This window comes from Amycolatopsis melonis (assembly GCF_040064235.1).
Lineage (GTDB): Bacteria > Actinomycetota > Actinomycetes > Mycobacteriales > Pseudonocardiaceae > Amycolatopsis > Amycolatopsis melonis.
Genome location: NZ_JBDZYD010000014.1, coordinates 255936 through 309425, shown reverse-complemented (window position 1 = coordinate 309425; position 53490 = coordinate 255936). Strand labels below are relative to the sequence as shown.

Annotated in this window: 58 protein-coding genes, 4 tRNA genes and 1 pseudogene (1 of these 63 cut by a window edge); 43 read left to right on the top strand and 20 right to left on the bottom strand. The window is 71.3% G+C overall.

All coding sequences use genetic code 11. The annotated features are described in order from the left end of the window. The 3 genes and pseudogenes from ABJI51_RS34540 to ABJI51_RS34530 form a co-directional block, all read left to right on the top strand. Positions 1-1399, top strand: partial view of a molybdopterin-dependent oxidoreductase gene (locus ABJI51_RS34540; protein ID WP_348955284.1) — the 3' portion only. Its footprint begins 893 nt before the window's first position; only the last 1399 of its 2292 coding nucleotides appear in the window; its start codon lies off the left edge, out of view; it ends in the stop codon at positions 1397-1399. Continuing rightward, on the top strand, positions 1396-1854 hold the full coding sequence (locus tag ABJI51_RS34535) for a PaaI family thioesterase (RefSeq protein WP_348955283.1): 459 nt from the start codon (positions 1396-1398) through the stop codon (positions 1852-1854). The genes ABJI51_RS34540 and ABJI51_RS34535 overlap by 4 nt, the downstream gene beginning before the upstream one ends. 97 nt (positions 1855-1951) lie before the next feature. Then, a pseudogene (locus tag ABJI51_RS34530) lies at positions 1952-2309 on the top strand (GTP 3',8-cyclase MoaA); the annotation flags it as partial. 118 nt (positions 2310-2427) lie between these two features. Here the strand turns inward: ABJI51_RS34530 and ABJI51_RS34525 are convergent. Then, positions 2428-2694 (bottom strand): hypothetical protein, encoded by a 267-nt coding sequence (locus ABJI51_RS34525; protein WP_348955282.1) that lies wholly within the window; start codon positions 2692-2694, stop codon positions 2428-2430. 68 nt (positions 2695-2762) lie between these two features. Beyond that, a complete protein-coding gene (locus tag ABJI51_RS34520; RefSeq protein WP_348955281.1) occupies positions 2763-3542 on the bottom strand; it encodes an SDR family oxidoreductase in 780 nt (259 codons plus the stop codon). Between the two features lie 80 nt (positions 3543-3622). Between ABJI51_RS34520 and ABJI51_RS34515 the strand changes: the two genes are divergently transcribed. Next, positions 3623-4537 carry an AraC family transcriptional regulator gene (locus ABJI51_RS34515; RefSeq protein WP_348955280.1) on the top strand — a complete coding sequence of 305 codons (915 nt, stop codon included), beginning with the start codon at positions 3623-3625 and terminating at the stop codon, positions 4535-4537. 27 nt (positions 4538-4564) lie between these two features. Here the strand turns inward: ABJI51_RS34515 and ABJI51_RS34510 are convergent, their stop codons facing one another. Both ABJI51_RS34510 and ABJI51_RS34505 read right to left on the bottom strand, forming a co-directional pair. Further along, a complete protein-coding gene (locus ABJI51_RS34510) occupies positions 4565-5500 on the bottom strand; it encodes an NADP-dependent oxidoreductase (protein WP_348955279.1) in 936 nt (311 codons plus the stop codon). Between the two features lie 70 nt (positions 5501-5570). Continuing rightward, positions 5571-6572: a DJ-1/PfpI family protein gene (locus ABJI51_RS34505; RefSeq protein WP_348955278.1), complete on the bottom strand. Its 1002-nt coding sequence runs from the start codon at positions 6570-6572 to the stop codon at positions 5571-5573. 131 nt (positions 6573-6703) lie between these two features. Here ABJI51_RS34505 and ABJI51_RS34500 point away from each other — a divergent pair, with 131 nt between their 5' ends. Beyond that, a complete protein-coding gene (locus ABJI51_RS34500; RefSeq protein ID WP_348955277.1) occupies positions 6704-7279 on the top strand; it encodes a TetR/AcrR family transcriptional regulator in 576 nt (191 codons plus the stop codon). Positions 7280-7638: 359 nt separating this feature from the next. Further along, entirely contained in the window at positions 7639-7797 is a 159-nt protein-coding gene (locus tag ABJI51_RS34495; RefSeq protein WP_348955276.1) for a hypothetical protein, read from the top strand. 49 nt (positions 7798-7846) lie between these two features. On the opposite strand, the gene ABJI51_RS34490 is transcribed toward ABJI51_RS34495, so the two are convergent. The 4 genes from ABJI51_RS34490 to ABJI51_RS34475 all read right to left on the bottom strand — a co-directional run bounded on the left by ABJI51_RS34490 (position 7847) and on the right by ABJI51_RS34475 (position 8651). Continuing rightward, positions 7847-7921 (bottom strand) — tRNA-Val (locus ABJI51_RS34490). A gap of 1 nt (position 7922) precedes the next feature. Continuing rightward, positions 7923-7993 (bottom strand) — tRNA-Cys (locus ABJI51_RS34485). Positions 7994-8016: 23 nt separating this feature from the next. After that, positions 8017-8089 (bottom strand) — tRNA-Gly (locus ABJI51_RS34480). Positions 8090-8225: 136 nt separating this feature from the next. Continuing rightward, positions 8226-8651: an SsgA family sporulation/cell division regulator gene (locus ABJI51_RS34475; RefSeq protein ID WP_013227152.1), complete on the bottom strand. Its 426-nt coding sequence runs from the start codon at positions 8649-8651 to the stop codon at positions 8226-8228. Between the two features lie 391 nt (positions 8652-9042). Between ABJI51_RS34475 and ABJI51_RS34470 the strand changes: the two genes are divergently transcribed. From ABJI51_RS34470 to ABJI51_RS34415, 12 genes are all read left to right on the top strand, one after another. Next, a tRNA-Val gene (locus ABJI51_RS34470) sits at positions 9043-9114 on the top strand. Positions 9115-9922: 808 nt separating this feature from the next. Then, positions 9923-11449, top strand: a complete 1527-nt coding sequence (locus tag ABJI51_RS34465; protein ID WP_348955275.1) for a sugar transferase — start codon at positions 9923-9925, stop codon at positions 11447-11449. A gap of 111 nt (positions 11450-11560) precedes the next feature. Beyond that, positions 11561-12175, top strand: a complete 615-nt coding sequence (locus ABJI51_RS34460) for a malonic semialdehyde reductase (RefSeq protein ID WP_348955274.1) — start codon at positions 11561-11563, stop codon at positions 12173-12175. Between the two features lie 133 nt (positions 12176-12308). Then, the gene (thrS, locus tag ABJI51_RS34455; RefSeq protein ID WP_348955273.1) at positions 12309-14336 is read left to right on the top strand and encodes a threonine--tRNA ligase; all 2028 of its coding nucleotides are present in this window, start codon (positions 12309-12311) and stop codon (positions 14334-14336) included. Next, the gene (locus tag ABJI51_RS34450) at positions 14333-14875 is read left to right on the top strand and encodes an HIT family protein (protein WP_348955272.1); all 543 of its coding nucleotides are present in this window, start codon (positions 14333-14335) and stop codon (positions 14873-14875) included. Before thrS ends, ABJI51_RS34450 begins: the two co-directional genes overlap by 4 nt. A 98-nt stretch (positions 14876-14973) precedes the next feature. Then, positions 14974-15495, top strand: a complete 522-nt coding sequence (locus ABJI51_RS34445; RefSeq protein ID WP_348955271.1) for a MarR family winged helix-turn-helix transcriptional regulator — start codon at positions 14974-14976, stop codon at positions 15493-15495. Positions 15496-15584: 89 nt separating this feature from the next. After that, positions 15585-16211, top strand: coding sequence for a phosphatidylinositol phosphate synthase (gene pgsA, locus ABJI51_RS34440; RefSeq protein ID WP_348955270.1), 627 nt, complete (start codon positions 15585-15587; stop codon positions 16209-16211). After that, entirely contained in the window at positions 16208-17125 is a 918-nt protein-coding gene (locus tag ABJI51_RS34435; RefSeq protein WP_348955269.1) for a phosphatidylinositol mannoside acyltransferase, read from the top strand. Before pgsA ends, ABJI51_RS34435 begins: the two co-directional genes overlap by 4 nt. A 17-nt stretch (positions 17126-17142) precedes the next feature. Next, entirely contained in the window at positions 17143-18288 is a 1146-nt protein-coding gene (locus ABJI51_RS34430) for a glycosyltransferase family 4 protein (RefSeq protein ID WP_348955327.1), read from the top strand. After that, positions 18285-18767, top strand: coding sequence for an NUDIX hydrolase (locus tag ABJI51_RS34425; RefSeq protein ID WP_348955268.1), 483 nt, complete (start codon positions 18285-18287; stop codon positions 18765-18767). Before ABJI51_RS34430 ends, ABJI51_RS34425 begins: the two co-directional genes overlap by 4 nt. A gap of 1 nt (position 18768) precedes the next feature. Beyond that, a complete protein-coding gene (locus ABJI51_RS34420; RefSeq protein ID WP_348955267.1) occupies positions 18769-19041 on the top strand; it encodes a hypothetical protein in 273 nt (90 codons plus the stop codon). 4 nt (positions 19042-19045) lie between these two features. Further along, a complete protein-coding gene (locus ABJI51_RS34415) occupies positions 19046-19552 on the top strand; it encodes an XdhC family protein (RefSeq protein WP_348955266.1) in 507 nt (168 codons plus the stop codon). Between the two features lie 125 nt (positions 19553-19677). On the opposite strand, the gene ABJI51_RS34410 is transcribed toward ABJI51_RS34415, so the two are convergent. After that, the gene (locus ABJI51_RS34410; protein WP_348955265.1) at positions 19678-21786 is read right to left on the bottom strand and encodes an elongation factor G-like protein EF-G2; all 2109 of its coding nucleotides are present in this window, start codon (positions 21784-21786) and stop codon (positions 19678-19680) included. Between the two features lie 131 nt (positions 21787-21917). Between ABJI51_RS34410 and ABJI51_RS34405 the strand changes: the two genes are divergently transcribed. From ABJI51_RS34405 to pdxS, 3 genes are all read left to right on the top strand, one after another. Then, complete coding sequence (locus ABJI51_RS34405) at positions 21918-23360, top strand: FAD-binding oxidoreductase (protein ID WP_348955264.1); 1443 nt, start codon at positions 21918-21920, stop codon at positions 23358-23360. 34 nt (positions 23361-23394) lie between these two features. Continuing rightward, the gene (locus ABJI51_RS34400; protein ID WP_348955263.1) at positions 23395-24378 is read left to right on the top strand and encodes an ArsR/SmtB family transcription factor; all 984 of its coding nucleotides are present in this window, start codon (positions 23395-23397) and stop codon (positions 24376-24378) included. An 88-nt stretch (positions 24379-24466) separates the two neighbouring features. Next, a complete protein-coding gene (gene pdxS / locus ABJI51_RS34395) occupies positions 24467-25390 on the top strand; it encodes a pyridoxal 5'-phosphate synthase lyase subunit PdxS (protein WP_348955262.1) in 924 nt (307 codons plus the stop codon). Between the two features lie 4 nt (positions 25391-25394). Here pdxS and ABJI51_RS34390 read toward each other — a convergent pair whose 3' ends face one another. Further along, positions 25395-25958, bottom strand: coding sequence for a helix-turn-helix domain-containing protein (locus ABJI51_RS34390; protein ID WP_348955261.1), 564 nt, complete (start codon positions 25956-25958; stop codon positions 25395-25397). 67 nt (positions 25959-26025) lie between these two features. Here ABJI51_RS34390 and ABJI51_RS34385 point away from each other — a divergent pair, with 67 nt between their 5' ends. The 6 genes from ABJI51_RS34385 (at position 26026) to ABJI51_RS34360 (ending at position 29533) form a co-directional block, all read left to right on the top strand. After that, positions 26026-26715 (top strand): AzlC family ABC transporter permease, encoded by a 690-nt coding sequence (locus ABJI51_RS34385; protein ID WP_348955260.1) that lies wholly within the window; start codon positions 26026-26028, stop codon positions 26713-26715. Continuing rightward, a complete protein-coding gene (locus ABJI51_RS34380; RefSeq protein WP_348955259.1) occupies positions 26715-26897 on the top strand; it encodes a hypothetical protein in 183 nt (60 codons plus the stop codon). The genes ABJI51_RS34385 and ABJI51_RS34380 overlap by 1 nt, the downstream gene beginning before the upstream one ends. Beyond that, positions 26897-27217, top strand: a complete 321-nt coding sequence (locus ABJI51_RS34375) for an AzlD domain-containing protein (protein WP_348955258.1) — start codon at positions 26897-26899, stop codon at positions 27215-27217. The genes ABJI51_RS34380 and ABJI51_RS34375 overlap by 1 nt, the downstream gene beginning before the upstream one ends. Positions 27218-27492: 275 nt before the next feature. Beyond that, entirely contained in the window at positions 27493-28101 is a 609-nt protein-coding gene (gene pdxT, locus ABJI51_RS34370) for a pyridoxal 5'-phosphate synthase glutaminase subunit PdxT (protein ID WP_348955257.1), read from the top strand. A 41-nt stretch (positions 28102-28142) separates the two neighbouring features. After that, complete coding sequence (locus ABJI51_RS34365) at positions 28143-28898, top strand: YebC/PmpR family DNA-binding transcriptional regulator (RefSeq protein ID WP_348955256.1); 756 nt, start codon at positions 28143-28145, stop codon at positions 28896-28898. Positions 28899-28984: 86 nt separating this feature from the next. Then, positions 28985-29533 (top strand): DUF4262 domain-containing protein, encoded by a 549-nt coding sequence (locus ABJI51_RS34360; protein WP_348955255.1) that lies wholly within the window; start codon positions 28985-28987, stop codon positions 29531-29533. On the opposite strand, the gene ABJI51_RS34355 is transcribed toward ABJI51_RS34360, so the two are convergent. Further along, positions 29530-29970: a cupin domain-containing protein gene (locus ABJI51_RS34355; RefSeq protein WP_348955254.1), complete on the bottom strand. Its 441-nt coding sequence runs from the start codon at positions 29968-29970 to the stop codon at positions 29530-29532. The genes ABJI51_RS34360 and ABJI51_RS34355 overlap by 4 nt on opposite strands. Positions 29971-30043: 73 nt before the next feature. On the opposite strand from ABJI51_RS34355, the gene ruvC reads away from it, so the two are divergent. From ruvC to ABJI51_RS34315, 8 genes are all read left to right on the top strand, one after another. Then, on the top strand, positions 30044-30628 hold the full coding sequence (ruvC, locus tag ABJI51_RS34350) for a crossover junction endodeoxyribonuclease RuvC (protein ID WP_348955326.1): 585 nt from the start codon (positions 30044-30046) through the stop codon (positions 30626-30628). Continuing rightward, complete coding sequence (gene ruvA, locus ABJI51_RS34345) at positions 30625-31221, top strand: Holliday junction branch migration protein RuvA (protein ID WP_348955253.1); 597 nt, start codon at positions 30625-30627, stop codon at positions 31219-31221. The genes ruvC and ruvA overlap by 4 nt, the downstream gene beginning before the upstream one ends. A gap of 8 nt (positions 31222-31229) precedes the next feature. Next, complete coding sequence (gene ruvB, locus ABJI51_RS34340; protein WP_348955252.1) at positions 31230-32303, top strand: Holliday junction branch migration DNA helicase RuvB; 1074 nt, start codon at positions 31230-31232, stop codon at positions 32301-32303. Between the two features lie 119 nt (positions 32304-32422). After that, positions 32423-32827 (top strand): preprotein translocase subunit YajC, encoded by a 405-nt coding sequence (gene yajC, locus ABJI51_RS34335; RefSeq protein WP_348955251.1) that lies wholly within the window; start codon positions 32423-32425, stop codon positions 32825-32827. Positions 32828-33048: 221 nt separating this feature from the next. Continuing rightward, complete coding sequence (gene secD, locus ABJI51_RS34330) at positions 33049-34806, top strand: protein translocase subunit SecD (RefSeq protein WP_348955250.1); 1758 nt, start codon at positions 33049-33051, stop codon at positions 34804-34806. Position 34807: 1 nt separating this feature from the next. Then, on the top strand, positions 34808-36022 hold the full coding sequence (gene secF, locus ABJI51_RS34325) for a protein translocase subunit SecF (RefSeq protein WP_348955249.1): 1215 nt from the start codon (positions 34808-34810) through the stop codon (positions 36020-36022). Position 36023: 1 nt separating this feature from the next. Further along, positions 36024-36542, top strand: coding sequence for an adenine phosphoribosyltransferase (locus ABJI51_RS34320; RefSeq protein ID WP_348955248.1), 519 nt, complete (start codon positions 36024-36026; stop codon positions 36540-36542). Positions 36543-36754: 212 nt separating this feature from the next. Next, a complete protein-coding gene (locus tag ABJI51_RS34315) occupies positions 36755-39109 on the top strand; it encodes a RelA/SpoT family protein (RefSeq protein WP_348955247.1) in 2355 nt (784 codons plus the stop codon). A 42-nt stretch (positions 39110-39151) separates the two neighbouring features. On the opposite strand, the gene ABJI51_RS34310 is transcribed toward ABJI51_RS34315, so the two are convergent. Together ABJI51_RS34310 and ABJI51_RS34305 are read right to left on the bottom strand one after the other, a co-directional pair. Next, on the bottom strand, positions 39152-39319 hold the full coding sequence (locus ABJI51_RS34310) for a hypothetical protein (RefSeq protein WP_348955246.1): 168 nt from the start codon (positions 39317-39319) through the stop codon (positions 39152-39154). After that, a complete protein-coding gene (locus tag ABJI51_RS34305) occupies positions 39316-39729 on the bottom strand; it encodes a cupin domain-containing protein (protein ID WP_348955245.1) in 414 nt (137 codons plus the stop codon). Before ABJI51_RS34305 ends, ABJI51_RS34310 begins: the two co-directional genes overlap by 4 nt. A gap of 87 nt (positions 39730-39816) precedes the next feature. On the opposite strand from ABJI51_RS34305, the gene ABJI51_RS34300 reads away from it, so the two are divergent. Then, entirely contained in the window at positions 39817-40839 is a 1023-nt protein-coding gene (locus tag ABJI51_RS34300; RefSeq protein WP_348955244.1) for a helix-turn-helix transcriptional regulator, read from the top strand. Positions 40840-40870: 31 nt separating this feature from the next. Here ABJI51_RS34300 and ABJI51_RS34295 read toward each other — a convergent pair whose 3' ends face one another. Further along, positions 40871-41383 carry a hypothetical protein gene (locus ABJI51_RS34295; protein WP_348955243.1) on the bottom strand — a complete coding sequence of 171 codons (513 nt, stop codon included), beginning with the start codon at positions 41381-41383 and terminating at the stop codon, positions 40871-40873. Between the two features lie 71 nt (positions 41384-41454). Between ABJI51_RS34295 and ABJI51_RS34290 the strand changes: the two genes are divergently transcribed. From ABJI51_RS34290 to ABJI51_RS34280, 3 genes are read left to right on the top strand one after another with little or no spacing between them, the layout of a single operon-like run. Then, complete coding sequence (locus ABJI51_RS34290) at positions 41455-42114, top strand: hypothetical protein (RefSeq protein ID WP_348955242.1); 660 nt, start codon at positions 41455-41457, stop codon at positions 42112-42114. 36 nt (positions 42115-42150) lie between these two features. Continuing rightward, positions 42151-43788: a hypothetical protein gene (locus ABJI51_RS34285; RefSeq protein WP_348955241.1), complete on the top strand. Its 1638-nt coding sequence runs from the start codon at positions 42151-42153 to the stop codon at positions 43786-43788. Next, the gene (locus ABJI51_RS34280; protein ID WP_348955240.1) at positions 43788-44129 is read left to right on the top strand and encodes a hypothetical protein; all 342 of its coding nucleotides are present in this window, start codon (positions 43788-43790) and stop codon (positions 44127-44129) included. The genes ABJI51_RS34285 and ABJI51_RS34280 overlap by 1 nt, the downstream gene beginning before the upstream one ends. On the opposite strand, the gene ABJI51_RS34275 is transcribed toward ABJI51_RS34280, so the two are convergent. Further along, positions 44122-44994, bottom strand: a complete 873-nt coding sequence (locus tag ABJI51_RS34275) for an alpha/beta fold hydrolase (RefSeq protein ID WP_348955239.1) — start codon at positions 44992-44994, stop codon at positions 44122-44124. The genes ABJI51_RS34280 and ABJI51_RS34275 overlap by 8 nt on opposite strands. A gap of 73 nt (positions 44995-45067) precedes the next feature. Here ABJI51_RS34275 and ABJI51_RS34270 point away from each other — a divergent pair, with 73 nt between their 5' ends. Then, complete coding sequence (locus ABJI51_RS34270) at positions 45068-45847, top strand: enoyl-CoA hydratase/isomerase family protein (protein WP_348955238.1); 780 nt, start codon at positions 45068-45070, stop codon at positions 45845-45847. Positions 45848-45853: 6 nt separating this feature from the next. Here the strand turns inward: ABJI51_RS34270 and ABJI51_RS34265 are convergent, their stop codons facing one another. From ABJI51_RS34265 to ABJI51_RS34255, 3 genes are all read right to left on the bottom strand, one after another. Further along, the gene (locus ABJI51_RS34265) at positions 45854-46411 is read right to left on the bottom strand and encodes a hypothetical protein (RefSeq protein WP_348955237.1); all 558 of its coding nucleotides are present in this window, start codon (positions 46409-46411) and stop codon (positions 45854-45856) included. A gap of 95 nt (positions 46412-46506) precedes the next feature. Further along, positions 46507-47319 carry a LysM peptidoglycan-binding domain-containing protein gene (locus tag ABJI51_RS34260; RefSeq protein ID WP_348955236.1) on the bottom strand — a complete coding sequence of 271 codons (813 nt, stop codon included), beginning with the start codon at positions 47317-47319 and terminating at the stop codon, positions 46507-46509. A 158-nt stretch (positions 47320-47477) separates the two neighbouring features. Next, complete coding sequence (locus ABJI51_RS34255) at positions 47478-48350, bottom strand: peptidylprolyl isomerase (protein ID WP_348955235.1); 873 nt, start codon at positions 48348-48350, stop codon at positions 47478-47480. Between the two features lie 147 nt (positions 48351-48497). On the opposite strand from ABJI51_RS34255, the gene ABJI51_RS34250 reads away from it, so the two are divergent. Both ABJI51_RS34250 and ABJI51_RS34245 read left to right on the top strand, forming a co-directional pair. Then, positions 48498-49064 carry an MBL fold metallo-hydrolase gene (locus ABJI51_RS34250; protein ID WP_348955325.1) on the top strand — a complete coding sequence of 189 codons (567 nt, stop codon included), beginning with the start codon at positions 48498-48500 and terminating at the stop codon, positions 49062-49064. 2 nt (positions 49065-49066) lie between these two features. Further along, complete coding sequence (locus tag ABJI51_RS34245; RefSeq protein WP_348955324.1) at positions 49067-49696, top strand: hypothetical protein; 630 nt, start codon at positions 49067-49069, stop codon at positions 49694-49696. Here ABJI51_RS34245 and ABJI51_RS34240 read toward each other — a convergent pair. Beyond that, positions 49668-51365: a YibE/F family protein gene (locus ABJI51_RS34240; protein WP_348955234.1), complete on the bottom strand. Its 1698-nt coding sequence runs from the start codon at positions 51363-51365 to the stop codon at positions 49668-49670. The two genes, ABJI51_RS34245 and ABJI51_RS34240, sit on opposite strands and share 29 nt — an antisense overlap. Positions 51366-51568: 203 nt before the next feature. Further along, positions 51569-52546, bottom strand: coding sequence for a GlxA family transcriptional regulator (locus ABJI51_RS34235; RefSeq protein WP_348955233.1), 978 nt, complete (start codon positions 52544-52546; stop codon positions 51569-51571). A 99-nt stretch (positions 52547-52645) separates the two neighbouring features. Between ABJI51_RS34235 and ABJI51_RS34230 the strand changes: the two genes are divergently transcribed. Beyond that, on the top strand, positions 52646-53350 hold the full coding sequence (locus ABJI51_RS34230; protein ID WP_348955232.1) for a DJ-1/PfpI family protein: 705 nt from the start codon (positions 52646-52648) through the stop codon (positions 53348-53350). The last annotated feature ends 140 nt before the right edge of the window (positions 53351-53490 follow it).

Sequence of the window (53490 nt, the reverse complement as noted above, 5' to 3'; positions counted from 1 at the left end):
CTATGAAGATCTCGGGGTGCAGCAGGGCCCGAACAGCACCCTGATCTCCTATCTGAACAAGCTGATCTGGCTGGTCACCGGCAACTTCGCGAAACAGGGTGCCATGCAACCCCACTCGTGGATGTTCCCGCTCGCGCACTACTCGACCCGTACCCGCACCACCCCGGTCACTGGGGCACGGATGCCGGGCGGGCTCGTGCCCTGCAACGTCATCGCCGAGGAGATCGTCAGCGATCACCCTGACCGGTTCCGGGCGATGCTGATCGAATCGTCCAACCCCGCGCACTCACTGGCCGACTCCCGGATGTTCCGGCGGGCGTTGAAAGAACTCGAGTTCGTCGTCGTCATCGACGTCACCATGACCGAAACCGCCCGGTTGGCCGACTACGTCCTGCCCGCAGCCTCCCAGTACGAAAAGTACGAGGCCACCTTCTTCAACTTCGAGTTTCCCCGCAACACCTTCCACCTGCGCGCGCCCGTGCTGGACCCGCTGCCGGGCACCCTGCCCGAACCCGAGATCTACGCCCGGCTGACCAGGCAACTCCGCGCGGTCAAGCCCCTTCCGCTGGCCGTGCTGCGGACCGCCGCCAAGTGGGGCCGCACCCCGTTCCGGCTGGCGTTCGCGGCCTTGGTCATGGCGAACAAGAAAACCCTCGCGATGGCGCCGTTCCTGCTCTACGAAACCCTCGGCCCGACCCTGCCCGGCAACGCACGCGCAGCCGCGGTGCTGTGGGCACTGGCCCAGCGCACCGCCCGCACCTACCCAGCCGCGATGCGCCGAGCCGGGCACGTCAGCGCCGACGCGCTGTTCGATGCCATTCTCCAGGGACGGTCAGGGGTGGTCTTCACCGAAGACAGCCAGGATGACGCCTGGGACTACCTTCCCCACCCTGACAAGCGGTTCCCGCTGGCCATCCCGGAACTGCTGGGCATCCTGGACGATCTCGATCCGGCCACCGCGGTGCAGACCAGCGCCGAATATCCCGTCATCCTCGCCGCGGGGCAACGACGGCCGTTCACCGCGAACACCATCATCCACGACGACAGCTGGAGACTGCGCGACACCAAGGGTGCCCTGCGCCTGAGCCGCCCCGACGCCGAAGCACTCGGCCTCCACGACGGAGATCAGGCGCGAGTCGTCACCGAACGCGGCTCAGCGGTCGCCTCCGTCGAGATCGACGACCGCATGCAGGCCGGACATGCCGCGCTGCCCAACGGTTTCGGCCTCGACCTGCGCGGCGACGGCAACTCCGTCGTCGGGGTCGCACTCAACCAGCTCACCGACGCCCGCCGCCGCGACCCCATCTCCGGCACGCCCTGGCACAAGAATGTCCCGGCCCGAATCGAGCCGGTCACCACCACCCACATGAGCCCCTCGGCCCCTGGAGCACTCCGATGACCACCACCGACATCGCCGCACTGTCCGGTTACGAACTGATGCAGTGGATCAAAACCGCCCGTCCGCTGGACGTTCCCTCGATCGGACGGCTGCTGGGGATGGAACTGACCGACGTCGAACGCGGCCGGGTGAGCTTCACCCTGGCTACCGTCCCCGACTTCGCCAACCCGCTGGGCACCGTCCACGGCGGCATCGCCGCTACCATGCTGGACTCCGCGATGGGCTGCGCCGTGCACACCACACTGCCGGCCGGAGTCGGATACACCACCCTCGAACTGAAGGTCAACTACATCCGCTCGGTGGCCACCGACGGGCAGACCCTCACCGCCGAGGGCACCGTCATCCACAGTGGACGCTCCACCGCCACCGCCGAAGGCCGTGTGCTGGACGGCAAGGGCAAGCTCGTCGCCCACGGCACCACCACGTGCCTGATCCTGCGTGCACCCGGTGACTGAACCGGAGCACGGCAGGCGAGCCCCGCCGGCCACGAAAAGCGACAGAAAAGGACAACCATCGATGCACTGCCGCCCGCTCCGCACACGGGCTGCCCCGCTCCGGCACCGATACACCCTGACCACCGACCCGCGCCCCCGCCGGAACGATCCCGCCGAACGATGGCTCGTCGACGGCGGGCCCGGCACCGTCGGACTGATCGCCTCGGTCACCCGTCCCTTCTGCGGAAACTGCGACCGCGTACGTCTCACCGCCGACGGCATGGTCCGCAACTGCCTGTTCACCCAGGACGAAACCGACCTGCGATCCCTGCTCCGCGATCCGCACCGCGACCGGGAATCCGCCGACGCGGCCATTGCCGCCGCTTGGCGCGCTTCGATGGGGAACAAGGCAGGAGGGCATGGCATCGACGATGACAGAGCAACCCGCCCGCACCATGAGCGCTATCGGCGGCTGAGTCCCCGAACCCCTCGGGCGCGAGTGTGAGGTGTGCGGGCGGGCCCCGCCGGGCACGGCCGTCGCGTTAGGACAGCCAGTGCAGGCGAAGCCCGCCCACAGTTCACGCAAGTGACCCGTTACCCCGGGTATTCGCACGTAGCGGTGGCGGTGTAGTAACGCCCGTTGTTCTCGAAGTCCCATCCTCCTGAGATGAAGCCGTTGAAGTTGTTCCGGCAATTCGCTTCGGCAGCCGATTCGGCGGCACGCAAGCTCGAACCGGAACCTGAGACACGACGGGTGGCCGCGGATGCCGGCAACGCGACCACTGCGAGCATCGAACTGGCGGCAACCGTGGCTGCCAGGACCCGAACAGTCCACATTTTCACAGAGAAATTCTGCAACATACGATTCACTCCTTGTTATTCAAGCGTGGAAGGGGCGAGAACTGCCAGAGAGGCCGCTGAACCGGAGGTCAGGCAGCGGATCCGGTCGGCGCATAGACCTCTGCGGGATCGAGAGCCAGATCAGCCTTGGCCCGAACGGAGAGCGCGTCGGCAATGACTTCGGACTTCTTAGCCTCGACCCCGTCGAGGATGGCGGTCACGACGTCGGCGGGATCGTTCTTGGCCAACGGCACCGCCTTGGCCAAGTCGGTGTCGGTCGGCCCGAAATACACGCCGGTGACCTGGGTGTTCTGTCCGGCGAGTTCGAGACGGACGCTGTTGGTGAGGCTCCAGGTGGCGGCTTTGGCCGCATGGTAGGCGCCCCATTTCTCACCGGGGACCCAGGATGCCGCCGACACCACGTTGACGATCGCTCCGCCACCGCCGGCCTTGAGGATCGGGGCGAACGCACGGATCATGCGGAGCGGGCCGTAGAAGTTGGTGTCCATATCGCGTTCGATCTCGTCCAGATCGCCGTTGACCAGATCGGTCTCGGTGTTGATCCCGGCGTTGTTGACCAAGAGCGTGACGTCCGAGGCGACGGCCGCAGCGGCGGCGATGGAATCCGGGTCGGTGATGTCGAGTGCAAGCACTTCCACTCCGGGCATATCAACGCTCTCGGGGTTCCGCACGGCCGCGTAGACCTTGGCAGCGCCGCGTTCGAGCAACTGGGCGGCGAGGTGACGACCGACGCCGCGGTTCGCGCCGGTGACGAGAGCGACGGAATTGGCGATCTGCATGGAGAAATCCTTCACGCGGAGAGAGAAGAGGCACAAGGAGCGCTCGAAGGGACACTTGAGCGCTGCCATCGACATTACGATCAACACACTGGACGTTCGATAGCCGGGAGTCCGAAAGAAGTAACCGATCGTCCAAGTAGGATGAGTTCATGAAGCCGGTTGAAGACGTCCTCGCTTCGATGAACATCGAGCACTCCCAGTATCAGCGAGTCGATGCCAGGGCACCGTGGGGAATCTCGTTCCATCCGCGGGACGCCGCGTATCTCATGCTGATCGCCAGTGGTTCGTGCTGGCTGACAACCGGCAACGCCGACGGGCCACAGTATCTGGAGGCCGGTGCCTGCTTTCTGATGCAGGCCGGCCACGACTTCGTTCTCCAGCACGATCCGGACGACGACGTCGAGAGCTGCGCGTCGATCATCACCGACGTCGTCGTCGAGCATGGGGGCGACGGCGAGCTGACCGAGATCCTGTTCGGCCGCTTCCCGTTCGACAGCGATGCTGCCGAGCCGCTCCTGACCCGGCTGCCCCCGCTCGTCCGGCTGGAGCTGGACGGCCCGTCCAACGGGACACTGCGAGCCACCTTCGACCTGATCGCGCAGGAGACCGCGACGCGAGGTATCGGTTCCGGTCTCATCACCAGCCGCCTCGCCGATGTGCTGTTCATCCAGGCATTGCGTGCTTGCTGCGCCTCGTTCGGCGACGGCACGGTCAGCTGGATCGCCGCGCTCCGCGACCCCGAGCTCGCGCCGGCACTGCAGGCGATGCACGCCGACCTGGCCCGCCCCTGGACCATCGACACGCTGGCCCGCGAGGCGAACATGTCGAGGTCCGCCTTTGCCGCGGCCTTCAAGGCCAGGACCGGCGAAACCCCGCTCGCCTACCTCACCTCGTGGCGGATGTACCGGACGAAGACGCTGCTCCGCGACACCTCGCTGAGCCTCCACGAGATCGCGCGTCGGGTCGGATACGACTCAGGTACCGCCCTGAGCCGGGCGTTCTCCCGCAGGGAAGGGACTTCGCCCGGCGCCTGGCGTCGGCGGCACCACAACCGGCAGCTCTGACGGATCTCATCCGCATTTCCACCGCTCTCATTCCACGGTGAGGACAACACGTCCGCGCAGTCCGCCCTCCTTCAGCCGGGCGTAAGCCTTCGAAGCCTCCCGCAGCGGGTAGGTCTCGGCCACCCGCAACGCCAGGTCTGCCGCCGCGGCCAGATCGGACAGCGTCGTGAGCATCGCCGCATCCGGGCCGACCTGCGTCAGCCGAACCCGAATTCCTCGCTCACTGCCGGGCACGGCAGTCGGCCGCGTGGTCACGAACGTGCCACCGTCGGCGATCGCTCCGAGGACGGTCTGTCCCAGCCCGACGGTGTCCAGAACGGCATCGACCCCCGCGGGACGCACCTCGCGGACGGCCTCGACCAGAGGCTGCGACGCCGGCACGTGCACGTCGGCCCCGGCCACCTTGGTCGCGAACTCGCCGTCGGGCGAGAGGTCGTTCGAGATGACCACAGCTCCCCGCCGCTTGGCCAGCTGCACCGCATAGCCCCCGACCGCACCTTCGGCGCCGGTGACGAGCACCGTCTGGCCCGCCTGGACGCCGAGCAGTTCAACGGACTGGGCCGCGGTCAGGCCGTTGAGGGGGATGGTGGCAGCGTGGACGGGGTCGATACCCGCGGGGGCCGCGGCGATCGCGTGCGAGGGAACCACGACGTACTCGGCCTGTGCCCGGTGCAGCCGCAGGGGCAAGCCGTAACTGAGCGCGATGACGGGCTGTCCGGGCTTCCATGGGGCACCTGGCCCGACGGCGTCGACGACACCGGCGACGTCCCAGCCGAGGCCGTAGGCGCTGCCCTCCGGCGGGGCGGGGAAGAAGCCCCCGGTCCAGGCCGACACGTCGGTGGGGTTGAGCGCGGCGGCCTGCACCTTGATCCGGATCTCGCTGAGGCCTGGAACAGGCTGGTCGATCTCGGCGATCTCGACGACCTCCGGGCCGCCCTGAGCGCGGTAAACGGCTGCTTGCATGAGTTCTCCTGGTAGAGCGCACCTGCTCGCGCGGCAGGCACGGAACATCTGCGATGGGAAAGAAGGGAGATCAGCGGCGCGGGAGGAGGGTGCGCAGGCGTGCGGTGTGCTCGTCCATGGCGTGAGGGCCGTTGCTGGTGAGCAATCGGACACCTTCCTCCCAGACGATCTCGATGGCGCCCGGATCGGCGGGCGTCTGCACTTGGTAGCCGGCGTCCCTGAGGGCGTCGTCGATGAAGTAGCCCAGACTCACCTTCTCGCCAGGGAGATTGAGGTAGCCATCGCTGAGGACGAAGAGCTCGAGTGACTTGGCGAACGCGGTGACGCCGGCACCTGTGAATGCGTGCTGGAGGTCGGTGACGATGGTGCCGTCGGGCCGCACTCGGTATTTGGCCGAGACCAGGGCGACCGGACCGTGGCAGATCAGCGAGATCAGCGCCCCGTTCTCGCGCAAGGTGTGCAGGAGTTCGCCGATCCACGGATTGTCGACGAAGTCGACCATGGGGGCGTGACCCCCGGGCAGGTGCACGAAGTCGAACGCGCCCAGGTCGAAGGAGTCTTCGGGGTCGCGGTGCCTGCGCACGAGCTGCTCGACGGACGGGTAGGTGTGCTCCGGCAGGTCCTGCATCGACTTGACCAGGTCGTCACGTAGCAGCACGACTTCCTTGTCGCTGTTGGGCAGCGCCTCGGACACGGGCAGCCGGCCCAGGTAGTGGCCGGCGAGGGCGAGTTCGCGGTCGCGGCGGGCGACGAGTCCGGGCCGTTCGGCACGGAAGACATCGACATCGAACCCGGACGCCTGTGCTGCGGCGGCCGAGGCCATCGCGGCCCCGGCCTCGGCCCCGGCGTGCGACGCGAGCGCGAGGCCGTTGATGTCCAGCTGCGGGATGTGCCCGTCGGGGGTGGCGAAGGTGAAGTCGTACTCGTCGCCGAGTTCTTCGAGGATCTGTGCCATCTCGACCAGGTAGAAGCCGGTGGAGAGACCAGGGTGACCTGCCGGTTCGGTGAGCGGCAGGGTGGCGGCCGACGGGATGACGATCAGCGCTTGCGGCTTGGCCAAGGGGATGTCCATGGGGTGCCTTTGCTCGGTCCGAGGCGGGGGAGCGGAGTCCCGCCGAGGTAAGATGAACCACGTTCACCATTTATCCTGAACCGCGTTCACTTTAAATGCAAGCGCTCGTCCCTGACCGCCGGAGAGTTCTCATGACCCAAGCTCGGGCACCGCGTGCCGACGCGGTCCGCAACCGGAAGAAGATCCTCGACGCCGCCCGCGAGCAGATCTCCCGGCACGGAACGGAGATCGGGATGGACGAGATCGCCGCCGCCGCAGGTGTCGCGGTGGGCACCTTGTACCGCCACTTCCCGAACAAGACGGACCTGGTGGCCGCCGCGGCCGCCGCGCACATCGAGGGGCTGACGGCCGAGGCCGAGGCCGCCGCAGGACGAGTCGCGTCGGGCGCCCGCGCCTTGACGGAGTTCACCAGCTTCATCGAGTACGTCGTCGAGGCCTGCGCCGCCGATCACGCCGTGAACGTGGCCGCCCTCACCCTCGGGGCAGGCTCGGAGGACAAGGCCACGATGCAACGCGCGACCAGCGCCGTGGCCGCCCTCGTCCAGGCCGGCCAGGCCGACGGCGACATCCACCCGGACGTCACCGCCGCGGACATGTTCCTGCTGTTCTCCACCGCCCCCGCCGACCGGCCCGCCGCCACCCGCGCCCGATGGGTCGCCCTGGTCCTGTCCGGCCTGATCACCAGTACCCGGAGCCTCGAGAGCTGAACGAGTCCGTCGGGTGCCGTGCCGTTGTGAGCTCATGGACCCGGGTGCAGCCGCCTCGAAGTCCATTATTCGGAGATGCTCCGCTCCGCCTGCACGAGCGCTCGGAATCGTTCTGCGCCCACCCCAGTGTTTTCGAGGTTCTCGACAGAGACCGCCCGCTGATGCCGCCGGGTTGAGATCAGAGGGCGAGCCTGTGTCGAGCCCATGATCGGGCGGCCGCGGTGAGGGCCCGGCGGTGGGCCAAGGGCTGGTGGCGTTCGAGGTATTCCCAGACGCCCCAGATCGCGGCGGCGAACGCCGTCTTGGTTTCGGCCGGGGTTCGCTGCCAGAGCGGGAGCTGGCCGGCCGAGGTTTCCGCGGTGACTCCGGCGATGGTGAACCAGATCCTGGACGCCCTGGAGGAACGTTGGCTGCGGTCCCTGGCGTCGCTGTACGCGGGTGAGTGGGCCAAGCTGGTGTCCTGGTTCCCGCACCTGCGGTCCCAGCGGGCGATCGGGCCGGGGACGGCTGAAAGCTAGAAGCCCCGCCCCTCCGGAGAGGGACAGGGCTTCTGTCCTGGAAAACATATGGTGCGCGATACTGGGATTGAACCAGTGACCTCTTCCGTGTCAGGGAAGCGCTCTCCCGCTGAGCTAATCGCGCGAGGTGGAGACGGGATTCGAACCCGTGTACACGGCTTTGCAGGCCGTTGCCTCGCCTCTCGGCCACTCCACCGTGCCAGGCTCGAGAGCCTACCGAGCGGATGACGGGATTCGAACCCGCGACCCTCACCTTGGCAAGGTGATGCGCTACCAGCTGCGCTACATCCGCACTCCCCAGCTCCGGTTCGGGAGGTTCAGGGCCTCGGCTCTGTCCCTCACCCCGTCGCCGTGGTGTGTGAAAACCATATCGGACGCCGGAAACGGCTTCGACACCGGGGTGTCACTTTGCCGTGGCGGGCCTGTGATCAGGCCAGATCGTGGGGGATGAGGTGGGTCAGCGCGTCGTCGACGTCCACCCACAGGTGCTCGTTGCCCGGGAGCACCACGTCGTACGTCCGGTCGAGGAAGTCCGCGAGCTCCTGGGCCGATGCCTCGAACATCGCGTGCCCGGACGGCGAGTTCAGCTCGATCAGCACCGCCTCCGGGTCCTCCACCGACGGGCGGATGCGGACGTCGCCGTCGCCCGCGTCGGCCAGGAGGCCGTCCGCGAGGAGGTCACGTGCGTACACCCACTCGACCCAGCCGGCGCGGCCGGTGCGGAAGGCGGCGACGACCGCATACGGGTCGCGTGTGTCGTAGCGCAGCTCCACCTTGACTGGAACCGCGGGAGTCCGCGGCGCCAGCAGGTCGAAGACCGCCGTCGAGCGGAGCGTCACGTGATCGTTGCGCATCGTCCTACCCTTCGTCTCCCTTCCCGGCCCGGCCCGGCCGAGGGCATCTCCTGCTGGGACGCAGCAGGAGGCCGTTTCCGTCGCGGGTGCGCCGCAGATCACCCGTCCGGGCGCAACGGCCCCCGTCTCCACCCGTGACCACCCACGGCGCGCAGCTGACCGACGCACCCCGCGGGGCCCACGCCTCCATACTGCGCGGTTTAGTCGCCGGGCGATAGCACCGTCGCACGGATGTCGAACGTGCCCGCACGCGGCCCCCCGGCGGCACAACCCCGGCTAGCTCGGGGTTGTTCGTTCCGTACTCGCCGGTAAGCGGAGTGTGGTCGGCGAGGACCACCCGTTTGCAGGCGTCCTGAAGTCGTACGCTAGAGTCTTCACCAACACCGCGAGCGGGCGATTAGCTCAGCGGGAGAGCGCTTCGTTCACACCGAAGAGGTCACTGGTTCGATCCCAGTATCGCCCACGAGATTCGCGGGAGAGCCCTGTTTGCGGAACACGCAAACAGGGCTCATCTCGTTGTGTCCTGTGGGGGCCGAGCCCCCACGCCCCCGCCGGGGGCACGCCCCCGGACCCCCAGGTTGGGTTGCGTTTTCGGGTGAGGGTGCCTGTCGGGGTCCCGCGGCCGCCGTAAAGCGGAGTGAACGATCCGTTCCAGTCCCGCGTATCTGTTTCCGAGAGTCGTTCGAAACCCGCTGTGAGACCGGGTTCGGGAAGTTCCTCGGAGGGTTGTCGGTGCGGGTGGGTTTTGTGGAATGGGTGTCGTTCGCGGGTTTTGTGTGATCTTCGGCACTGATTGCCCGGTCGGACGTTTGACAAGACTGGTGCGCGTGACGGGACGGCCGTGAATGTCACCGTGCGTGCGCGGTGCGTCGCCGGCGTTCGCGCCCGCGGCCGCTTGCGGTCCACTGTGGACCACCCGGGCGGCGCAGTGTCCACTGTAGATCTCCGGAAGCCTGTTCCGCCGTTCGGCGGAGCATGGTCCACCCGGGTGCGGGCAACTGCTCTTCGGTCACTCAGCGTAGTTTTCACGAGGATACGCCCTATTACGCATCGTCATCCTCTTGTTATCTTGCGGCCATTTTCTGGCGGGGAAGACTTGCAGCATGTGGCTGGAAATCCTTGTAACGATGCCGAGAGAGTCGCCGATACCTTGCCGTGTGACGCCTCTCCGGGCGCTGCGCGAGAACCGAGCCGTGGTCACTCTGTGAAATCACGTTCGGTGACGCTGCGTGCCTGTGAGATCAAACCGATCCTTGTCTCCGGGAGGTCAGATGGAAGAGTCGGTGCGGCCTTCGTACACGGTGAGCCAGCCACCGCCGCACATCGACCTCCAGGCCATCCCGCGTCCCGCCAAGCGGGACGAGCACGACGCCGGCGCGGGCGAAACGCCGTCCGCCAAGGCGTTGCCCGCGGCCTGGGAAGCGCGGTACAGAGCCTGGGTCATCGGCAGCGACGTCTTCATCACGCTGCTGGTGATCGCGATCAGCGCGTTCGTCATCGATCGCGTTGCCCCCCACGACATGCACGCCTTCGGCACCATCCTCGCGGTCTTCGTCGCCCTGCCCGCCAGCCGCGCCTGGAGCCCGCGCGTCCTCGGTGAAGGCGCGGAGGAGTACCGCACCCTCGGCCGCGGCTTCCTGACCGCCGCCGTCCTCGTCGCGCTCGGCGGCCTGCTGTTCGGCGCGCTCGAAGTCCAGGTCTGGGTGTTCGTCGTCGTCCCGGCCATCGCGCTCGTCGCGTTCCCCCAGCGGTACCTGCTGCGCCAGGTGCTGCACCGCAAGCGCGCCAAGGGACTCTGCCTGCTGCCGGTGATGGCCGCGGGCAGCCCGGAGACCGTCGCCGACCTCATCGCCCGCACCCGCTCCGAAGTGCACGTCGGCTGGCGCGTCGAGGCCGCCTGCACCTTCACCGGCCACGGCGCCGACCGCGACAGCGGCGAGATCGACGGCGTCCCGGTCGTCGGGCGGCTGGAGGAACTGTCCCGGCACGTGCGCCGCGGCGGCTACCGGGTCGTGGCCATCACCGCCGACCAGTACTGGAGCCCGAAACGCCTGCAGCGGCTGGCCTGGGACATGGAGGGCACCGGCGCCGAGATGGTCGTGGCCCCCGTGCTGATGGAGGTCGCCGGCCCCCGGCTCAACGTCACCGGCGTGCTCGGCATGCCCCTGCTGCGCGTCACGGCGCCGCGGTTCACCGGCGGCCGCCGGGTGGTCAAGGAGATCCTGGACCGCTGCGGCTCGGCGCTGCTGCTCGCCCTGCTTTCCCCGCTGCTGCTGGTGATCGCCGCCGCCATCAAGCTGAACGACCGCGGCCCGGTCATCTACCGCCAGCGCCGCGTCGGCCGCGACGGCGCGACGTTCACCATGCTCAAGTTCCGCACGATGGTCACCAACGCCGACGAGATCAAGCAGGCCCTCGCCGCCGAGAACGAGGGCGCGGGCCCGCTGTTCAAGATGAAGCGCGACCCGCGTATCACCCGCGTGGGTGGTTTCCTGCGCCGATATTCGCTCGATGAGGTGCCCCAGCTGTTCAACGTCCTGTCCGGGAAGATGTCGCTCGTCGGCCCGCGGCCGCCGCTGCCGGAGGAGACCGCGCAGTACGCCCCCGACGCGCGCCGCCGCCTGCTGGTCAAGCCGGGGCTGACCGGGCTGTGGCAGGTGAGCGGCCGCAGTGACCTGACGTGGGCGGAGAGCATCCGGCTCGACCTCCGCTACGTCGAGGACTGGTCGCTGGCCCTGGACCTGGTGATCCTCTGGAAGACCTTCCGCGCGGTCATGGGCGGCCACGGCGCCTACTGACGAGCCGGGGCGTGATCCAGCTCACCGCGGCGAAGTAGTTGAGCGCGAAATAGTTCAACGCTCAACCCTGTTGGACCGGGTACCGACCGACCAAGGAAGGAACCCAGCCCCATGACCACCTTTGCCGAGCAGACCGAGGCCCTCCAGCTGCCCGCGGACGTGCAGAACCTGCTGTTCCGCGAGGCTCGCACGGCCAACAGTTTCAGCTCCGAGCCGGTGACCGAGGAACAGGTCCGCGCGATCTACGACCTCGTCAAGTGGGCCCCGACGTCGATGAACACCCAGCCGCTGCGTGCGCTGGTGCTCCGCACGCCCGAGGCGAAGGCCCGCCTGCTGCCGCACATGGCCCCGGGCAACCGGGACAAGACCGAGACCGCGCCGCTGACCGTCGTGCTCGCCGCGGACGTGGACTTCCACGAGAACATCCCGCAGGTGTTCCCGCACGCCCCCCAGGTGAAGGACAACTTCGCCGACGAGCAGGGCCGCGTCGAGTTCTCGAAGCTGAACTCGCTGCTGCAGGTCGGTTACTTCATCATCGGCGTCCGCGCCGCGGGCCTGGCCGCCGGCCCGATGACCGGCTTCGACGCCCAGGGCGTCGACGACGAGTTCTTCGCCGACCGCAAGTGGCGCTCGCTCGTCGTAGTCAACGTCGGCAAGCCGGGCGTGAACCCCTGGTACGACCGCCTGCCGCGGCTGGACTTCGACCAGGTCGTCGAAACGCTCTGACGTCCCGCCGCCGACGGGCCGCTTCCCGCGGGGAGCGGCCCGTCCGGCGTTCGCGGACGCGCGTGAGGCGCGCGCGGGCCGCCGACTAGCATCGACGGCGTCATCTTTGTCACTCCAGCTTGAGGAGCCGATCGTGTCCCAGTCGCCCCCCGTTTCCCCCGTGGCCGCCTCCCGCGTGGTGGTACCGGCGGGCACTACGGCGGGCGCGGCGGTCCGCGAGGCCGGGCTGCCGACCAAGGGCGAGGACACGATCGTCGTAGTCCGTGACGCCGAAGGGAAGCTGCGGGACCTGGCCTGGGCTCCCGAAACCGACACCGAGGTCGAGCCGGTCGCCGCGAACACCGAGGACGGGCGCAGCGTCATCCGCCATTCGGCCGCGCACGTGCTCGCCCAGGCCGTGCAGCAGCAGTTCCCCGAAGCGAAGCTCGGCATCGGCCCGCCGGTCAAGGACGGCTTCTACTACGACTTCGCCGTGGACACTCCGTTCACCCCGGAGGACCTGCAGGCGCTCGAAAAGCGCATGAAGCAGATCGTCAAGGGCGCGCAGCAGTTCTCCCGGCGCGTTTTCGACTCCGTCGACGAGGCCCGCAAGGAGCTCGCCGACGAGCCGTTCAAGCTCGAACTCGTCGATCTGAAGTCCGAAGTGGACACCTCCGAGGTGATGGAGGTCGGCGGCGGCGAACTCACCATCTACGACAATCTCGACCCGCGCACCAAGGAACGTGTCTGGAGTGACCTCTGCCGCGGCCCGCACGTGCCGACGACGAAGTTCATCCCGGCGTTCAAGCTGACCCGCGTCGCCGCGGCGTACTGGCGGGGCAGCGAGAAGAACCCGCAGCTGCAGCGGATCTACGGCACCGCATGGGAATCGGCCGAGGCGCAGGACGCCTACCTCGAACGCATCGCCGAGGCCGAGCGCCGCGACCACCGCAAGCTCGGCGCCGAGCTCGACCTGTTCTCCTTCCCCGAGGAGATCGGCTCCGGCCTGCCGGTGTTCCACCCGAAGGGCGGCATCATCCGCCGCGAGCTGGAGAACTACTCGCGCCGCCGCCACGAGGAAGCCGGCTACGAGTTCGTGAACACCCCGCACATCAGCAAGGGCGACCTGTTCCACACCTCCGGCCACCTGCCCTACTACGCGGACACGATGTTCCCGCCGGTGCAGTTCGAAGAGGAGAACTACTACCTCAAGGCCATGAACTGCCCGATGCACAACCTGATCTACCGCTCGCGCGGGCGGTCCTACCGTGATCTGCCGCTGCGGCTGTTCGAGTTCGGCACCGTCTACCGCTACGAGAAGTCGGGCGTGGTGCACGGCCTGACCCGCGTGCGCGGGCTGACGATGGACGACTCGCACATCTACTGCACCAAGGAGCAGATGCCGGGCGAGCTGCGGTCGCTGCTGAAGTTCGTCCTCGACCTGCTCGCCGACTACGGCCTCTCGGACTTCTACCTTGAGCTGTCCACGCGCGGAGACTCCGACAAGTTCATCGGCGAGGACTGGGAGTGGGAGGAGGCCACCGAGACGCTGCGGCAGGCCGCCATCGACTCCGGCCTCGAACTGGTCCCGGACCCGGGCGGCGCGGCGTTCTACGGCCCGAAGATCTCGGTGCAGGCCAAGGACGCGATCGGCCGCACCTGGCAGATGTCGACCATCCAGCTGGACTTCAACCAGAACAAGCGGTTCGGGCTGGAGTACACCGCCCCCGACGGCACGCGCCAGCGGCCGATCATGATCCACCGGGCGCTGTTCGGCTCGATCGAGCGGTTCTTCGGCGTGCTGACCGAGCACTACGCGGGCGCGTTCCCGGCGTGGCTGTCGCCGGTGCAGGTGGTCGGCATCCCGATCACCGCCGACCAGGTGGAGTACCTGCAGGGTGTCGAGAAGGCGTTGCGTGCCAAGGGGATCCGCGCGGAGGTCGACGCGAGCGACGACCGGATGCAGAAGAAGATCCGCACGCACACGACGCAGAAGGTGCCGTTCATGCTGCTGGCCGGCGCGAAGGACGCCGAGGCGGGCGCGGTGTCGTTCCGGTTCCGCGACGGCGGCCAGATCAACGGCGTGCCGGTCGAGGCGGCGGTGAACGCGATCGTGTCGTGGGTCGAGCGCCGGGAAAACGCGTCGCCGACGGCCGAGGCGCTGGAGACGGTCGTTCGGTGAGTGACGGTCCCGAACTCGTCGAGCAGCAGGGCATCGGGGTCCAGGACGCCTTCCAGCGGCTCTGGACCCCGCACCGGATGGCCTACATCAAGGGCCAGGACAAGCCGGACGGGGACGACGAGCCCGGCTGCCCGTTCTGCCGCATCCCGTCCCTTGACGACAAGACGGGCCTGATCGTCGCGCGCGGCGAGCTGGTGTTCGCGGTGCTGAACCTGTACCCGTACAACCCCGGGCACCTGATGGTGGTGCCCTACCGGCACGTCGCGGACTACACCGACCTGACGGTGGACGAGACGCGCGAGGTCGCCGAGTTCACGCAGCACGCGATGAAGGTGATCCGCGCGGTGTCCGGCGCGCACGGGTTCAACATCGGGCTGAACCAGGGCCACATCGCGGGCGCGGGCATCGCGGCGCACCTGCACCAGCACCTGGTCCCGCGGTGGGGCGGGGACGCCAACTTCATGCCGATCATCGGCCAGACGAAGGTGCTTCCGCAGCTGCTGGGCGAGACCCGGGACCTGCTGGCCGACGCCTGGTGACGAGCGCCTGCCGGCACCTTCGAGAGACGTCTGGACCACCGTCGCCGTCACCGGCGAAAACTCCCGGTTGAGTGTTCAACCGGGAGTATGATGGAGGTATGTCCGGAACCCGATGGCTCAGCGACGACGAGCAGCGCGTCTGGCGTGAGTTCAACGCGGCCACCCGCATGCTCAGCGCGCACCTCGAAGGCCAGCTGCAGCACGACTCGGGCATGCCGCACACCTACTACGAAGTCCTCGTCGCGCTCTCCGAAGCGCCCGGCCGTCGGCTGCGCATGAGCGAGCTGGCCGACGCGCGGCAGGCCTCCCGCAGCCGGCTCTCGCACGCCGTCGCGCGGCTGGAAGCCAATGGCTGGGTGCGCCGCGAGGCCTGCCCGACCGACAAGCGCGGGGCCTGGGCCGTGCTGACCGACGCCGGGTTCGCCGCGCTCGAGGCCGCCGCGCCCGGGCACGTCGAGGCCGTCCGGGAAAGCCTGTTCGATCCGCTGACGCCGGAGCAGGTCGCCGCGCTCGGCGAGATCAGCGCGGCGATCCGGCGGCGGCTGTCGCCGAAGTGCGCGGCCGCGAAGGCCGCCGAGGAGGCGCGGGAGCACGAGGGCCAGCTCACGAAATCGGGCTGAGCCGGGGCGGCGCGTCGGGTTCGCCCGGGCGGGTCGATAGGCTGCCATCGCCCACCCGACCCTCGTAGCCAGGTGCCTCAGACGAACCGATGCTCAATATCTTCGCGCGTGCCTCCGTCTCCCGCGTCACCGATCCGATCGGCCAGGCGCTGGTCCGCGCCGGGCTGACCCCGAACGTGATGACCGTGCTCGGCACCGCCGGCGCGGTCGTCTGCGCACTGGCGTTCTTCCCGACCGGCCACCTGCTGTGGGGCACCTTCACGGTGTGGGGCTTCGCCATGCTCGACCTGCTCGACGGCGCGATGGCCCGCGCCCGCGGCTACGGCACCCCGTTCGGTGCGGTGCTGGACGCGACCTGCGACAGGCTGGTCGACGGCGCGCTGTTCGCCGCCATCGCCTGGTGGTGCTTCGTCGTCGACGGCAACCGCCCGGCCGCCGCCGCGGCGCTGCTCTGCCTGGTCCTCGCCCAGGTCATCTCCTACGTCAAGGCCCGCGCCGACGCGTCCGGCCTGCCGGTCGACGGCGGGCTCGTCGAGCGCGCCGAGCGGCTGATCATCGCGCTGGTCGGCACCGGCCTGCACGGCTTCGGCATCCCGTACACCGTGGACGTGACGCTCTGGCTGCTCGCCGCCGGATCGGTGATCACCCTGCTGCAGCGCACGGCCGCCGTGGCGAAGGCGGCCCGCGAGGCCGCCGCGGGGGAGCAGCCGGCATGAGCGGCTTGAGCGAGCGGTTGAGCGCCTTCGGCTACGCGGCCGGGTGGAAGCTCGCCGGCTGGCTGCCGCCGGGCTTCGGCAGCACGGTCTTCTCGCTCGGCGCGGACCTCGCCGTCCGCCGGGACGGGGCCGGCGTCCGGCAGCTGCGTGCGAACCTCGCCCGCGTCGTCCCGCAGGCCGACCAGGTCGAGCTGGACGAGCTGACGCGGCGGGCGATGCGCTCCTACGCCCGCTACTGGCACGAGACGTTCCGGCTGCCGTCGATGGACCACAAGGAGGTCAGCGCCAAGGTCGCGGCGTCGATCACCGGCGTGGAGAACCTCGATGCGGCGCTCGCCGAGGGCAACGGCGCGGTGATGGCCCTGCCGCACAGCGGGAACTGGGACGTCGCCGGCGTGTGGCTGGCCGACTACCTCGGCGGCTTCACGACCGTCGCCGAGCGGCTGAAACCCGAGTCGCTCTACCGCCGGTTCGTCGAGTACCGGGAGTCGCTGGGCTTCGAGATCGTGCCGCTCACCGGCGACAGCTCGGCGATGCGCGTGCTGCTCAAGCGGCTGCGGGAGAACAAGGCCGTCTGCCTCGTCGGCGACCGCGACCTGACCACCAGCGGCATCCCGGTGAAGTTCTTCGGCGAGCCGGCCCGGCTGCCGGGCGGCCCGGCCCGGCTCGCGGCCACGACCGGGGCGGCGCTGATCCCGGCGGGCTGCTGGTTCACCGAGGACGGCTGGCAGATCCGGCTGCACCCGCGCATCCGGGTCACCGCGCGGGCCGAGGTGCCCGCCGCGACCCAGGCGCTGGCGGACATCTTCGCCGGCGACATCGCCGCGCACCCGGCCGACTGGCACATGGTGCAGAAGTTCTGGCCCGCCGACCTCGAGGCCGGCGAGCGGGTCAGCCTCGAAGAAGCGAGCTGAGCGTGGCCGCGCGCCCGCTGCGGATCGGGATCGTCTGCCCCTACTCGTTCGACGTGCCCGGCGGGGTCCAGGGGCACGTCATCGACCTGACCAGGGCGCTGCTCGCGCGCGGGCACGAGGTGTCCGTGCTCGCCCCCGCCGACGACGACGCCGTCCTGCCGGAGTTCGTGCACCCGGCGGGCAAGGCGCTCGGGATCCCGTACAACGGCTCGGTCGCGCGCCTGCAGTTCGGGCCGGTGTCCTACGCCAGGGTGCGGCGCTGGATCCGCGAGGGCGACTTCGACGTCCTGCACCTGCACGAGCCCGCCGCGCCGAGCCTGTCGCTGCTGGCGCTGCTCGTCGCGGACGGCCCGATCGTGGCGACCTTCCACACCGCGACGACGCGCTCGCGCACGCTGTCGGCGTTCCAGCCGGTGCTGCGGCCGCTGCTGGAGAAGATCACCGCGCGGATCGCGGTGTCGGCGCTGGCCCGCCGGGTCCAGGTCGAGCACGCGGGCGGCGACGCCGTCGAGATCCCCAACGGCGTCGACGTGGAGTTCTTCGCCTCGGCGACGCCGCTGCCGGGATATCCGCGGGCCGGCGGCACGGTCGGGTTCGTCGGCCGGTTCACCGAGCCGCGCAAGGGCATGGGCGTGCTGTTGGAGGCGTTGCGGCGGATCCTGCCGGAGTTCGAGGACCTGCGGCTGGTCGTGGTCGGCCGCGGCGACGAAGACCAGCTGCGCCGCGAAGCCGGGCCGGAGCTGGCACCGCACCTGGAGCTGCTCGGCCAGGTCGACGACCCGACGAAGGCGCGGGCGCTGCGCAGCGTCGACGTCTACTGCGCGCCGAACACCGGCGGCGAGAGCTTCGGGATGATCCTCACCGAGGCGATGGCGGCGGGCACGCCGGTGCTGGCCAGCGGACTCGACTCGTTCCGGCGGGTGCTCGACGACGGCCACGCCGGGATGCTCGTCGAGACCGGCGACCCGGCGGCGCTCGCCGACGGGCTGCGCGAGCTGCTCGGCGACCCGGCACGCCGGGCGTCCCTGGCCGCGGCGGCGGGGGAGCGGGTCACGATGTACGACTGGTCGGTGGTGGCCACGCAGGTGCTGCGGGTCTACGAGACGGCGATCGCCGCGGACCCGCGACGGGTCGCGGCGCCGGAAGGGGAACCGGCCCGGTGAGCGTCCTCGGCTGGCTGCTGCCGCTGCTCGCGCTGGTCGTGGTGCTGGGCGGGCTGTTCCTGGTGGCGACGGCGAACCGGCTCGACCGGCTGCACGTCCGGATGGACGCGGGCTGGGCGGCACTGGACGCGGCACTGGCCCGGCGCGCGGTGGTGGCCCGCGCGGTCGCCGCGGTCGTGGGCGACACCGGGCTGCGGACGGCGGCCGAGCGCGCCGAGGCGGCCCCGCGAGCCGACCGCGAAGCGGCGGAGAACGAGCTGACGCTGCACCTGGGCCGCGTCGACCGGGCGGCCCTGCCCGCCGAGCTGGCCGAGGAGCTGACCGACGCCGAGCACCGCGTGGTGATCGCCCGCCGCGTCCACAACGACGCCGTCCGCGACACGCTGCGCCTGCGGCAGCGGCGGAAGGTGCGGTACTTCCGGCTGGCGGGCACCGCGCCGCGGCCGGAGTACTTCGAGTTCGCCGAACCGGAGGTCTGACATGTGGTGGGCGGTTGTCGAAGAGCAGCGCGGCGGCGGTGAGGCACGCACGTGGGCGGTCACGAAGACGAAACCGGCGGGCGGCGACCGCGACCACGCGGACGGCGTCGCGCAGCGGCTGGCGTTCGAGCACAAGCCGGTGCACCCGTCGTCGCCGAAGAGCCGGAAGGTGCTGCGCGTGGCCGACGGCTACCTCGTCATCGTCGAAGGCCGGACCTCGACGTTCCATTTCCGCGTCACCCTGGGCGAAACGGTGACCGCGCCGGAACAATGACGGCATGAGCGAGACCTGCGACGTCGCCCACGGCACGGCACCGGCCGACCCGGCGACCCGGACCCTGGTGGCGGTCTTCGCGTCGCCGGTGGCCCGGTTCCTGCTGAAGTTCGCCAAGGACCTCGGCTACCACGTCGCGTTGTTCGAGCCCGATCCCGCGCGCGTCACCGACGTCCCGGAGGGCTTCGAGGCGGACACCGTGCTGCCGCCGCTCGACGCGTCCGCGGACGTCGTCGTCACCGACCACCACCGGCCCGAGCTGGGCGAGGTGCTGAAAGCCGCCTTGGACGGCAGCCCGCGGTGGGTCGGGGTGCTCGGCAACCCGCGTCACCCGGGCCCGCACGTCGCCGCGCTGCAGGCACTCGGCGTCTCCGACGCCGACATCGCCCGCGTGCACCGGCCGGTGGGGCTGAACATCGGCTCCCGCACCCCGGCGGAAATCGCGCTGGCCACCTTGGCCGGGCTCGTCGCCGACCGCAACGGCCGCCCCGGCGGCTTCGACTTCTCCTAGCCTCGCGCAGGCGTGAGCCAGCCGCCCGGGCGCCGGACCCCGAACGTCATGAACGACTCTTTCCTGTCCTCGGACGAGGTGAACGACTCGTTCATGACGTCCGGTCACCCGGGCCGGCTGGGGGACTAGTGGACCGCCAGGCCTTCCGGCATCGGTTCGAAGCGGGCGTGGCGGCGGGTGAACGTCGCCGTGCCGGAGGTCATCGAGCGCAGGTCGATCAGGTAGCGGACCAGCTCGGTCGCCGGGACCTCCGCCCGGATCACCGTCCGGCCGCCTTCGCCCGCCTCGGTGCCCAGCACCCGGCCGCGCCGGGACGACAGGTCGCCCAGTACCGTGCCGAGGTGCTCGTCCGGCAGCCGGATCGCCACCTCCTCCAACGGCTCCAGCATGGTGATGTGCCCGTTGGCCGCGGCGTCGCGCAGGGCCAGCGCGCCCGCCGTCTGGAACGCCGCATCCGAGGAATCGACGCTGTGGGCCTTGCCGTCGACCAGCGTCACCTTGACGTCGATCACCGGGTGCCCGTCCACGAGCCCCTTCTGCAGCTGGGCACGCACGCCCTTCTCCACGCTCGGGATGAACTGGTGCGGCACCGCGCCGCCGACCACCTTGTCCACGAACTCGAACCCGGACCCGCGCGGCAGCGGCTCGACCTCGATGTCGCACACGGCGAACTGGCCGTGCCCGCCCGACTGCTTCACGTGCCGCCCGTGTCCCTTGGCCGGCTTGGTGAACGTCGAGCGCAGGCTGATCTTCACCGGTTCGGTGTCGACGTCCGCGCCGCCCGCCCGCAGCCGCGACAGCACGACGTCGGCGTGGGCCTCGCCCATGCACCACAGCACCAGCTGGCCGGTCTCGGCGTTGCGGTCCAGCCGGAGCGTCGGGTCGCCGGCGACCAGGCGGGAGAGGTTGCGCGCGAGGGTGTCCTCGTCGCTGCGGGTCTTCGCGACGACCGCCACCGGCAGCAGCGGTTCCGGCATCGCCCACGGCTCCATGAGCAGCGGGTCGTCGGGGGAGGAGACGGTGTCGCCGGTTTCCGCCGAGCCGACCTTCGTCAGCGCGCAGAGGTCGCCCGCCACGCAGTAGGGCACCTCCCGCAGGTTCGCGCCGAGCGGCGAGTAGAGGTGCGCGACGCGCTCGTCGGCGTCGTGGTCCTCGTGGCCGCGTTCGGCCAGGCCGTGCCCGGAGACGTGCACCGGCCGCTCGGGCCGCAGCGTCCCGGAGAACACCCGGACGAGTGACACCCGGCCGACGTAGGAGTCGACGGCCGTCCGGACGACCTCCGCGGCGAGCGGGCCCGCGGGGTCGGCCTTCACCCCGGGATGGGGCGCGCCGTCCGGCGTGGTGACCTCGGGCGGCTGGTGCTCCAGCGGGGACGGGAACGCGCGGACGATCCCGTCGAGCACCTCGCCCAGTCCGACGCCGGTGGCCGCGCACACCGGGATGACCGGGTGGAAGGAGCCGCGCGCGACGGCGGTTTCGAGATCGGCGATGAGGGTTTCCTCGGCGATCTCCTCGCCGGCGAGGTAGCGGTCCATCAGGGACTCGTCCTCGCTCTCGGCGATGATCCCTTCGATCAGCTCGTTGCGGGCCTGCGCCATCCGGTCCAGGTCGGCCGGGTCCGGCTCGCCCGCCTTCGGCGGATAGCCGCCGGAGTAGTCGAAGTACCGCTGGGTGATCAGGCCGACCAGGCCGTCGCCCGCGGGCAGGTACAGCGGCAGGACGCCGGCGCCGAACGCGGACTGGCAGGCGGCGATCTCGGCCATCGCGTCGGCGCGGTGGTGGTCGAGCCGGGAGACGACGACCGCGCGCGGCATCCCGACCGCGGCGCACTCCTCCCACACCGCGACCGTCGCCGCGTCGACCCCTTCGGCCGCGCTGACGACGAACAGCGCCGCGTCGGCCGCGCGCAGCCCGGCCCGCAGCTCCCCGACGAAGTCGGCGTAGCCCGGGGTGTCGATCAGGTTGATCTTGTGGCCCTGGTGCAGCACCGGGGCGACCGAGAGGCCGACCGAGCGCTGCTGGCGGACCGCCGCCGGATCGTGGTCGCACACCGTCGTGCCGTCGACGACCGAGCCGGCGCGCGGCACCGTGCCGGACGCGGCGAGCAGGGCCTCGGTGAGGGTCGTCTTCCCGGAGCCCGAGGGCCCGACGAGCACGACGTTGCGGACCTTGGCGGGGTCGTCCACAGCGACGGCGGCCCCGGTGTCGGCGTTCCTGGCTTGTTTGTCGGCCATGACGACTCCTCGGCGAACGGCTCGTGTACGGGATGTGTCCCCGATCACACACCCGCTACCCTGGTGACGGCAAGGCAGGACCCCCGGGACCAGCCGAATGCCCGGGGGAAGCACGGGGCAGGGGGAGTGGCATGGACAGGCGGGCTTTCTTACGGATTTCCGGCGCGGTACCGGTGGCGGGCCTGGCGGGGTGGCCGCCGCCGGACGACTGGGAGCGGCTGCGGCGCCGGCTGTCCGGGCCGCTGTTCCGGCCCGGCGACCCGGGCTACGCGGAGGCCAAGCAGGGCTTCTTCACGATGTACGACGACCGGATGCCGGTGGCCGTCGTCGGTGCGGCGCGCGTCGAGGACGTCCAGGCCGCGGTCGGGTTCGCCGCCCGGCACCGGCTGCCGATCGCCGCGCGCAGCGGCGGGCACAGCTACCCCGGCTACTCCACAGTGGACGGCGGGATCGTGGTGGACCTCAGCCGGTTCTCCGGCGTCGAGGTGCGCCCGGACGGCCGCGCGCTGATCGGCGCCGGGGCCCGGCTGGGGCCGATCGCCACCACGCTCGCCGCGGCCGGCCGGGTGCTGCCGGCGGGCAGCTGCGCCTCGGTCGGGATCGCCGGGCTCGCCCTCGGCGGCGGCGTCGGCGTCCTCGACCGGAAGTACGGGCTCACCTGCGACCACCTGGAGGCGGCGCGGATCGTCACGGCCGACGGCCGGGTGCGCACGGTGTCGGCGGTGGCGGAGCCGGACCTGTTCTGGGCGCTGCGCGGCGGGGGCGGCGGGAACTTCGGGATCGTCACCGGGTTCACCTTCCGTACCGTGCCGCTGCGCGACGTCGCCACCTTCGACCTGCACTTCCCGGTGGGCACGCAGGCCGCGTTGTTCGCCGCGTGGCAGGAGTGGCTGCCGACGGTGCCGGACGAGCTGTGGGCAGGCATCGGCATCGGCGCCGACCACGCGAACATCGGCGGCACGTTCCTCGGGCCGCGGGCGCAGCTGGACGCCCTGCTCGCCGACCTGATCCGCCGGGTCGGCACGCCGCCGTCCGGGCAGCGGCGGCAGGTCCTCGACCACCTGAGCGCGATGGCGGCGTTCGACGACCCGGAGTCCCGGCCCGGCCTGGTCCTCGACCGCGCGGCCTACATCGGGACCTCGCGGATGCTCATGCGGCCCGCACCCGACCCGGCCGCGGTGGTCGACGTCCTGCTCGCCACGCCGGGCGTCGACACGATCATCGACTCCGCCGGCGGCGCCATCGCCCGCGTCGGCGAGCGCGAAACGGCCTTCCCGCACCGGAAGGCGCTCGCCAGTTTCCAGTTCCTGCACGGCGCGGGCCCCGAGCACGGCGGGGAAGCCACGGCCCGGCGCGCGCTGGCCGCGGTGCGCGACGGGCTCGGGCCGGAGTTCGGCGCCACGGGGTACGTCAACTACCTCGACCCGGAAATGCCCGATTGGGCGCAGGCTTACTACGGAGCGAACCTGCCGAGGCTGCGCGCCGTCGCCCGGAAGTATGACCCGCGAGGGATTTTCGCCTTCCCGCAAGGACTTTCCGTGCCCCGCTCGACTGTCCACATGGGAGAGACGTAGACTGCGCCGGATTCCGCGGCGCAGGAGGCAGCGCGTGCTCGATCTGGCGTTTTCCACCGAGGACCTGGCGCACACCCGGTTCGCGTTCTCCCCGGCGTGGGAGATCGTGGCCAGCGTCCGCGTCCTCAACGAGCCGGGTGCGCACGCGCTGCACCTGCCGTGGGTCAAGCGGGCGGACGCGGCGCTGCGCGAGGCCGGGCTGGACATCGGGCTGCTGCGCGACCTCGTGCCGCTGCGGCACCTGCCCGGCTTCCTGGCAGGCACGCCGAAGACGCCGCTGCCCGAGCTGGCCGACGAGCTCGCGGACCTGCGTGACGTCCCCGCCCGCGTCGTCCGGCGGGAACTGGACGCGATGGCCGGGCCGCGCACGCCCGCGCTCGCCCGCCTCCACCGCGATCCCGAGGCCGGGCTGGACCGGCTCGCGACGCTGATGGAGCGGTATTGGGACCTCGTGCTCGCCCCGGACTGGCCGCGGATCCGAGCGCTGCTGGAGGCCGACGTGCTGTACCGGTCGCGGCTGCTGGCCCAGGGCGGGGCCGCGGAGCTGTTCAACGACCTCACCCCGCTGGTCCGCTGGCAGGGCGGCACGCTCACGGTCGCGCACCGGCACCTGCACGCCGCCGTCCCGCTCGACGGACGCGGTCTGGTGCTGGTGCCCTCGGCGTTCGTCTGGCCGCGGGTGTTCTCCAAGACCGACCCGCGCTGGCAGCCGGTGCTGCGCTATCCGCCGCGCGGCATCGCCACGCTGTGGGAGACCGGCACGGCCACCGCGCCCGGCGCGCTGGCCGGCGTGGTGGGCCGCGGCCGGGCGATGCTGCTGGCCGAGCTGGCCGCGCCGGCGTCCACCCTGGAGCTGGCCCGCCGGACCGGGCTGAGCGCCGGGGCGGTGTCGCAGCACCTCGGCGTGCTCAAGGCCGCGGGCCTGGTCAGCGGGCACCGTGCCGGACGTCACGTGCTCTACGCGCGGACTTCGGCCGCGGAGTCCCTGGTCGCGGCGGCCGGCGAAGTGGACTGCTGAGATACCCGCGTACTGGCCTGCTTGAAGGGTCCACCGCCGACTTACCCTCGGACACGTAAGCCCCGATTTCGTGTGGAAAGGCCCCGTCGTGTCCGAGCAGCAGCCCACTCCCGCCCCCGGCACCGTCCAGTCCGTCACCGGTACCGCCAAGGTGAAGCGCGGCATGGCCGAGATGCTCAAGGGCGGCGTGATCATGGACGTGGTCACCGCCGAGCAGGCCAAGATCGCCGAAGACGCCGGCGCGGTCGCGGTGATGGCGCTGGAGCGCGTGCCCGCCGACATCCGCGCACAGGGCGGCGTCGCGCGGATGAGCGACCCCGACCTCATCGACGGCATCATCGAGGCCGTCTCCATCCCGGTGATGGCCAAGGCCCGCATCGGCCACTTCGTCGAGGCGCAGATCCTGCAGTCCCTCGGCGTCGACTACATCGACGAGTCCGAGGTGCTCACCCCGGCCGACTACGCCAACCACATCGACAAGTGGGCGTTCACCGTCCCCTTCGTCTGCGGCGCGACCAACCTCGGCGAGGCGCTGCGCCGGATCACCGAGGGCGCGGCGATGATCCGCTCCAAGGGCGAGGCGGGCACCGGTGACGTCTCCAACGCCACCACGCACATGCGCAAGATCCGCCAGGAGATCCGCCGCCTCCAGTCGCTGCCGGAGGACGAGCTGTTCGTCGCGGCGAAGGAGCTGCAGGCGCCGTACGAGCTGGTGAAGGAGGTCGCCGAGGCCGGGAAGCTGCCGGTGGTGCTGTTCACCGCGGGCGGCATCGCCACGCCGGCCGACGCGGCGATGATGATGCAGCTCGGCGCGGAGGGCGTGTTCGTCGGCTCCGGCATCTTCAAGTCCGGCAACCCGGCCCAGCGCGCGGAGGCGATCGTCAAGGCGACGACGTTCTACGACGACCCGGACGTGCTGGCGAAGGTGTCGCGCGGCCTGGGCGAGGCGATGGTCGGCATCAACGTCGAGGAGCTGCCGGAGCCCCACCGCCTCGCCGAGCGCGGCTGGTGACCTCCTAGACGTACTCGGAGATCTCGACGCCGTACGTCCCGGGCTCCAGCGCCTCGAAGATGTGCGGCACGTCCCCGGGGTAGCAGATGTAGTCCCCGGGCAGCAGCTCCTCCGGGTCGTCCATGACGCCGACGCGCGCCCGGCCCGCACACAGCACGATGTGCTCGACCACCCCGGTCATGTGCGGGTCGGAGCGCCGCGGCGTCCCCGGCTCGCCGCGGACGACGTAGATGTCGCGGCGGGCGCCGGTCGGGCAGGCCGACAGCAGCGTGCACGCGTAGTCGGCGTGCTCGGCGAACACCGTCGGCCCGCGGCCCGCGCGGACCACGCGCACCTTCGGCCGCTCGGGCTCGACCAGCCGCGAGAACGGCACGTCCAGGGCGACACCGAGTGCCCACAGCGTCTCGACGCTCGGGTTGCCGGTACCGGATTCCAGCTGCGACAGCGTGGACTTGGCCAGGCCGGCGCGCTTGGCGACCTCGGTCAGGGACAGTCCGGCGCGGGTGCGCTCGCGGCGCAGCGACGCCGCGATGATGTCGAGGGGTGCGCCCGCGGGTTCTTGTGCCATCCGTTCGCTCCATCGGTCTGTTTGTTCGCCTTGACGAACACGGCGTCCCGTGTTCACCATAGAACACATGCGTTCGATATGGCGAACACTCGACCGGGGTCTGGCCCGGGACATCGGCCTGGTCTGTCTCGCCGATTGTCTCGTGGGGGTGTCCTACGGTGCCATCGCGGTGGGCTCGGGCTTCCCGCTGTGGCTGCCGGTACTGATGTCGCTGGTGGTGTTCGCCGGCGCGTCGCAGTTCATGTTCGTCGGGATCGTGGCCGCGGGCGGCAACCCGTTCGCCGCGGTGCTGGCCGGGCTCCTGGCCAACGCGCGGCACCTGCCGTTCGGCTTCGCGGTGGGCGACGTCGTGGGGCAGCGCTGGGCCCGGCTGTTCGGCAGCCACCTGATGAGCGACGAGACGGTGGCGTTCGCGATGGCCCAGGAAGAGACCGCTCGCCGCCGCGCGGCGTACTGGGCGTGCGGGCTGGGGATCTTCGTCAGCTGGAACGCGGGGGTGCTGGCGGGCGCGTTCGCGGGAACGGCCATCACCGACACCGACGTGTTCGGCCTCGACGCGGCGTTCCCAGCGGTGCTCCTGGCGCTGGTCCTGCCATCCCTGCGGGACAGGGCGGCCCGGCTGCCGGTGCTGATCGGGGTGGCGGTCGCCCTGGCGGCGACCCCGTTCCTACCCGCCGGGCTGCCTGTCTTGCTGGCACTGGCTGGAGTGGTCGTGGGCGTGGCGGCGAAGGAGCCGGAGCTGGAGGAGGCACGCTGATGGCGGGGGTGGGGTTGCTGGACGGGGCCGGGCTGCCGGCGGGGGCGCGCTGCGGGGCCGGGGTTGAGCTGCTGGACGGGGCCGGGCTGCTGGTCCTGCCGGTGGAGGAACGCGGAACCGCGGGAGTGCACTGCGGGGTCGGGCTGCTGGACGGGGTCGAGTTGTCGGCGGGGGTGCGCTGATGGACGGGGTGGAGCTGCTGGCGGGCACGGTGGTGCTGGCGCTGGGCACGTTCGCGTTCCGGTTCGCCGGGCCGCTGCTGCGCAGCCGCGTGAAGCTGTCGCCGAAGGCGCGGCGGCTGATGGCGCTGGCCGCGGTCGTCCTGCTGGCGGCTCTGGTCGCGGTGAGCGCGCTGACCGAGGGCCACGGCTTCGCGGGCTTCGCCCGGCCAGCCGGGGTGCTGGTCGCCGGGGTGCTGGCGTGGCGGAAGGCGCCGTTCGTGCTGGTGGTCGTGGCCGCGGCGGCGACCGCGGCCCTGCTGCGGCTGGCCGGGGTCCCCTGAGGCCACGGGTTGTTGTCAGGTTGCCAGCGCCCCAATGTGGCCTTCGGTGCGTCAGGCGCACCGAGGGCGGCCTTGGGTGCGCTCAACGCACCCAAGGCCGCCTTGGGGCGCTGGGGAGCCGGGCCGACCGGACGTCCTGAATGACTCATTCAGGACGTCGGAGGTCCTGAATGAGTCATTCAAGACGCCGGGGGACCCCGGACCGGGGCTGACCTGCCGGTAAGCCGCCGGGCCGGGGCGTCTAGGCTGGTAAAGAAGGTCTTTCGGGAGGTCGGGTGTCGTCGGAGCCGGTGATCGGTGTGCTCGCCATGCAGGGTGCCGTGCGGGAGCACGTCGCGATGCTGGCCGAAGCGGGTGCGCGGGGCGTTCCCGTGCGGCGGGCCGCCGAGCTGTCCGAAGTGGACGGTCTGGTGCTGCCCGGTGGCGAGTCGACCACCATGTCGCGGCTGCTGGAGAGCTTCGAGCTGCTGGAACCGCTCAAGGCGCGGATTGCCGAGGGCCTGCCCGCGTTCGGCTCGTGCGCCGGGATGATCCTGCTGGCGCGGCAGACCCTCGACGGGCGGCCGGACCAGCAGCAGCTCGGCGGGCTCGACGTCGTCGTCCGGCGCAATGCCTTCGGCAGGCAGGTCGACTCGTTCGAGGCGGACCTCGACTTCGCCGGGATCGGCGACGGCCCCGTGCGCGCGGTGTTCATCCGCGCCCCGTGGGTCGAGAAGGCCGGTGACGGTGTCGAGGTGCTCGCCACGGTCGGTGCCGGTGACGGCACCGCTAGGATCGTCGCGGTCCGGCAGGGGGCGGTGCTGGCGACCGCGTTCCACCCGGAACTGACGCCCGACGTGCGGGTGCACCGGCTGTTCGTCGACCTCGTGCGACAGGCTGCCTGATACGCGGTGCCCGGCCGGGGTACGGAACAGATGGAGGAGAGATGAGCGGCCACTCCAAGTGGGCCACCACGAAGCACAAGAAGGCCAACCTCGACGCGAAGCGCGGCAAGCTCTTCGCGCGGTTGATCAAGAACATCGAGGTGGCCGCGCGGACCGGCACCGGTGGTGGCGACCCGGATGGCAACCCGACGCTCTACGACGCCATCCAGAAGGCGAAGAAGAACTCGGTCCCGCAGGACAACATCGAGCGTGCCCGCAAGCGCGGCGCCGGTGAAGAGGCCGGCGGTGCCGACTGGCAGACCATCACCTACGAAGGCTACGGCCCGAACGGTGTCGCGGTCCTGATCGAGTGCCTCACCGACAACCGCAACCGCGCCGCCTCGGAGGTCCGCACCGCGCTGTCCCGCAACGGCGGCTCGCTCGCCGACCCGGGCTCGGTGGCCTACCTGTTCAACCGCAAGGGCGTCGTCATCATGCCGAAGGGCGATGCCGCCGAGGACGACGTCCTGATGGCCGTCCTCGACGCCGGCGCCGAAGAGGTCAACGACCTCGGCGAGAGCTTCGAGATCGTCTCCGAGGCGACCGACCTGGTCCCGGTCCGCAAGGCCCTGCAGGAAGCCGGTTTCGAGTACGAGTCGGCGGACCTGACGTTCCTGCCGTCGGTGAGCGTCCCGCTCGACGCGGACGGCGCGAAGAAGGTCTTCAAGCTGATCGACGCGCTCGAGGACTGCGACGACGTCCAGAACGTCTACGCGAACTTCGACGTCTCCGACGAGGTGCTCGCCGAAGTCGGCTGAGTTTTCCCTTACGCCGCAAGCCTTTGGTGCCCGGGCCGGAAACTTTCCGGCCCGGGCACTGGGCTCCGGCGGGCTCGTCGGGCAGAATGTGCGCCGTGACCTCGACGACCCCCGCCTCCGCCGATCTCGCCGCCGAACTGACGCCGGACGAACAGCGCCTCATCGAATGGATCGAGGCGCAGGCGAAGGAACGCGGCAACGCCGTCGTCAGCGTCGCGGGCGACGACGAGGGCGCCAACTACTGCTTCACCGCCTGCGCGTGGGCGCTGCACAACGTGCCCGAAGCGGTCGTCATCGGCCTGCCGGAGCACATGGGCCCGGTGCTGCTCGACGCCTACGTCGACCGCGCGGCCAACGGCGAGATCTTCGAGGTCGGCAAGCGCTACGACGACTTCTTCGACGGCGTCCCGGTCGTCTTCGAGCGCGTGCACAAGGGGCACTACCCCGAGTTCTTCGGCTCGGCCTTCCTCATCTACCCCGACGGCGACTTCCCGGCACTGCAGCTGATCGTCGCGACGCCGGAGGGCAAGTTCCCCTGGCACCCGGACGCGCCCGAGGGCTTCGCCCAGTGGCAGCCGGTGCTGACCGGCAGCGGCGACCCCGAAAGCTGGACCCCCGGCGTCGACGGCCCCTAGAACTTCGCCAGGTCGGCGGCCGCTTCCGGGTACTGCCCGGCGAGGTCGGCGGCGGCCGCGAACTCCACGCAGTCGTCGGTGTAGGGCGGCACCACGACCGTGCCGAGCAGGCTCCACGCCCCCTGCGTCACCGTTGCCTGCCAGGTTTCCGCGGGCACGACCACCTGCGGCCGCTGGCCCGCGGCGACGTCGGTGCCCAGCACCGGGCGCTCCACCGAGCCGTCCGGGTGCAGCAGGAGCATCGCCGCCGGCGCGCCCGCGTGGTGGGCGTACACCTCGACGCGGTCGAGGCGGTGCGGTGCGGAGAACTCCGGTGCGACGAGCAGGTAGTAGATCGCCGAGCCGGTGTCCGACCGCCAGCTCTGCGCCCACCTCCCGCCTTCCACGGGCAGCGGCTGAAGACCCAGGTGGGTGACGAAATCCGACGGCTCCGGCATGTCCTCCATCCTGCCGCAGACGCGCCCAGTAGCCTGCAAGCTCGAACTGATGTTCGCGGCGGAGGGAAAACGGGTGCGGGTGCTCGGGGTCGACCCCGGTCTGACCAGGTGCGGCCTTGGCGTGGTCGACGGTGGCAAGGGACGCGCCGTCCGCTGCGTCGCCGTCGACGTCGTGCGTACCCCGCCCGACGCCGACCTGGCGCACCGGCTGCTCGCCGTTTCCGACGAGGTCGAACGCTGGATGGACAGGTACAAGCCCGCCGCCGTCGCGGTCGAGCGGGTCTTCGCCCAGCACAACGTCCGGACCGCGATGGGCACCGCGCAGGCCGGCGGCGTTGTCGCGCTCGCCGCCGCGCGGCGGGGGCTGCCCGTCGTCTTCCACACGCCGAGCGAGGTCAAGGCCGCCGTCAGCGGCTCCGGGCGGGCCGACAAAGCCCAGGTCACCGCCATGGTGATGCGCCTGCTGAACCTCGAGGTGGCCCCGAAGCCCGCCGACGCCGCCGACGCCCTCGCGCTGGCCATCTGCCACCTCTGGCGGGAGCCGATGCGGGCCCGGCTCGCCGAGGCCGAAGCCCGCGCGGCCGAAATCGCGCGCACCCACAAGGCCCGCCTCGCCGCGGCCGCCAAGCAAGCCAAGCACCCTGGAGCAGCACGATGATCTCGTCGGTACGCGGAGAAGTCCTGTCGGTCGGCCTGGACCACGTCGTGGTCGAGGTCGGCGGCGTCGGCTTCGCCGTGCAGGCCACCCCGGCGACCCTGGCCACCCTGCGCCGCGGCGAAGAAGCGCGGCTGCACACCGCGCTCGTCGTCCGCGAGGACTCGCTGACGCTGTTCGGCTTCGCCGACGCCGACGCGCGCGAGCTGTTCGGGCTGCTGCAGACGGTGTCCGGGATCGGCCCGCGGCTCGCGCTGGCCACCCTCGCCGTGCTCGATCCCGACAAGCTGCGTGCCGCGCTGGTCGAAGGCAACATCACCGTGCTCACCTCGGTGCCCGGCATCGGCCGCAAGGGCGCCGAACGGCTCACCCTCGAACTGCGGGACAAGGTCACCGCGCTCGGCGGGGGAGACGGCGCGCCCGCGGTCACCGCGCCCGGCGCGCTGCGCTCCGAGGTCGTCGAGGCCTTGGCCGGGCTCGGCTTCCCGGCCAAGCAGGCCGAGCAGGCCGTCGACAAGGTCCTCGCCGAGGGTGACGGCCACACGACGTCGAGCGTGCTGCGGGCCGCGCTGGCCACCCTCGGCCGCAAGCGGTAGGCGCGGGCATGGAGTATGAGGCCGTGACCGACGACGAGGACGACGCCCTCTCGGCGTGGGCCCAGACCGGCGACCGCGACGTCGAGGGCACGCTGCGGCCCCGCAAGCTCGACGAGTTCGTCGGCCAGCCACGCGTGCGCGAGCAGCTGGAGCTGGTGCTGGAGAGCGCCCGCCGTCGCGGCGTGCCGCCCGACCACGTGCTGCTGTCCGGCCCGCCCGGGCTGGGCAAGACGTCGATGGCCATGATCGTCGCCGCCGAGCTGGGCGCGGCCATCCGGATCACCTCCGGCCCCGCGCTGGAACGCGCGGGCGACCTCGCCGCGATGCTGTCCAACCTCGCCCCCGGCGACGTGCTGTTCATCGACGAGATCCACCGGATCGCCCGGCCCGCCGAGGAGATGCTCTACCTGGCGATGGAGGACTTCCGGGTCGACGTCGTCGTCGGCAAGGGACCCGGCGCCACCAGCATCCCGCTGGAAATCGCGCCGTTCACGCTGGTCGGGGCGACCACCCGGTCCGGCTCGCTGACCGGGCCGCTGCGCGACCGGTTCGGCTTCACCGGCCAGATGGAGTTCTACACCGACACCGAGCTGGAGCTGGTCGTCCGCCGCGCCGCGACGATCCTCGACATCCCGATCGACCGGGACGGCTGCGCGGAGATCGCCCGCCGCTCCCGTGGCACGCCGCGGATCGCGAACCGGCTGCTGCGGCGCGTCCGCGACTACGCCGAGGTCCGCGCCGACGGCAAGGTCACGCGCGCGGTCGCGCGGGCCGCGCTGGCCGTCTACGACGTCGACGAGCTGGGCCTGGACCGGCTGGACCGGGCCGTGCTCACCGCGCTGACGAAGTCCTTCGGCGGCGGGCCGGTCGGCATCTCGACGCTGGCGGTCGCGGTGGGGGAGGAGGCGACCACCGTGGAAGAGGTCTGTGAGCCGTACCTGGTCCGCGCCGGTATGCTCGCCCGCACCCCGCGCGGCCGGGTCGCGACCGCGGCCGCGTGGGAGCACCTCGGCATGGTGCCGCCCGCGGACCTCCCGGGGCGCCCCGACCAGGGCGGGCCGTCGCTGTTCGACCAGGACTGAGCGGCCCGAACCGGCGGGTGGGTGTCGGCGTCCGCGCTGGTACCTGGCACACTTGACCGGAGCACATACCCAAAAACCGGACATTTCGGCTGGGCCCGGTGTCCGTCGAACGGAGAATCATGCAACAGCTATTGCTGCCCCTGCTGCTCGTGCTCGTCCTCGCCGTGCCGCTGGTGATGAGCACGCGCAAGCAGAAGAAGCAGCAGGCGGCGCAGCAGGAACTGATGAACAGCCTGGCGCCCGGTGACCGCGTGATGACCACTTCCGGTCTCTACGGCACCGTCGCCGACGCCTCCGGCGACACGACGATCGACATCGAGATCGCCCCCGGCGTCGTCACCACGTGGCTGCGGCTGGCGATCCGCGAGAAGGTCGAGCCGGTCGTCGAGACCGAGGAGGACTCGGCCGACGACGTGGAGACCCCCGCCGAGGAGCCGGTCGTCGAGACGGCGACGGCCGTCAAGGACGACGAGCCGCAGACCACCGCCCAGGTGGCGCCGCCGCTGGAGCACGGCAAGAAGTAAGCCCCGCGGCACACCCCAGGGCGCGGGCCGGACTCCCGACGAAAGTCGGTATGGCCTGCAACACCGGGCTCACGCAGCACCGAGTAGTGTCTCGGTGCTGCGTGCGTGTCCGCCGTCATACCCGTGCCCGGGGGTGAATCGCACACAGACCCGGCCCGGTAACCCTCCGGGCGGGCACCGCAACCGTTGGGGTCCACCCAGTCCGAGGAGACCGAAGCACCGTGGCAGCATCGGCCGGGCATCTCCGCCCGGGACGCTATCTCGCCCTGTTCGCCCTGATCGTGATTGTGCTGTACGCGCTGGTGTTCCTCACCGGCAACCACAAGCCGACCCCGAAGCTGGGCATCGACCTGCAGGGCGGCACCCGGGTCACGCTCACCGCCCGTACCCCGGACGGCGGCCAGCCGAGCCGGGAGTCCCTGAACCAGGCGCGCCAGATCATCGAGCGGCGCGTCAACGGGATCGGCGTCAGCGGCACCGAGGTCCTCCTCGACGGCAACAACGTCGTCATCACCGTCCCCGGTGAGCAGGGCGACCAGGCGAAGAACCTGGGCAAGACCGCGAAGCTGGGCTTCCGCAAGGTCGTCAGCAGCGCCACCCAGCCGGTCGTGCCGCCGCAGACCACGACGCCGCCTGCCGCGACTCCGCCGACCTCGGGCGCGCCGAGCAGCTCGGCACCGCCGTCCTCGCCGTCGGCGCCGACGAGCAAGCCGGCCGGTGGCGGTGGCGCCCCGGCCGCCGCGCCCGCGCCGCAGCAGAGCAGCAGCCCGGCCCCGCCGCCGTCGAGCCAGGCCCCGGCGCCCTCGGACGGTTCGGTCGACGCGAAGACCGCACAGGAGATCCAGGCCGCCAAGGCGCTGCGCCAGGACCCGAAGCTGATCGGCGCCGACGGCCAGCCGAACCAGGAGCTCGTCGCGAAGGCGATGGCGTCGCTGACCTGCGCGCCGAACGTCAAGGACCCGCTCGAGGGCAACGACGACCCGAAGCTGCCGCTGGTCGCCTGCGGTGACAAGGACACCTACAAGTACCTGCTGGAGCCGGAGTTCCTGCCGGGCACGGAGATCGCCGACGCGAACTCGTCGTACAACACCCAGAACGGCCAGTGGGTGGTGAACCTGAGCTTCAAGAGCGCGGGCACCAAGACCTGGGCCGACTTCACCTCGAAGAACGTCGGCCAGCAGGCCGCGTTCGTGCTCGACACCCAGGTCGTGTCGGCGCCGAACATCCAGGTGGCCATCCTCGACGGCAACACCCAGATCACCGGCAAGTTCACCCAGGCCGACGCCAAGAACCTGGCGGACATCCTCAAGTACGGCTCGCTGCCGCTGTCGTTCGCCTCGTCGGATGCGACGACGGTGTCGGCCACCCTCGGCCTGGCGTCGCTGCAGGCCGGCCTGATCGCCGGCGGCATCGGCCTGCTGGTGGTGTTCATCTACTGCCTGTTCTACTACCGGCTGCTGGGCGTGCTCACCATCCTGTCGCTGGCCCTGTCCGGTGCGCTGGTGTTCGCGGTGCTGGTGCTGCTCGGCCGCTGGATCGGCTACACCCTCGACCTCGCGGGCATCGCCGGCCTGATCATCGCCATCGGCATCACGGCCGACTCGTTCGTCATCTACTTCGAACGGCTCAAGGACGAGATCCGGGAGGGCCGGACGTTCCGGTCCGCGGTGCCGCGCGGCTGGGTCCGCGCCCGGCGCACCATCCTGGCCTCGGACGCGGTGAGCTTCCTGGCCGCGGCCATCCTGTACGTCATCGCGGTCGGCGACGTCCAGGGCTTCGCGTTCACCCTCGGCATGTCCACGGTGCTCGACCTGGTGGTCGTGTACCTGGTGACGCACCCGCTGGTGGCCATGGTGTCCACGTCCAAGAACGCGTTCCTGTCCAATCCGAGGCATCTGGGCCTCGGTGCCGTGCAGCAAGTGGGTTCGCAGCGGAAGAAGGCGACCTCGGTCGGCCGCGCGAACGTGAAGGAGGCCTGACATGGGGGTCGAAGAACTGGGCACGGACGCCGAAGGCAACGCCAAGGTGGCGGCCAAGCCGGGCAAGAAGGAAAGCTTCTTCCACCGGCTCTACGTCGGCACCGGCGCGTTCGACGTCGTCGGCAAGCGCAAGCGCTGGTACATCTTCTTCGCCGCGCTGGTGCTGCTCTGCCTCGGCTCGATGATCATCCGCGGCTTCAACCTCGGCATCGAGTTCGAAGGCGGCACGCAGATCCAGATGCCCGCCACCGGCATCCACGGCCCGATCACCGAGGAGCAGGCGAAGCAGTCGTTCGAGAAGGCGTTCGGCCGTCCGGCGACGGAAGCGCAGAAGGTCGGTACCGGGAACGCGGCGACCATCCAGATCCGCACCGACACGCTGAACGCGGCCGAGGCGGCGAAGGTCAAGGAGGGCCTGTTCCAGGACCTCGGCCCGATCGGCAGCAACGGCCAGCCCAGCGTCCAGGCCATCAGCGACAGCGCGGTGAGCGCGTCGTGGGGTGGCGAGATCTCGCAGAAGGCGCTGATCGCGCTCGGCGTGTTCCTCGTCGCGGTGGTCATCTTCCTGGCGATCTACTTCGACGGGCGGATGGCCGCGGCCGCGCTGATCTCGCTGCTGCACGACATCCTGGTCACCGCGGGCGTCTACTCGCTGGTCGGCTTCGAGGTCACCCCGGCGACCGTGATCGGCCTGCTGACGATCCTCGGGTTCTCGCTGTACGACACGGTGGTGGTGTTCGACAAGGTCCGCGAGAACACCCGCGGCCTGCTCGGGCTGACCCGCCGCACGTACGGCGAAGCCGCGAACCTCGCGCTGAACCAGACCCTGATGCGGTCGTTCAACACGGCGTTCATCGCGCTGCTGCCGATCCTCGGCCTGCTGATCGTCGGGTACGTGCTGCTCGGCTCGGGCACGCTGCAGGACCTGGCGCTGGTGCAGCTGACCGGCACCCTGGTCGGCGTGCTGTCGTCGGTCGCGCTGGCGACGCCGCTGCTGGTCGACTTCAAGATGCGCGACCCGAAGTACAAGCAGCAGGCCGAGCGCGTCCGGCAGCGCCGGGCCAGCCAGGAGCGCAAGGCGGCGGGCGAGGACTTCGACGCCTCCGACGACGACGCACTGGCGAAGGAGCTGCGCAAGGAGAAGGCGTACGCGGCCGCGGCCAGCGTCCCCGCCCGCATCCAGAAGCAGCGCCCGGCCGGGAAGAAGAAGCGCTGACGTGGAGCTGGACGACGCCCTCGGCCTGATCGCCGAGGTGCCGGACTTTCCCGAGCCCGGCGTGCTGTTCCGCGACCTGAGCCCGCTCTTCGCGGACGCGGGCGCGTTCAAGACGGTGACCGACGCGCTGGCGAGCACCCTCGACCCTTCGGTCGACGCGCTCGCCGGCGTGGAGGCCCGTGGCTTCCTCCTCGCCGCGGCCGTCGGGTACGCCCGCGGCCTCGGCGTGGTGCTGATCCGCAAGCCGGGCAAGCTCCCGCAGGTGGCGGGCCGGGTGGACTACGCGCTGGAGTACGGCACGGCGACGGTCGAGCTGCCGTCCGGCGTGGTGCGGCCCGGCCAGCGGATCGCGGTCCTCGACGACGTGCTGGCCACGGGCGGCACGGTCGCGGCGACCGGCAAGCTCCTCGAGGACGCGGGCGCGGTCGTCGACAGCGTCTCGGTGGTCCTGGAACTGGCCGCCCTCGGCGGCCGCGAGGTCCTCGGAAACCGCAAGATCCACGCCCTGCGCACCTGCTGACCCCGTCACCCGCGTGATCGAAGCCGGATCTCGTGTGATTGGGGCCGTAACTCGCGAGTTACGGCCCCAATCACGTGAGTCACGGCTCTGGTCACGCGGGTTACGGCTGGTGGTGGGCCTCACATCCCCCTGAACGGGCGCACCCCACAGGTCCGCGAGGGGCAACGGCTACCCTGGTGTTCCGAAGGCCGCACGAGCAGCAGGAGGTGCGGGTGAGCCAGGAGCTCGACGCCGCGGTGCCCGCGAAGCAGGGCGCCCAGCAGAACGGGCAGGCGGCGGCGCAGTCCGCGCCGCCGAAGCCGAACGGTGCGGCGCCGAACCCGTCCGCGACCCGGCGGGTCCGGGCGCGCCTCGCCCGGCGGATCACCGCGCAGCGTGCCGCTCCGGTCAAGCAGGTCCTCGAACCCCTCGCCGTCATCCACCGCGAGCTGCATCCCAACGCCGACCTCGGGCTGCTGCAGCGGGCCTACGACGTCGCCGAGGAGCTACACCGCAACCAGCGGCGCAAGTCCGGCGACCCGTACATCACCCACCCGCTCGCCGTCGCGACCATCCTCGCCGAGCTGGGCATGGACACCACGACCCTGGTCGCGGCCCTGCTGCACGACACCGTCGAGGACACCGGCTACGCCGTCGAGAGCCTCAAGGCCGACTTCGGCGAAAAGGTCGCCGAGCTGGTCGACGGCGTCACGAAGCTGGACAAGGTCAAGCTCGGCACCTCCGCCGAGGCCGAGACCATCCGCAAGATGGTCATCGCGATGGCCAAGGACCCCCGGGTGCTGGTCATCAAGCTCGCCGACCGGCTGCACAACATGCGCACCATGCGTTTCCTGCCGCCGGAGAAGCAGGCCCGCAAGGCCCGCGAGACGCTCGAAGTGCTCGCGCCGCTTGCCCACCGGCTCGGCATGGCCACGGTGAAGTGGGAGCTGGAGGACCTCGCGTTCGCCATCCTGCAGCCGAAGAAGTACGACGAGATCGTGCGCCTGGTCGCCGACCGCGCGCCCTCGCGCGACATCTACCTGCGGTCGGTGATCGCCGAGCTGACCAGCAACCTCGTGTCGTCGCGGATCACCGCGAAGGTCGAGGGACGGCCCAAGCACTACTACTCGATCCACCAGAAGATGATCGTCCGCGGCCGCGACCTGGACGACATCCACGACCTGGTCGGCGTGCGGATCCTGGTCGAGGACGTCCGCGACTGCTACGCGGCGATGGGTGTCGTCCACGCGCTGTGGCAGCCGGTGCCCGGCCGGTTCAAGGACTACATCGCCCAGCCGCGCTTCGGCGTCTACCAGTCGCTGCACACCACGGTGATCGGCCCGGACGGCAAGCCGCTCGAAGTGCAGATCCGCACCTACGAGATGCACCGCACCGCCGAGTACGGCATCGCCGCGCACTGGCGCTACAAGGAAACCAAGGGCACGCACACCGGCAACGCCATGGACGTCGACGAGATGGCGTGGATGCGCCAGCTCCTCGACTGGCAGCGCGAGGCCGCGGACCCCGGCGACTTCCTCGAGTCGCTGCGCTACGAGCTGGCCGCCCGCGAGATCTTCGTGTTCACGCCGAAGGGCGACGTGATCACGCTGCCGGTCGACTCGACGCCGGTCGACTTCGCCTACGCGGTGCACACCGAGGTCGGGCACCGCTGCATCGGCGCCCGCGTCAACGGCCGCCTGGTCGCGCTCGAACGGAAGCTGGAGAACGGCGAGTCCGTCGAGATCTTCACGTCGAAGGCGGAGAACGCCGGGCCGTCCCGCGACTGGCTGTCGTTCGCCGGGTCGCCGAAGGCCCGCGCCAAGATCCGGCAGTGGTTCGCCAAGGAGCGCCGCGACGAGGCGATCGAGGGCGGCAAGGAAGCCATCACCAAGGAGATCCGCAAGGTCGGCCTGCCGATCCAGCGGCTGGTGTCCGCGGAGTCGATGGGCGCGGTGGCGACCGAGCTGCGGCACGGCGACATCTCGTCGCTCTACGCGGCGGTCGGCGAGGGCCACACCAGCGCCAAGCACGTGGTGCAGCGGCTGGTGGCACTGATCGGCGGGGTCGACGCGGCGGAGGAGGAGCTCGCCGAGCGGGCCACGCCGTCGACGGTCACCCGCCGCCGCGGCTCCAACGACGTCGGCGTGGTGGTCAAGGGCGCCAGCGACGTGTGGGCGAAGCTGGCCCGCTGCTGCACCCCGGTGCCGGGCGACGAGATCCTCGGCTTCGTGACCCGCGGCGGCGGCGTCTCGGTCCACCGCACGGACTGCACGAACGCCGGCGACCTGCAGTCCCAGCCCGAGCGGCTGGTCGAGGTCGAGTGGGCGCCGTCGGCGTCGTCGGTGTTCCTGGTGGCCATCCAGGTCGAGGCCCTCGACCGGCACCGGCTGCTCTCGGACGTGACGAAGGTGCTGGCCGACGAGAAGGTCAACATCCTGTCGGCCTCGGTGACGACTTCGCGCGACCGGGTCGCGGTCAGCCGATTCTCGTTCGAGATGGGCGACCCGAAGCACCTGGGTCACGTCCTCAAGGTGGTCCGCGGCGTGGAGGGCGTCTACGACGTCTACCGCGTGACCTCGGCCTCCTAGCCCCGGCTTTCCGGCGGTCTGGTCTGCACCGCCCAAGGTGGCTCACCTCAGCGTCTTGAATGACTCATTCAGGACCTCCGAAGACCTGAATGAGTCATTCAAGACGGTCTGGGCCACGGCATCGCCGAGACCCGAACCGCGCGGGCGGCTGAACGCCAGCAGGTGCACCAGCACCGCGACCCCGGCACACCCCTGCGCGACGGCGTTCACGGCGCGAACTCGATGCCGTGCCGTCCGGCGATCTCCGGCACCTGGGCGGGCGGCGCCCCGGCGACGTCGTGGAAGAACCGGCCCATCGCCCCGGTCAGGGCGACCGCGAGGAACTGGGCCGAGGGCGTGTGCACGGTGAACGTGTTGCGCGCGCCCGCCGGGATGCTGATCGACGCGCCGGGGCCGAGGTCGTGGAGTTCACCGTCGACGTAGACCGTGATGCGCCCGTGCAGCACGTAGAAGCTCTTCGCCCACGGCTCTGCGTGCGGCGGGACCGACGGCCCGCGGGGCGCGTCGACTTCGAACAGCTCGTAGGCGTCCCCGGTGTGCCCGGCGGCGACCTTGACGATGATCCGCGCGTCGCCCGTGTCGAGTTCCGGGCCTTCGCCCGGTCCGCTGAAGTGAGTCATGGCCCGACCGTAGAAACGCCGGGCACGGGGCGGCCATCCCGGAAATGTGGGATACCCGCGCGGGGACCCGCGGCGCATACTGCGTCCATGTGGGAGGGCCGGGCGCAGGGAGTGCGGCGCGAGGTCGCCGCGCTCGCGACGGCGGGCCTCGGCGTCGCCGAGCTGCACGCCGCCGCCATCGAGCTGGTCGACCGCGTGGTGCCCGCGGAACTCACCTGCTGGGCTTCGCTGGACCCGGACACCGCGGTGATCAGCTCGATGACCAGCGGGCGGGCCCGCATCCCCGGCGCCTACGAGCCGCTGCTGGCGACCTACGAGTACGACGGCGCCCAGCCTCATACCTTCGCCGAGCTGGCCCGGCGGCCGGTGCCCGTGGCGCGCCTGTCCGACCTGCCGCGCCGGGACCTCGACCGCAGCGGGCGCTTCAACGAGGTCTGGCGGCCGCTCGGCCTGGGTGCCGAGCTGCGCGCGGTGTTCCAGGTGGACGGCACGTCCTGGGCCGCGGCAGGCCTGGTGCGCCGCGGTGAGTTCAGCGACCGCGAGGTCGAGTTCCTGACCTCGGTCGCGCCTGCCCTCGCGGCCGCGACGCGGGTGGCAGCCCGTACCCGCGGGACGGGGGAGCGGCCGGAACCGGCGATCGTCGTGGTCGGCCCGGACGGCAGGCAGCGCTCCGCCACCGCGGCCGCCGCGGCGTGGCAGGCCGAACTGGATGAGATCGCGCCCGGCCGGTTCGCCGTGCTGGTGCGGGCGGTGGTCGTCGGTGCCCGGGCGGCCGCAGGCGGGACGTTCCGCGCCCGCGTGCGCGACGCCCGCGGCGGCTGGCTCGTGCTGCACGCCGCCCGGCTGGTCTCCGGGGAGGATGACGGCGAGACGGTGGTGACCGTCGAGCGCGCCTCGGGCACCGAGCTGCTGGGCGTGCTGCTCGCCGCCTACGGCCTGACCGCGCGCGAACGCGACGTCTGCCGCGAGGTGCTGGCCGGACGGTCCACAGTGGACATCGCGGGCCGGTTGGGCATCTCGGCGCACACGGTGCAGGACCACCTCAAGTCGGTGTTCGGCAAGGTGGGTGTCCGCAGCCGTGGGGAACTGACGGCGAAGCTGTTGTCCTGACCGCCGGGAATTGCCGAGCGATTCCGCGGAATCAAAGACCGTGCCGGGCGATGATCGGGCCCGCCCGGCGGGCCTCGAGCCGCCAGCGCTGTTTCCGGAAACGCAGGACCACCGCGGCCGCCAGTGCGCTGCCCGCCAATGCCGAAGCGGCGGCGAGAAGCATGCTGCCCGCGGTCATCGACCACCACACGAGCCCGAATCCGCCGACGACCGCGACCGCCAGGAGTGCGGCGGCGGGTCCTCGGGACAGCCACACCCAGCGGTCGCCGTCGGCCACCGCTTCGCGCAGGGAACGGGCCCGCCACAGCAGATCCGCGTCGTCGACGCCGAGTTCGAGGATGCGCCGGGCGGCGTCGGCGCAGAGCCGCCGCTGCCGTTCGCTGGCCATCACCATGGTTCCGTCACGGGTCACGCTGCACGCTTCGACGGCCCGCCGGTAAAGCACCGCCGCCAATTCCCGGCGGATGCCGGGATCGGCGCCGTGCTGGATTGCCGACCGTTCCAGTTCGGCGATCCGCTGTGAATCCTCTTCGAACAAGATCACTCCCGGAAAATACGGTGCCGTTTTCTGGGTCTGCATGATACGGTCTGCAAATTGCAGCGACGGGAGGTGGAATGGTCCAGCTCGGTTCCGGTCGGCTGGCGGCCGTCGTCTTCGCCGCGACCCTCGCCGGCTGCGGTGCCGTGGGCACCGCGGCGTGGCTCGTGCAGCACCGGGCGCAGGCACCGGCCGAGCCCGGCCTCGCGCTGGGCACCACCATCCCGGCCACCACCCTTCCGCCGGACACGCCTGTTTCGGAGACGCCGCTTTCCCAGACGTCGCAGACCACCGAAGCGTTACCGGACACCCTCGAACGCGTGACCGGACCAGCCGGGCTGGCGACCGTCCTCCCGCGGGGCTGGTCGACGAAGACGCTGCCGGAGCCGGGCAGCATGCAGGCGACCGACCCCGCGGACGCGCGCCGGATCGTCAAGTTCGGCGGCGCGCCGCCGTCGGACGACACGGACATCCTGACCTACCACCAGCGCTACGAGCAGCAGATCGCCAAGCGCAAGGGATACGTGCTGCACGGCCTGAACCCCACGACCCTGCGCGGGTACGACGCCGTCGACTGGGAGTTCGCCTGGGACGCCCCCGAAGGACGGCGGCACGTCCGCGCCTTCTACTGGCGCAGCGGCGGCATCGAGTACTACGTCTACGCGCACGGGCCCGAGTCGAGCCGGCCCGAAACCACCGCGCTGGTGCAGCGGATGCTCGACGAAGCCACGCCCTGACCCCGACCGAAACCCGTCCCCGATCCGAGGAGCAGCATGGCCGACGACACCACGCGCTACCTGTGCGCGGCGTCCTATCTCGATCCCGGCTACAGCAGGCGGGCGATCACCGAGTTCCTCGTCGAGCCCACCCGGCCGGTGCCGCCGTCGCCGGGCCTGGACGCGGGCCGCGTGCTGACCGAGGCGGTGCGGGCACGGGCCCGCCGGAAGAACTACGACGGGCTGCTGGTGGGGCTGATGGCCGTCGTCATCGGGCTGTCGTGGGACAACCCGTGGCTGTACGGCTGGATCGTCCTGTCGATCGTGCTCGTGGTCGCGCGGGCGGGGAGGAGCACCGTCAACCCGAAGGTGCTGCTGGTGCTCGCGGTCGTGGCCGTGTTCGGCTGGCTGCTGCTGACCTACGCGGACGAGATCTTCGGGTCGAGCCGGTACTCCTCGCGCTACTACGACGACGACTACTACGGCGCGTCCTCCGGCGGCGACACCGCCCGGATCGTCGTCGGGATCGTGCTCGCCGTGGTCGTGCTCGTGGTCGTCACGATCGAGCGGTGGTCGCTGTGGAACCTGCTGACGACGCGGTTCAAGCGCCTCGCCCCGCCGTCCCCCGACAGCGGCAGCCTCACCGGGCTGCTCACCGAGGACTTCCGCGACGAGCTCGCCCGCTACCAGCGGCAGGACGAGTTCGCGGGCGCGCCGGGCGCGCCGCTGGTGGTCTACCGCGGCTACAAGCCGTTCGTGGGCGCCGGGTTCCGGCGGGACGCGTGGTCCATGGCGATCCCGCTGGAGCGGCTCGAAGACGACGAGGACGCCCCGGAAGAGCGGCCGGAGCTGACCACCGAAGCGTTGTACGAGGGAATCCGCGCGGCGATCGCGAACCTGCGTGAGTCGAGCGCGCTGTCGCCGGACCGCAGGCTGGCCGGGCTGACCGTGACCGAGGCGGTGTACACCCCGGCCGCCGAGCTGATCGACCACCTCGCCGAGCCGGAGGCGGCGGCGTTCCTGCCGGACATCGAGTACCCGCCGCACACGCGGCTGACCGCCGACCACGTCGCCCGGCTGCGGACCGAGCCGAAGGAGTGGGCCCGCTACTACCTGTGCTTCCAGGTGGAGACGTGGGACCGCGACCTGGTGCTCACGACGTTCCTGCACGTCGCGGTGGACGACACGACGCTGTACGTCGAGTGGACGCCGTTCATGCTGCCGCCGATCCGGCCGGAGTACCGCGCGGTCGACCGGATGCGCCAGGACTCGCTGCGCCCGTTCTGGCAGGGGTTGCTGGCCTGGCTGGAGATGCCGGCGAGCCTGGTCGGCCGGATCGCGAACCTCGCGTCGTGGATCCGGCAGCCCAAGCGCGAGCCCGGCGTCCTCGACCCGGACCGCTACGGCGCCGCGAACACCCTGCGCGAGCTGGCGTCGGTGAACCTGTTCACCGACTACTTCCAGCTCGTCGACATCGAGCGGTACGAGAAGATCATCGAAAGCCGCCTGCTGCCGTCGATCGGCAGGCTCCTCGAAGAGGCCGGGTACTCGACGGCGAAGTTCGAGGAACAGGCGGCGGTGGTGATCAACAACGACATCACGATCGGTGGCGACAACCGCGCCCCGATCACCCAGACCGGGCTGCGCGGCCCGCGCCTGCGCACCCCCGGCCGCCCGACCAGGACGGAGGCCTGATGGGACACCGCATCACGAACAAGGTGAGCATCGGCGGCGACAACTCGGGCCGCATCACCCAGACCGGCATCGAGGGCGGCGGCACCGAAGCGGCGATGACATCGCTGCTGGACCTGATCGAGCGGCTGACGGCCGAGGTCCGCGGGAAGGACCTGGCAAAGCAGGAGGTCCTGGAGGATACGCTGACCGACCTGGCAGCCGACGTACGCGCAGGCGACGCGGCCGAGCCGGCCGTGGTGCGCAGCCGGTGGGAGAAGGTCAAGGGCCTGCTGAGCGGGGCGGTGCAGTTCTCGGAGCTGGTGGCGAAGATTTCCGAGCAGGTGCAGAAGATCTTCACCTGAGCGGTCTGCCAGAGCCGTTACTCCCCCCCCCCCCGAGGAACTTCCGCAGCAGCGTGTTCACTTCCTCCGGCCGTTCCATCGACGGCAGGTGCCCGGTGTCGGCCAGTTCCACGAGTTCCGCGGCAGGCAGCGACGCCGCCAGGTGCTCCGACAGCTCGACCAGGCCCCGGGCATCCGACGTGCCGATCACCACCAGCGCCGGGGTCGTGACCTCGCCGAGGCGGTGCCGGGTGTCCGGGATCCGCTCCGTCCACTGTGGAGCCGTCCAGTCGTGCCGGTACACCTGCTCGCACATTTCCCGGACCAGCGCGAGCATTCCGGCCGGGAGCACCGACACGTCGCGGTCCGGACCCGCCACCAGGTAGCGGATGTTGGCCTCGGCCATGCCCCGCACGTCCGCCGGGTCGACGTCGGCCTCGCGGGCCGCGTAGCGGGCGAGGCGTTCGGGTGGGACCGTTTCGGCCGTCACGCGGGCGATGTCCGCCTGCATGTGGTCCGGCCACGTGTGCCCGGTGAGGCCCGAGCCGAGCAACGCGATCCGGGTGATCCGCTCCGGCGCGGCGAGGGCGGCGTCCAGCGCGCACGCCCCGCCCATCGACGCCCCGACGAGTGCGGCCTGCTCGACCCCCCAGGCGTCGAGCAGGGCCAGCAGATCCTCGTAGTGGGCGTGTTCGCCGGATTCGCCGCCGGTTTCGCCGAACCCGCGGCGGTCGTAGCGGATCACCCGGTGCGTGGCGGCGAACGCGGTGAACTGCGCGTCCCACATGCGGCGGTCGCCGATCGCGGCGTGCAGCAGGACCAGCGCGGGTCCCGCACCCGCTTCGTCGTAGCCGAACGCCGTCCCGTTCACTTCGATCGTCGCCATGGCCCCAAGCTAGCGACCCGACCGCGTCACACACCGCACGTTTCGCTGAGGGCGAGAAGCTAGGGTGCCGACCATGACCGACGGATTCGACCTGACGCGCGACGGCGAAGTCGCCCGGCTCACCCTGAGCCGTCCGGAGAAGATGAACGCCATCACCTACGGCATGTGGGCGGCGATCCCGGACGTCGTGGCCGAGGTGGAGGCCGACCCCGCGCTGAAGGTGCTGGTGGTCGCGGGCGCCGGCAAGCACTTCTCGGCGGGTGCCGACATCAGCGAGTTCCGGGACCTGCGCACGACGGCCGACGGCGCGGCGAGCTACGACAAGGCCGTCCAGGGCGCGGTGGCGGCCCTGACCGCGATGCGGAAGCCGTCGGTGGCGATGATCCGGGGCAACTGCATCGGCGGCGGCTGCCAGGTCTCGGTCGCCTGCGACTTCCGCTTCGCCGCCGACGACGCCCGCTTCGGCATCACCCCGGCCAAGCTCGGCATCGTCTACGACTTCGACTCGACACGCCAGCTGGTCTCGCTCGTCGGCCCGGCGCACGCCAAGTACTTCCTGCTGTCGGGCGAGCTGATCAGCGCGGCCCGCGCCCGCGAAATCGGCCTGCTCAACGACGTCTTCCCGGCCGGGCGCCTCGAATCCGCGACGGCCGAGTTCACCGCGACACTCTGCGCGCGCTCGCAGGCGTCGGTCCGCGGCATGAACCGCATCATCGAAAAGATCGTGGCCGGGCAGGAAACCTCCGACGCCGAGGTGGCGGAGATCCGCGCCGGGGCCCTGCACGGCGAGGACTACGCGGAGGGCGTCGCCGCCTTCCTGGAGCGACGCCCGCCGCGGTTCACCTTCCGCTGAGCGGGCTCACAGGTAGGCGCGGAAGTGCTCGGCGACGACGTCGGTCACCCCGGCCGGGTCGAGGCTGCCGTCGATCTCGATGACGCGGATGCCGAACGCCCTGGCCGAGCGGACCGCCTCCGCCGCGAGCATCCGGTCGCGGGTGAGCCGGGTGCGCTGCTGCGGGATCGCGGGCGCGTCCGGCCGGTGCCGCAGCTGGTGCTGGCGGAACAGTTCCGTCGGCACCAGCACGACCATCCGGTCCGGCGAGTCCACGAGCGGGGCGACCAGGTCCGGCCACAGCGCCCGGCCCTCGGCGACGACCGGCCGCGGCGACGTCAGCCCGCGCAGGTCGGCCAGCGCACGCTCGAAGCGCTCCCGGAACTCGGCCTGTGCGGCGGTCAGCTGCTCGGCGGCCGGGACGTCGCCGTCCGGCACGGTGACGGGCCGCGCCCGCTCGTCGTGGTGGTAGGTGGTCAGGCCGTGCCGGTCGGCCAGCAGCCGGGCGACGGTGGACTTGCCGGTCCACGGCGCGCCGCCGATCCACAGCGTCCTGCGCAGGGTCCCGAACGGATCCGAGGTCATCGTTCGACTATTGCGGCACCGGCGGCCCCGGGGCCAGTGTTCCGGCGGGGGTTGAGCCGTTCAGCGCAGAGTGACCCGCTGCACACGGACGGCGGTCACTTTCCGTCGCCTTCGTCGACCACCAGCACGGTCGAGCTGTCGGCGAATTCCGGCTCGGCGTCCAGGGAGACCCGGAAGCGCGAGCCGGGCCGGACAGCGGCGATCACCTGCACGCCGGCGGTGTCCAGCACGAAGATCGAGTGTTCGGCGGTGATCGGCTCCGGCCGCAGCACGACGTCCGCCCGCGGCTCCGGGACGACGATCGGCAGGGGCAGCGTCCCGCTGACCGAGCCGGACCCGTCGTCGTGCTCCTCGCGGGTGTCCGGCTCGAACGGCGGAGGCGGGAGCAGCTGCGGGCGCCGCCGCCACCAGAGCCCGCCGAGCAGGCCGGCCAGCAGGCCGGCCGCGCCGCTGAGGGCCGACGCCGTCCCGGCGCCGAGGCCGTCCGGTGCCGCGGCCGCAGCGGGCACCTGGGCGGCCTGCGCGGGCGGCGGGGCAGTGGTGGGCAAGGGCCCGTACTGGACGGACGGGGCTTGCGCGTCCTCCGGCAGCTGGAGCACCTGACCCGGCTCGATCGCGGCGGGATCGGTGAACGGCGTGCCGTCCGGCCGCGGTCTGCCCTGGTTGAGCAGGAAGATCTCGGGGAACCGCCGTCCGTCGCCGAGCGCGCGTTCGGCGATCTTGAACAACGTGATGTCGTCCGGGTTGTCGGCGTGGGGCACGATGAAGTACTTGACCGACGGCGGCGGCGACGCGTCCTGCGCGAGCGCCGGGCCACCGGCGAGCACGGCGAACAGGACCCCGGCGCAGCCGGCCTGGCCGGCCCGCCCGAGAACGCGGCGCAGCGCGAGAACGCGGTTGTCGGCCATCGTCGGCACCTCTCCCCGGCGACCCCGGCGGGTCTGGCGGTGTTGCCCCTCTACACGGGGCCGGTGCGGACGCGGTTCAGATCTTGCCCGGGCGAACTGCCGTGAACGACTCGTTCAGGTCGTCCGGCGACCTGAACGAGTCGTTCACGGCGTGCGTGCTACTGGACGGTGACCCCGGTGAACTTCACCTGCTTGGTCGGCGCCCCGGTGCCGTCCTGCGGGCTCGGGTTCGCGATGCCGGCCCGTGCGACGGAGTCGAGCACCTTCAGGCCCTCGTCGCTGATGCTGCCGAACACCGAGTAGTCCGGCGAAAGCTCCGCGCTGCCGTAGACCATGAAGAACTGGCTGCCGCCGGAGTTCGGGGCCTGCGTCTTGGCCATGGCGAGGATGCCGCGGCCGTACTTGATCTCCGGGAACGCCTCGTCCGGCATCGTGTAGCCGGGGCCGCCCTGGCCGTCCGTCGTCGGGTCGCCGGTGGCCGACGGGTCACCGCACTGCAGCATCTGCAGGCCCTCGGTGCCCAGCCGGTGGCACATCGTGTCGTTGTAGAAGTTCTGCTTCGCCAGGCTGAGGAAGCTCTGCACCGCGCACGGCGCCAGCGACCGGTCGAGCGTCAGCGGGATGTCACCCGCGGTGCTCTTCAGCGTCACGTTCACCGTGCCGGTCGACGGGACGTTCTTGCCGTCGGGCAGATTCACCTTCTTCGGTGCCTTGCCGGTCGTGTCGGCCTTGTAGTCGCACGTCGTCGGATTCGGCAGCGGCTTCGACCGCTTCGGCAGCGCCGTGCGCTGCGTCGGGATCTGGATCTCGGTCGGCGGCGGGGTGGCCGAGGACGAAGCCGCGGCGTCGGTGCTGCTGTCGCCGCTGTTCGCGCTCACGATCCACACCACGACACCGGCGACGACGAGGACGGCCACGCCGACCACACCAGCCCCGATCATCCGGCGTCGCTTCTGCTGCTCCAATCGGCGCTCGAGCTGACGCTCGAGCTTGCGCTTCGCAGCTTCGCGGCGCTGCTGGTTGGTCGCCACCCCGTACCCTCCAGGTTTCCGCTCGTCTCACACGTTTGAGGTAGCGGCAGTGTATGGGCACAGCCTGTGAGGACCATGTACAGGGCCCGCTAGTCTCAACCCGATCGTGATCGGCGCCATCCGGCGCGGATGTCCGGGAGGCGTTCGGTGCTCGTCGTCGGGTTCGGCAGCGGCCCGCTGCAGGCCAACTGCTACCTGCTGGCGGAGGCCGCCGGCGGGCCCTGCGTGGTGGTCGATCCGGGGGAGGACGTCGCCGCGCCGCTGGCCGCCGCGCTCGCCGAGCACCGGCTGGTCCCGGGGGCCCTGCTGGCCACCCACGGGCACCCCGACCACGTCGCTTCGGCCGCGAAACTTTCCGCCGAGCACGGCGTCCCGCTGCACCTGCACCCCGGCGACGCGGCGCTGTACGACGGCGACAGCGTCCCGCTCGAACCCGGCACGTACGCCGGGCTCGCCGTCGACGTCCGGCACGCGCCGGGTCACACGCCCGGGTCGGTGGTGCTGGCCCTGGAGACGGCCGAGGGCGGGCGGCTCGCGCTGACCGGCGACACGCTGTTCGCCGGCTCGGTGGGCCGCGGTGACGTCGCGGCGGCGGTCCGGGACCTGCTGACGGGCTTCCCGGACGACACGGTGGTGCTGCCGGGCCACGGCCCGGCGACGACGATCGGCCGGGAACGCGCGGGCAACCCGTTCCTGGCCGGGACGGGGGCGTGAGCGTGACCGAGCGGCTGCCGCTGTTCGAGGAGGACCCGCGCGGGCGCCGCCGCCGCGGGATTTCGGGCCTGGTCGGCGTGGTCATCGTCGCCGCCGCGTTCGGCGGCATCGCGGGCCTGATCGGCGGCACCGTGGCCGGGCTGGTCGTCGCGCTGGTGGTCGCCCTGCCGCTGCTGTACGTCATGGCGGTCAGCCTCCGGCGCCGCGTCTGGCTGGAGGGCACGACGCTGGTCGTGCGCACGTGGGGCCTGCGCCGGGTCGACCTGGTCACCGCGACCCGCCTGGACCTGGTGATCGGCGACGTCCGTGGCAACCGGACGGTGAGCCTGCTGGTCAACGCGGGACAGCGCGGGAAGGTCGCGAAGGTCGACCTCGCGGTGTTCTCCGGGACCGGCGGGCGCGAGCTGGGCGTGCTGCAGCTGCGGAAGCTGGCCAACGCGCTGATGAACAACACCGAGGCCAACGGCCTGGTGTTCGGCGAGCTGCTGGTCGCGGAGCTGAAGGCCGAGGCGCACGACGCGGCGATGGCCGAACGCCCGCTCTACCGGCTGGCGTCGGTGGCGCCGTCGGGCAAGTACGTGCAGCGCTTCACGATGGAGGCCGTCAGCCGGTTCGTGGCAACGCTGGACTGAGGTGCCCGGCCGGCTCGCGGGAGGCGATCAGCGCGGCCAGGACGGTGGTCACCGGGACGGCCGCGACGATGCCGACGCTGCCCGCCAGCGTCCGGATGATCTCCTGCGCGATCTCCTCGCTGCCGAGCAGCGCGCCGAGCCCGACGCCGGAGATCGAGGAGTACAGCAGCACCGGCAGCGCGGCCCCGGCGTAGGCCATGACGAGCGTGTTCACCGCCGAGCCGACGTGGTCGCGGCCGATCCGCAGGCCCGAGTGGTACAGCTCGCGCCACGTCAGGTCCGGGTTGGCGCGGCGAAGTTCCCAAACAGCACTCGTCTGGGTGACGGTGACGTCGTCGAGCACGCCGAGCGCACCGATCACGACACCGGCGAGCAGCAGCCCGCGGGCGTCGATGCCGTGCCCGAGCGAGCCGATGAGCGTCGAGGTGCTGTCGTCGAGGCCGGTGAGCGACGCCGCGACGGAGAAGATCGCGGACAGGACGCCGATGAGCGCGAGGCTGACCAGCGTGCCGAGCACGGCCGCGGAGGTCCGCGCGGAGAGCCCGTGGGTCAGGTAGAGCGCGACGAACATGATCGCCCCCGCCCCGGCGATGGCCACGACCAGCGGATTTTCCCCGGCAAGGATGGCCGGGAGGATGAACAGGGCAATGACGACGAAGGAAAGCCCGAGCGCAACGAGCGCGGCGACCCCCTGCCACCGCCCGAGCACGAGCACGGCAACGGCGAACAGCGCGGCCAGCACCAGCAGCGGAGTGCCACGCTGGAAGTCGACGAGCTGGAAACTGGCCGGATCGGCAGGGTTCCCGCCGTTGTAGGAGAGGACAACGGCATCCCCGGCGGCGAACCGCGGCGTGCTGGGTTCGATCGGCACGGTCAGCTTGAGCGGCTTCCCGCTCGCGGGGCCGTCGGTCATGGTGAGTTCGACGGTCAGGCAGGGCTTGGCGTTCGGGTCGGTCTGGTCACCGACCTGGACCTGTCCCTGGGCGAGGCAGGGGCCGGTCGTGGTGGCGCCGATGGAAGCGGCAACGGGAGTCCCTTGCGGGACAACGCTTTTCGGCGATGGCTTGCCCCAGGGGTAGAGGACGGCCATCGCGACTACGGTGGCCAGCGCGAGCGGGGCGAGCAGCCAGATCAGGAGAAGCCGGACCCGGCGTGACGCCGGGGCGGCTGGGCCGTGGCCGTGACCATGGCCATGACCGTGGCCGGTTTCGGGGGGTTTCTTCGCCGGGCGGGTGGCGCGTTGTGGTCCGGTGTCGGTTGGGCGGGCGGCGCGTTGGGGGCCCGTGTCGCCGTGTCGTTCTTCGGCGGGAAGGTGCTGGGGGCCGGTATCCGCACGGCGGGTGGCGCGCTGAGGGCCGGTGTCGCCGCGTCGCCCTTCAGCGGGCAGGCGTTGGGCGCCGGTGTCGGCTGGGCGGGCCGTGCGCTGGGGCCCCGTGTCGCCCCGTCGCCGCTCGGCGGGGAGGCGCTGCGGGCCGGTGTCGCCACGCCGTCCCTCGGCGGGGATCGGCTGCGCTCCGGTGTCCGTGCGGCGGCGTGGGGGCGTGCGGCGGGCCGGGGTTCTGGGCGAATGGGACGTTCCCGCCGCCGGCCGGGCCGCCGGAGGCGGCACCTCGTCCGGGACCCGGCGAATCGGGCCGGTTGCGTCGTCGTCGAGGTCGGGGCGGTCCACCCGCACATCCTCGCAGCGGCTTTCGCCGTGCTCGCAACGGGCCGCCGTCGCGCCCGGTTTCGGCCGTGTCGTCCGTCCGGGTGCATCGGTTCCGCCGAACCCGCGTGATCGAAGCCGGAACTCGCGTGATCGAAGGCGGATCTCGCGTGATCAGAGCCGGAACTCGCGTGATCGAAGGCGGATCTCGCGTGATTGAAGGGGCATCACGCGCCGGACTGGCGGACGTGGACCCGGCGGTAGGCCGAGGGCGGGGTGTCGAAGTGGTCGAGGAAGGCCTGGCGGAGGGTCTCGGTCGAGCCGAAGCCGCAGCGGCGGGCGATCGTGGCCAGCGGGAGGTCCGTGCCGGACAGCAGGCGGGCCGCGTGCTCCGTGCGGACCGTCCGGACGTAACGGCCCGGGGTGGTGCCGAGGTGGGCGTCGAACAGGCGGGTCAGCTGGCGCGTGCTGATCCCCGCGCGGGCCGCCAGGGCCGGGGTGCCCAGGTCGGCGTCGAGGTTCTCGGTGATGTACGCCGTGAGGTCGCGGACCTCGCCGTGCTCCGGCGGCGGCCCGGACAGGAACAGGCTCACCTGGGCCTGGTTGCCCGGCCGCTGCAGGTAGGTGACCAGCATCCGGGCCGCTTCGCGGGCCAGTGACGGGCCGTGGTCGGCCTCCACCAGCGACAGCGTCAGGTCGAGCCCGCTCGTCACGCCCGCCGCCGTGTAGACGTTGCCGTGCCGGACGTACAACGGCACCGGATCCACCGTCACCGCCGGGTACTGCCGGGCCAGCCGGTCGGCGTACCGCCAGTGTGTCGTCGCGCGGCGGCCGTTGAGCAGCCCCGCCGCCGCGAGCACCTCCGCGCCCGTGCACACCGACGCGATGCGGCGGCTGGTGCGGGCGAGCCGCCGGACGTGGGCCAGGACGCGCTCGTCGGCCGCCGCGGCCGTGCTGCCCCAGCCGCCCGCCACGACGAGCGTGTCGAGATCGCCGGCGACCTGGTCGAGCCGCAGGTGCGGCTGCAGCACCAGCCCGGCGCAGGTGCGGATGCCGTGGCCGTCGACCGAGGCGAGCTGGAGCTCGTACGGCGGCCGCGCGCCGAGCCGGTTCGCCGCGTCGAACACATCGGCGGGACAGGCGATGTCCAGCAGCTCGGCGTCGGCGTATCCGACGAGCACGACCCGTCTGGGTGACCCTGGCATGATCGAACGCTAGCAGCCCGGCCCGGCGCTGGGACGCGGTTCGCAGGAATTCGGACATCGGCGTCCGCCCGCGGCCCGGTTCCCGCCACGCTGAACCGCATGACCGATGAGCAGAAGACCATCGCCTTCGTCGTGTACCCCGGCCTGACGCCCCTCGACCTCGTGGGCCCGCTGCAGGTGCTGAGCGCGCTGGCCGAGTTCGTGCCGGAGTACCGGACCGTGGTCGTGGGCGCCACGAAGGACACCGTCGGCACCGACACGCCGTTGCAGGTCGCCCCGAGCCACACGTTCGACGAGGTGCCGTCGCCCTTCGCGCTGCTGGTGCCCGGCGGCACCGTGCCGACGATGCGCGCGATGTCGGACGAAACGCTCCTGTCCTGGCTGCGCACCGCGGCGGCGAGTGCCGAGCTGGTGACGTCGGTCTGCACCGGCTCGCTGATCCTCGGCGCCGCCGGGCTGCTGGACGGCAAGCAGGCCACCACGCACTGGATCCTGCGCGACGTGCTGGCCGCGCTCGGCGCGACGCCGGTCGCGCGGCGGTGGGTCGAGGACGGGAAGGTGATCACCGCCGCGGGCGTCTCGGCGGGCATCGACCTGGCCCTGCACCTGGTGGAACGGCTGGCCGGACGGCAGGTCGCCACGAACGTCCAGTTCGCCATCGAGTACGACCCCGAGCCGCCGCAGGGTGCGCTGGACTGGGCGAACCAGCCCTACGGCGACCTGAAGCCGCTGCGCGAGCACACCCTCCGGGAGGGCCTGGCCGCCAATCCGGCGCTGCTGGAGAAACTCCTCGCGCACGCCTGAGGCCACGCCGGGCGATCTGCCGCGGCTTGTCGTGAGTGCGTAACAGTGTTCTAACACTGTTACGCACTCACGACCGCGGACTGGCGGCCCCGGCCACCCGGCCGAGCAGGGCGCCCCCGGGGGGTGCCCGGGGGGGGGTA

What these genes read in the sequence shown, in the direction of transcription:
- ABJI51_RS34535 (WP_348955283.1), top strand. Translation starts at nt 1,396, where the DNA reads ATGACCACCACCGACATCGCCGCACTGTCCGGTTACGAACTGATGCAG.
- ABJI51_RS34525 (WP_348955282.1), bottom strand. Translation starts at nt 2,694, where the DNA reads ATGTTGCAGAATTTCTCTGTGAAAATGTGGACTGTTCGGGTCCTGGCA.
- ABJI51_RS34520 (WP_348955281.1), bottom strand. Translation starts at nt 3,542, where the DNA reads ATGGCAGCGCTCAAGTGTCCCTTCGAGCGCTCCTTGTGCCTCTTCTCT.
- ABJI51_RS34515 (WP_348955280.1), top strand. Translation starts at nt 3,623, where the DNA reads ATGAAGCCGGTTGAAGACGTCCTCGCTTCGATGAACATCGAGCACTCC.
- ABJI51_RS34510 (WP_348955279.1), bottom strand. Translation starts at nt 5,500, where the DNA reads ATGCAAGCAGCCGTTTACCGCGCTCAGGGCGGCCCGGAGGTCGTCGAG.
- ABJI51_RS34505 (WP_348955278.1), bottom strand. Translation starts at nt 6,572, where the DNA reads ATGGACATCCCCTTGGCCAAGCCGCAAGCGCTGATCGTCATCCCGTCG.
- ABJI51_RS34500 (WP_348955277.1), top strand. Translation starts at nt 6,704, where the DNA reads ATGACCCAAGCTCGGGCACCGCGTGCCGACGCGGTCCGCAACCGGAAG.
- ABJI51_RS34475 (WP_013227152.1), bottom strand. Translation starts at nt 8,651, where the DNA reads ATGCGCAACGATCACGTGACGCTCCGCTCGACGGCGGTCTTCGACCTG.
- ABJI51_RS34465 (WP_348955275.1), top strand. Translation starts at nt 9,923, where the DNA reads ATGGAAGAGTCGGTGCGGCCTTCGTACACGGTGAGCCAGCCACCGCCG.
- ABJI51_RS34460 (WP_348955274.1), top strand. Translation starts at nt 11,561, where the DNA reads ATGACCACCTTTGCCGAGCAGACCGAGGCCCTCCAGCTGCCCGCGGAC.
- ABJI51_RS34445 (WP_348955271.1), top strand. Translation starts at nt 14,974, where the DNA reads ATGTCCGGAACCCGATGGCTCAGCGACGACGAGCAGCGCGTCTGGCGT.
- pgsA (WP_348955270.1), top strand. Translation starts at nt 15,585, where the DNA reads ATGCTCAATATCTTCGCGCGTGCCTCCGTCTCCCGCGTCACCGATCCG.
- ABJI51_RS34435 (WP_348955269.1), top strand. Translation starts at nt 16,208, where the DNA reads ATGAGCGGCTTGAGCGAGCGGTTGAGCGCCTTCGGCTACGCGGCCGGG.
- ABJI51_RS34420 (WP_348955267.1), top strand. Translation starts at nt 18,769, where the DNA reads ATGTGGTGGGCGGTTGTCGAAGAGCAGCGCGGCGGCGGTGAGGCACGC.
- ABJI51_RS34415 (WP_348955266.1), top strand. Translation starts at nt 19,046, where the DNA reads ATGAGCGAGACCTGCGACGTCGCCCACGGCACGGCACCGGCCGACCCG.
- ABJI51_RS34410 (WP_348955265.1), bottom strand. Translation starts at nt 21,786, where the DNA reads ATGGCCGACAAACAAGCCAGGAACGCCGACACCGGGGCCGCCGTCGCT.
- ABJI51_RS34405 (WP_348955264.1), top strand. Translation starts at nt 21,918, where the DNA reads ATGGACAGGCGGGCTTTCTTACGGATTTCCGGCGCGGTACCGGTGGCG.
- ABJI51_RS34390 (WP_348955261.1), bottom strand. Translation starts at nt 25,958, where the DNA reads ATGGCACAAGAACCCGCGGGCGCACCCCTCGACATCATCGCGGCGTCG.
- ABJI51_RS34385 (WP_348955260.1), top strand. Translation starts at nt 26,026, where the DNA reads ATGCGTTCGATATGGCGAACACTCGACCGGGGTCTGGCCCGGGACATC.
- ABJI51_RS34380 (WP_348955259.1), top strand. Translation starts at nt 26,715, where the DNA reads ATGGCGGGGGTGGGGTTGCTGGACGGGGCCGGGCTGCCGGCGGGGGCG.
- ABJI51_RS34375 (WP_348955258.1), top strand. Translation starts at nt 26,897, where the DNA reads ATGGACGGGGTGGAGCTGCTGGCGGGCACGGTGGTGCTGGCGCTGGGC.
- ABJI51_RS34365 (WP_348955256.1), top strand. Translation starts at nt 28,143, where the DNA reads ATGAGCGGCCACTCCAAGTGGGCCACCACGAAGCACAAGAAGGCCAAC.
- ABJI51_RS34360 (WP_348955255.1), top strand. Translation starts at nt 28,985, where the DNA reads ATGTGCGCCGTGACCTCGACGACCCCCGCCTCCGCCGATCTCGCCGCC.
- ABJI51_RS34355 (WP_348955254.1), bottom strand. Translation starts at nt 29,970, where the DNA reads ATGCCGGAGCCGTCGGATTTCGTCACCCACCTGGGTCTTCAGCCGCTG.
- ruvA (WP_348955253.1), top strand. Translation starts at nt 30,625, where the DNA reads ATGATCTCGTCGGTACGCGGAGAAGTCCTGTCGGTCGGCCTGGACCAC.
- ruvB (WP_348955252.1), top strand. Translation starts at nt 31,230, where the DNA reads ATGGAGTATGAGGCCGTGACCGACGACGAGGACGACGCCCTCTCGGCG.
- yajC (WP_348955251.1), top strand. Translation starts at nt 32,423, where the DNA reads ATGCAACAGCTATTGCTGCCCCTGCTGCTCGTGCTCGTCCTCGCCGTG.
- secF (WP_348955249.1), top strand. Translation starts at nt 34,808, where the DNA reads ATGGGGGTCGAAGAACTGGGCACGGACGCCGAAGGCAACGCCAAGGTG.
- ABJI51_RS34305 (WP_348955245.1), bottom strand. Translation starts at nt 39,729, where the DNA reads ATGACTCACTTCAGCGGACCGGGCGAAGGCCCGGAACTCGACACGGGC.
- ABJI51_RS34300 (WP_348955244.1), top strand. Translation starts at nt 39,817, where the DNA reads ATGTGGGAGGGCCGGGCGCAGGGAGTGCGGCGCGAGGTCGCCGCGCTC.
- ABJI51_RS34290 (WP_348955242.1), top strand. Translation starts at nt 41,455, where the DNA reads ATGGTCCAGCTCGGTTCCGGTCGGCTGGCGGCCGTCGTCTTCGCCGCG.
- ABJI51_RS34285 (WP_348955241.1), top strand. Translation starts at nt 42,151, where the DNA reads ATGGCCGACGACACCACGCGCTACCTGTGCGCGGCGTCCTATCTCGAT.
- ABJI51_RS34280 (WP_348955240.1), top strand. Translation starts at nt 43,788, where the DNA reads ATGGGACACCGCATCACGAACAAGGTGAGCATCGGCGGCGACAACTCG.
- ABJI51_RS34275 (WP_348955239.1), bottom strand. Translation starts at nt 44,994, where the DNA reads ATGGCGACGATCGAAGTGAACGGGACGGCGTTCGGCTACGACGAAGCG.
- ABJI51_RS34270 (WP_348955238.1), top strand. Translation starts at nt 45,068, where the DNA reads ATGACCGACGGATTCGACCTGACGCGCGACGGCGAAGTCGCCCGGCTC.
- ABJI51_RS34265 (WP_348955237.1), bottom strand. Translation starts at nt 46,411, where the DNA reads ATGACCTCGGATCCGTTCGGGACCCTGCGCAGGACGCTGTGGATCGGC.
- ABJI51_RS34260 (WP_348955236.1), bottom strand. Translation starts at nt 47,319, where the DNA reads ATGGCCGACAACCGCGTTCTCGCGCTGCGCCGCGTTCTCGGGCGGGCC.
- ABJI51_RS34235 (WP_348955233.1), bottom strand. Translation starts at nt 52,546, where the DNA reads ATGCCAGGGTCACCCAGACGGGTCGTGCTCGTCGGATACGCCGACGCC.
- ABJI51_RS34230 (WP_348955232.1), top strand. Translation starts at nt 52,646, where the DNA reads ATGACCGATGAGCAGAAGACCATCGCCTTCGTCGTGTACCCCGGCCTG.